This window comes from Acinetobacter sp. I-MWF (assembly GCF_025433935.1).
Lineage (GTDB): Bacteria > Pseudomonadota > Gammaproteobacteria > Pseudomonadales > Moraxellaceae > Acinetobacter > Acinetobacter guillouiae.
Genome location: NZ_JAMBAR010000001.1, coordinates 64520 through 122190 on the forward strand (window position 1 = coordinate 64520; position 57671 = coordinate 122190).

General features: G+C 39.4%; 51 protein-coding genes and 1 pseudogene (1 of these 52 cut by a window edge). 24 read left to right on the forward strand and 28 right to left on the reverse strand.

From position 1 onward, the window contains the following. From ataA to M2R48_RS00325, 7 genes and pseudogenes are all read left to right on the forward strand, one after another. Nucleotides 1–2808 (forward strand): annotated as a pseudogene (gene ataA, locus M2R48_RS00295) (trimeric autotransporter adhesin AtaA); the annotation flags it as partial. Nucleotides 2809–2871: 63 nt separating this feature from the next. Further along, nucleotides 2872–3666 (forward strand): trimeric autotransporter adhesin/peptidogylcan-associated protein TpgA, encoded by a 795-nt coding sequence (gene tpgA, locus M2R48_RS00300; RefSeq protein ID WP_105713947.1) that lies wholly within the window; start codon nucleotides 2872–2874, stop codon nucleotides 3664–3666. A gap of 311 nt (nucleotides 3667–3977) precedes the next feature. Beyond that, entirely contained in the window at nucleotides 3978–4403 is a 426-nt protein-coding gene (locus M2R48_RS00305) for a hypothetical protein (protein WP_262084755.1), read from the forward strand. 361 nt (nucleotides 4404–4764) lie between these two features. Continuing rightward, nucleotides 4765–6594: a dihydroxy-acid dehydratase gene (ilvD, locus tag M2R48_RS00310; protein WP_004718884.1), complete on the forward strand. Its 1830-nt coding sequence runs from the start codon at nucleotides 4765–4767 to the stop codon at nucleotides 6592–6594. A gap of 248 nt (nucleotides 6595–6842) precedes the next feature. Further along, nucleotides 6843–8183 carry a hypothetical protein gene (locus tag M2R48_RS00315; protein WP_004718883.1) on the forward strand — a complete coding sequence of 447 codons (1341 nt, stop codon included), beginning with the start codon at nucleotides 6843–6845 and terminating at the stop codon, nucleotides 8181–8183. After that, nucleotides 8176–8466 carry a chorismate mutase gene (locus M2R48_RS00320; RefSeq protein WP_016539541.1) on the forward strand — a complete coding sequence of 97 codons (291 nt, stop codon included), beginning with the start codon at nucleotides 8176–8178 and terminating at the stop codon, nucleotides 8464–8466. The genes M2R48_RS00315 and M2R48_RS00320 overlap by 8 nt, the downstream gene beginning before the upstream one ends. A gap of 52 nt (nucleotides 8467–8518) precedes the next feature. Next, complete coding sequence (locus M2R48_RS00325) at nucleotides 8519–8896, forward strand: surface-adhesin E family protein (protein WP_262084756.1); 378 nt, start codon at nucleotides 8519–8521, stop codon at nucleotides 8894–8896. Nucleotides 8897–9463: 567 nt separating this feature from the next. Here M2R48_RS00325 and M2R48_RS00330 read toward each other — a convergent pair. Then, nucleotides 9464–10861: a glutamine synthetase family protein gene (locus tag M2R48_RS00330; protein WP_262084757.1), complete on the reverse strand. Its 1398-nt coding sequence runs from the start codon at nucleotides 10859–10861 to the stop codon at nucleotides 9464–9466. Nucleotides 10862–11069: 208 nt separating this feature from the next. Between M2R48_RS00330 and M2R48_RS00335 the strand changes: the two genes are divergently transcribed. Continuing rightward, entirely contained in the window at nucleotides 11070–11813 is a 744-nt protein-coding gene (locus tag M2R48_RS00335) for a sulfite exporter TauE/SafE family protein (protein ID WP_004818219.1), read from the forward strand. 434 nt (nucleotides 11814–12247) lie between these two features. On the opposite strand, the gene M2R48_RS00340 is transcribed toward M2R48_RS00335, so the two are convergent. Further along, nucleotides 12248–13153 (reverse strand): LysR family transcriptional regulator, encoded by a 906-nt coding sequence (locus M2R48_RS00340; RefSeq protein WP_262084758.1) that lies wholly within the window; start codon nucleotides 13151–13153, stop codon nucleotides 12248–12250. A 320-nt stretch (nucleotides 13154–13473) separates the two neighbouring features. On the opposite strand from M2R48_RS00340, the gene M2R48_RS00345 reads away from it, so the two are divergent. After that, nucleotides 13474–14163: an aspartate/glutamate racemase family protein gene (locus M2R48_RS00345; RefSeq protein ID WP_262084759.1), complete on the forward strand. Its 690-nt coding sequence runs from the start codon at nucleotides 13474–13476 to the stop codon at nucleotides 14161–14163. Between the two features lie 71 nt (nucleotides 14164–14234). Here M2R48_RS00345 and M2R48_RS00350 read toward each other — a convergent pair whose 3' ends face one another. The 4 genes from M2R48_RS00350 to ribF all read right to left on the reverse strand — a co-directional run bounded on the left by M2R48_RS00350 (nucleotide 14235) and on the right by ribF (nucleotide 19148). Beyond that, entirely contained in the window at nucleotides 14235–14720 is a 486-nt protein-coding gene (locus M2R48_RS00350) for a peptidylprolyl isomerase (RefSeq protein ID WP_004818226.1), read from the reverse strand. Beyond that, nucleotides 14713–15252 carry a signal peptidase II gene (gene lspA, locus M2R48_RS00355; RefSeq protein WP_004718873.1) on the reverse strand — a complete coding sequence of 180 codons (540 nt, stop codon included), beginning with the start codon at nucleotides 15250–15252 and terminating at the stop codon, nucleotides 14713–14715. Before lspA ends, M2R48_RS00350 begins: the two co-directional genes overlap by 8 nt. Next, the gene (ileS, locus tag M2R48_RS00360; protein ID WP_262084760.1) at nucleotides 15245–18085 is read right to left on the reverse strand and encodes an isoleucine--tRNA ligase; all 2841 of its coding nucleotides are present in this window, start codon (nucleotides 18083–18085) and stop codon (nucleotides 15245–15247) included. Before ileS ends, lspA begins: the two co-directional genes overlap by 8 nt. Nucleotides 18086–18146: 61 nt before the next feature. Continuing rightward, nucleotides 18147–19148 carry a riboflavin biosynthesis protein RibF gene (gene ribF, locus M2R48_RS00365; RefSeq protein WP_262084761.1) on the reverse strand — a complete coding sequence of 334 codons (1002 nt, stop codon included), beginning with the start codon at nucleotides 19146–19148 and terminating at the stop codon, nucleotides 18147–18149. Nucleotides 19149–19355: 207 nt separating this feature from the next. On the opposite strand from ribF, the gene M2R48_RS00370 reads away from it, so the two are divergent. After that, the gene (locus M2R48_RS00370; protein WP_262084762.1) at nucleotides 19356–20486 is read left to right on the forward strand and encodes a TDT family transporter; all 1131 of its coding nucleotides are present in this window, start codon (nucleotides 19356–19358) and stop codon (nucleotides 20484–20486) included. 17 nt (nucleotides 20487–20503) lie between these two features. Here the strand turns inward: M2R48_RS00370 and M2R48_RS00375 are convergent, their stop codons facing one another. Further along, nucleotides 20504–21652 carry a tetratricopeptide repeat protein gene (locus M2R48_RS00375; RefSeq protein WP_262084763.1) on the reverse strand — a complete coding sequence of 383 codons (1149 nt, stop codon included), beginning with the start codon at nucleotides 21650–21652 and terminating at the stop codon, nucleotides 20504–20506. 106 nt (nucleotides 21653–21758) lie between these two features. On the opposite strand from M2R48_RS00375, the gene M2R48_RS00380 reads away from it, so the two are divergent. Next, nucleotides 21759–22475: a nucleotidyltransferase domain-containing protein gene (locus tag M2R48_RS00380; protein WP_262087426.1), complete on the forward strand. Its 717-nt coding sequence runs from the start codon at nucleotides 21759–21761 to the stop codon at nucleotides 22473–22475. 49 nt (nucleotides 22476–22524) lie between these two features. On the opposite strand, the gene M2R48_RS00385 is transcribed toward M2R48_RS00380, so the two are convergent. The 4 genes from M2R48_RS00385 to M2R48_RS00400 form a co-directional block, all read right to left on the reverse strand. Next, nucleotides 22525–23826 (reverse strand): solute carrier family 23 protein, encoded by a 1302-nt coding sequence (locus tag M2R48_RS00385; RefSeq protein WP_004718863.1) that lies wholly within the window; start codon nucleotides 23824–23826, stop codon nucleotides 22525–22527. A 318-nt stretch (nucleotides 23827–24144) separates the two neighbouring features. Next, on the reverse strand, nucleotides 24145–24606 hold the full coding sequence (locus M2R48_RS00390) for a hypothetical protein (RefSeq protein WP_262084764.1): 462 nt from the start codon (nucleotides 24604–24606) through the stop codon (nucleotides 24145–24147). A 14-nt stretch (nucleotides 24607–24620) separates the two neighbouring features. Then, a complete protein-coding gene (locus M2R48_RS00395; RefSeq protein WP_262087427.1) occupies nucleotides 24621–25940 on the reverse strand; it encodes a LysM peptidoglycan-binding domain-containing protein in 1320 nt (439 codons plus the stop codon). A 2-nt stretch (nucleotides 25941–25942) separates the two neighbouring features. Continuing rightward, on the reverse strand, nucleotides 25943–26374 hold the full coding sequence (locus tag M2R48_RS00400; protein WP_262084765.1) for a hypothetical protein: 432 nt from the start codon (nucleotides 26372–26374) through the stop codon (nucleotides 25943–25945). Nucleotides 26375–26437: 63 nt separating this feature from the next. On the opposite strand from M2R48_RS00400, the gene M2R48_RS00405 reads away from it, so the two are divergent. Beyond that, nucleotides 26438–27103, forward strand: coding sequence for a hypothetical protein (locus M2R48_RS00405; RefSeq protein ID WP_262084766.1), 666 nt, complete (start codon nucleotides 26438–26440; stop codon nucleotides 27101–27103). 41 nt (nucleotides 27104–27144) lie between these two features. Here M2R48_RS00405 and ppc read toward each other — a convergent pair whose 3' ends face one another. Beyond that, on the reverse strand, nucleotides 27145–29835 hold the full coding sequence (ppc, locus tag M2R48_RS00410) for a phosphoenolpyruvate carboxylase (RefSeq protein WP_096732458.1): 2691 nt from the start codon (nucleotides 29833–29835) through the stop codon (nucleotides 27145–27147). Nucleotides 29836–30061: 226 nt separating this feature from the next. Further along, entirely contained in the window at nucleotides 30062–30682 is a 621-nt protein-coding gene (locus M2R48_RS00415; RefSeq protein ID WP_262084767.1) for a TetR/AcrR family transcriptional regulator, read from the reverse strand. A 149-nt stretch (nucleotides 30683–30831) separates the two neighbouring features. On the opposite strand from M2R48_RS00415, the gene M2R48_RS00420 reads away from it, so the two are divergent. The 4 genes from M2R48_RS00420 (at nucleotide 30832) to dnaJ (ending at nucleotide 36800) form a co-directional block, all read left to right on the forward strand. Next, nucleotides 30832–31932, forward strand: coding sequence for an efflux RND transporter periplasmic adaptor subunit (locus tag M2R48_RS00420; protein ID WP_262084768.1), 1101 nt, complete (start codon nucleotides 30832–30834; stop codon nucleotides 31930–31932). Between the two features lie 2 nt (nucleotides 31933–31934). Next, nucleotides 31935–35081, forward strand: coding sequence for an efflux RND transporter permease subunit (locus M2R48_RS00425; protein ID WP_151801881.1), 3147 nt, complete (start codon nucleotides 31935–31937; stop codon nucleotides 35079–35081). 136 nt (nucleotides 35082–35217) lie between these two features. Further along, the gene (locus M2R48_RS00430; RefSeq protein WP_004818242.1) at nucleotides 35218–35595 is read left to right on the forward strand and encodes a hypothetical protein; all 378 of its coding nucleotides are present in this window, start codon (nucleotides 35218–35220) and stop codon (nucleotides 35593–35595) included. A 92-nt stretch (nucleotides 35596–35687) separates the two neighbouring features. Continuing rightward, complete coding sequence (gene dnaJ / locus M2R48_RS00435; RefSeq protein WP_262084769.1) at nucleotides 35688–36800, forward strand: molecular chaperone DnaJ; 1113 nt, start codon at nucleotides 35688–35690, stop codon at nucleotides 36798–36800. 81 nt (nucleotides 36801–36881) lie between these two features. On the opposite strand, the gene M2R48_RS00440 is transcribed toward dnaJ, so the two are convergent. Beyond that, a complete protein-coding gene (locus M2R48_RS00440) occupies nucleotides 36882–37103 on the reverse strand; it encodes a hypothetical protein (protein WP_262084770.1) in 222 nt (73 codons plus the stop codon). 275 nt (nucleotides 37104–37378) lie between these two features. Next, nucleotides 37379–37570 carry a hypothetical protein gene (locus M2R48_RS00445; RefSeq protein ID WP_262084772.1) on the reverse strand — a complete coding sequence of 64 codons (192 nt, stop codon included), beginning with the start codon at nucleotides 37568–37570 and terminating at the stop codon, nucleotides 37379–37381. Between the two features lie 289 nt (nucleotides 37571–37859). Here M2R48_RS00445 and dapB point away from each other — a divergent pair, with 289 nt between their 5' ends. Both dapB and M2R48_RS00455 read left to right on the forward strand, forming a co-directional pair. Continuing rightward, nucleotides 37860–38675 carry a 4-hydroxy-tetrahydrodipicolinate reductase gene (gene dapB / locus M2R48_RS00450; protein ID WP_004718838.1) on the forward strand — a complete coding sequence of 272 codons (816 nt, stop codon included), beginning with the start codon at nucleotides 37860–37862 and terminating at the stop codon, nucleotides 38673–38675. A 57-nt stretch (nucleotides 38676–38732) separates the two neighbouring features. Further along, complete coding sequence (locus M2R48_RS00455) at nucleotides 38733–39383, forward strand: START domain-containing protein (RefSeq protein ID WP_151956668.1); 651 nt, start codon at nucleotides 38733–38735, stop codon at nucleotides 39381–39383. Nucleotides 39384–39557: 174 nt separating this feature from the next. Here M2R48_RS00455 and M2R48_RS00460 read toward each other — a convergent pair whose 3' ends face one another. Both M2R48_RS00460 and dkgB read right to left on the reverse strand, forming a co-directional pair. Continuing rightward, nucleotides 39558–40733, reverse strand: a complete 1176-nt coding sequence (locus tag M2R48_RS00460) for an MFS transporter (protein ID WP_262084773.1) — start codon at nucleotides 40731–40733, stop codon at nucleotides 39558–39560. A 275-nt stretch (nucleotides 40734–41008) separates the two neighbouring features. Further along, the gene (gene dkgB / locus M2R48_RS00465; protein ID WP_154130161.1) at nucleotides 41009–41821 is read right to left on the reverse strand and encodes a 2,5-didehydrogluconate reductase DkgB; all 813 of its coding nucleotides are present in this window, start codon (nucleotides 41819–41821) and stop codon (nucleotides 41009–41011) included. Nucleotides 41822–41944: 123 nt separating this feature from the next. Between dkgB and M2R48_RS00470 the strand changes: the two genes are divergently transcribed. Continuing rightward, nucleotides 41945–42835: a LysR family transcriptional regulator gene (locus tag M2R48_RS00470; RefSeq protein WP_004718832.1), complete on the forward strand. Its 891-nt coding sequence runs from the start codon at nucleotides 41945–41947 to the stop codon at nucleotides 42833–42835. Here M2R48_RS00470 and M2R48_RS00475 read toward each other — a convergent pair. Then, on the reverse strand, nucleotides 42795–43202 hold the full coding sequence (locus tag M2R48_RS00475; protein ID WP_262084774.1) for a hypothetical protein: 408 nt from the start codon (nucleotides 43200–43202) through the stop codon (nucleotides 42795–42797). The genes M2R48_RS00470 and M2R48_RS00475 overlap by 41 nt on opposite strands. A gap of 110 nt (nucleotides 43203–43312) precedes the next feature. Here M2R48_RS00475 and M2R48_RS00480 point away from each other — a divergent pair, with 110 nt between their 5' ends. Beyond that, nucleotides 43313–44749 carry a PLP-dependent aminotransferase family protein gene (locus M2R48_RS00480; RefSeq protein WP_004718828.1) on the forward strand — a complete coding sequence of 479 codons (1437 nt, stop codon included), beginning with the start codon at nucleotides 43313–43315 and terminating at the stop codon, nucleotides 44747–44749. 84 nt (nucleotides 44750–44833) lie between these two features. On the opposite strand, the gene M2R48_RS00485 is transcribed toward M2R48_RS00480, so the two are convergent. The 8 genes from M2R48_RS00485 to M2R48_RS00520 form a co-directional block, all read right to left on the reverse strand. Beyond that, nucleotides 44834–45856 carry an NAD(P)-dependent alcohol dehydrogenase gene (locus M2R48_RS00485; protein ID WP_262084775.1) on the reverse strand — a complete coding sequence of 341 codons (1023 nt, stop codon included), beginning with the start codon at nucleotides 45854–45856 and terminating at the stop codon, nucleotides 44834–44836. Between the two features lie 31 nt (nucleotides 45857–45887). Beyond that, nucleotides 45888–46442, reverse strand: coding sequence for a DNA-3-methyladenine glycosylase I (locus M2R48_RS00490; protein WP_151801874.1), 555 nt, complete (start codon nucleotides 46440–46442; stop codon nucleotides 45888–45890). A 42-nt stretch (nucleotides 46443–46484) separates the two neighbouring features. Then, nucleotides 46485–46730, reverse strand: coding sequence for a hypothetical protein (locus M2R48_RS00495; RefSeq protein ID WP_056517037.1), 246 nt, complete (start codon nucleotides 46728–46730; stop codon nucleotides 46485–46487). Between the two features lie 30 nt (nucleotides 46731–46760). Further along, nucleotides 46761–47309: a M23 family metallopeptidase gene (locus M2R48_RS00500; RefSeq protein ID WP_004818257.1), complete on the reverse strand. Its 549-nt coding sequence runs from the start codon at nucleotides 47307–47309 to the stop codon at nucleotides 46761–46763. Between the two features lie 76 nt (nucleotides 47310–47385). Next, nucleotides 47386–48420: an A/G-specific adenine glycosylase gene (gene mutY / locus M2R48_RS00505; RefSeq protein WP_262084776.1), complete on the reverse strand. Its 1035-nt coding sequence runs from the start codon at nucleotides 48418–48420 to the stop codon at nucleotides 47386–47388. A gap of 135 nt (nucleotides 48421–48555) precedes the next feature. Further along, nucleotides 48556–48924 carry an HIT family protein gene (locus tag M2R48_RS00510; RefSeq protein WP_004718818.1) on the reverse strand — a complete coding sequence of 123 codons (369 nt, stop codon included), beginning with the start codon at nucleotides 48922–48924 and terminating at the stop codon, nucleotides 48556–48558. Nucleotides 48925–48987: 63 nt separating this feature from the next. Next, nucleotides 48988–49725 (reverse strand): dienelactone hydrolase family protein, encoded by a 738-nt coding sequence (locus M2R48_RS00515; RefSeq protein WP_105713930.1) that lies wholly within the window; start codon nucleotides 49723–49725, stop codon nucleotides 48988–48990. A 183-nt stretch (nucleotides 49726–49908) separates the two neighbouring features. Next, nucleotides 49909–50067 (reverse strand): DUF1328 domain-containing protein, encoded by a 159-nt coding sequence (locus tag M2R48_RS00520; RefSeq protein WP_004718815.1) that lies wholly within the window; start codon nucleotides 50065–50067, stop codon nucleotides 49909–49911. A 189-nt stretch (nucleotides 50068–50256) separates the two neighbouring features. Between M2R48_RS00520 and M2R48_RS00525 the strand changes: the two genes are divergently transcribed. From M2R48_RS00525 to M2R48_RS00540, 4 genes are all read left to right on the forward strand, one after another. Then, entirely contained in the window at nucleotides 50257–50709 is a 453-nt protein-coding gene (locus tag M2R48_RS00525) for a YcgN family cysteine cluster protein (RefSeq protein WP_034614705.1), read from the forward strand. An 82-nt stretch (nucleotides 50710–50791) separates the two neighbouring features. Continuing rightward, nucleotides 50792–51721, forward strand: a complete 930-nt coding sequence (locus M2R48_RS00530; protein WP_262084778.1) for an alpha/beta hydrolase — start codon at nucleotides 50792–50794, stop codon at nucleotides 51719–51721. A 70-nt stretch (nucleotides 51722–51791) separates the two neighbouring features. Then, complete coding sequence (locus M2R48_RS00535) at nucleotides 51792–53066, forward strand: replication-associated recombination protein A (protein WP_004718810.1); 1275 nt, start codon at nucleotides 51792–51794, stop codon at nucleotides 53064–53066. A 144-nt stretch (nucleotides 53067–53210) separates the two neighbouring features. Further along, complete coding sequence (locus M2R48_RS00540; protein ID WP_262084779.1) at nucleotides 53211–55559, forward strand: glycerophosphodiester phosphodiesterase family protein; 2349 nt, start codon at nucleotides 53211–53213, stop codon at nucleotides 55557–55559. Nucleotide 55560: 1 nt separating this feature from the next. On the opposite strand, the gene M2R48_RS00545 is transcribed toward M2R48_RS00540, so the two are convergent. Further along, nucleotides 55561–56094, reverse strand: a complete 534-nt coding sequence (locus tag M2R48_RS00545; protein WP_262084780.1) for a hypothetical protein — start codon at nucleotides 56092–56094, stop codon at nucleotides 55561–55563. Nucleotides 56095–56390: 296 nt separating this feature from the next. Then, nucleotides 56391–57671 carry the 3' portion of a TonB-dependent receptor plug domain-containing protein gene (locus M2R48_RS00550; protein WP_262084781.1) on the reverse strand. 1122 nt of this gene lie beyond the right edge of the window, so 1281 of the gene's 2403 nt are visible here — the last part of the coding sequence; its start codon lies beyond the right edge, outside the window; the stop codon is at nucleotides 56391–56393.

Consider the following 57671-nt stretch of genomic DNA (forward strand, 5'->3'; position numbering starts at 1 on the left):
ACAGCATTGACAGTTAAAGATGGTAGTGGCAACACAGAAACTAGCATCAACAAAGCGATCAATACTCTCAATGCATCGCAAGGTGAGACTGATAAGTTTGCAGTGAAGTACGACAAGAATGCTGATGGTAGTGCAAACTATGACAACGTAACCCTTGCAGGTACAGGTGGAACCACGATCACCAACGTTAAAGCAGGCGCTATTAATGCAACATCAACTGATGCGATCAACGGTAGTCAATTGTACGATGTTGGTAATAGTCTGAAAAATGCAATTGGCGGTTTGACCACGAGAGATGCAACGACTGGTATCATTACGACAAGCAACATTGGTGGCACGGGTTCAAACACAATTGATGGTGCAATCAACAGCATTAAAGATTCAGCAACTAAAGCGAAGACCACAGTTACGGCTGGAGACAACGTTGTTGTGACTGCTGGTACCAATGCAGATGGTTCAAGTAACTATCAAGTTGCAACAGCGAAAGACGTAAACTTCGATAAAGTGACTGTAGGTAATGTTGTTGTTAATAAGGCAAGTGACACAATTGAAGGATTGAGTAATAAAGATCTTACAGCGAGTGATTTTGCGACTAAAGGTAGAGCAGCGACTGAAGAGCAATTGAAGCAAGCTGTCACGAAAAACATCACTGAAGTTGTAGATGGTAATGGCAACAAAGTGAATATTATTGATCAAGTTGTAAATACGAAACCTGACAATAAAAATCAAGATTCATTGTTCTTAACCTACGATAAGCAAGGTCAAGAAACCACAGATCGCTTGACGATTGGTCAAACAGTGCAGAAGATGAATACCGATGGTATTAAGTTCTTCCATACCAATGCCGATATGTCGAAAGGTGATTTGGGAACAACCAATGACTCAAGTGCGGGTGGTTTAAACTCTACAGCGATTGGTGTAAATGCAATTGTGGCAACAGGTGCAGATAGTGCTGTTGCATTAGGTCACAATACAAAAGCTGAGGGCAAACAATCCATTGCAATTGGTCAGGGTGCTGAGGCATTAGGTACACAATCAATCAGTATTGGTACGGGCAATAAAGTGAAAGGCAACCATTCTGGTGCGATTGGTGATCCGACCATTGTTGATGGTGCAAACAGTTATTCTGTAGGTAATAATAACCAAGTGCTTACAGATGATACGTTTGTACTTGGAAACAATGTGACCAAAACAGTTGCTGGTTCAGTTGTGTTAGGCAATGGCTCAGCGGCGACGACTGGTGCTGGTGTTGCGGGTTATGCGCTGTCAGCTGCAACAAGTGCAGACAAAACAGCAATTAGCAATACAACATCAACAACTGGTGCAGTAGCAGTTGGTGATGCGGCAAGCGGTATTTATCGTCAAATTACTGGTGTTGCAGCGGGTAGCGCAGATGCTGATGCTGTAAACGTAGCGCAGTTAAAAGCTGTTGGTAACCAAGTTGTTACCACTCAAAACGCACTTGTAAATGGTTTGGGCGGTAATGCGAAAGTCAATGCTGACGGCACCATTACAGGACCAAGCTATAATGTTGCACAAGGTAATCAGTCGAATGTTGGAGATGCTTTAACAGCATTGGATAAAGCCATTGGTTCTGCAGCAACAACATCTAAAACGACTGTTTCTAATGGTCAGAATATTGTTGTGAATAAGAGCAAAAATGCTGATGGTTCAGACAACTATGAAGTATCAACAGCAAAAGATTTAACAGTTGATTCTGTGAAAGCAGGTGATACGGTTCTCAATAATGCTGGAATCTCAATTGGTAATAATGCGGTTGTGATAAACAACACAGGATTAACTATTGCAGGTGGGCCAAGTGTAACGGTGGCAGGTATTAACGCTGGTAATAAAACAATTACCAATGTGGCAAATGCTGTTAACGCTACAGATGCAGTCAATAAAGGGCAGTTAGATAGCGCAATTGGCACTGTGAATAACAATGTCAATGAGCTTGCCAATAATGCTGTTAAATATGACGATGCATCAAAAGATAAGATCACACTTGGTGGTGGTGCAAATGGCACAACCATTAGCAATGTAAAAGATGGTGCAGTTAGTCAAGGTTCTAAAGATGCTGTAAATGGTGGTCAATTATGGAATGTTCAGCAACAAGTTGATCAAAACTCAACGGATATCAGCAACATCAAAAATGATATTAACAATGGTACTGTCGGCTTAGTTCAACAAGCAGGTAAAGACGCAACAGTTACAGTTGCGAAAGATACTGGTGGTACAAGTGTGAGTGTGGCGGGTAAAGATGGCAACCGTGTTGTGACAGGTGTTAAAGATGGCGCAGTCAATGCAACATCAAAAGATGCAGTCAACGGTAGCCAATTGAATACGACCAACCAAGCAGTTGTGAATTATCTTGGCGGTGGTGCTGGTTATGACAATATTACGGGTAGCTTCACTGCACCAACTTACAATGTAGGTGACTCTAAGTATAACAATGTCGGTGGTGCAATCGATGCATTGAACCAAGCGGATCAAGCATTGAATAGCAAAATTGACAATGTCAGCAACAAGTTAGACAACGCTTTCCGTATTACCAATAACCGGATTGATGATGTAGAGAAAAAAGCCAATGCGGGTATTGCAGCAGCAATGGCACTTGAATCAGCACCATATATTCCTGGTAAATATACCTATGCAGCAGGTGCGGCATACCATGGTGGTGAGAATGCGGTAGGTGTGACCTTACGTAAAACTGCAGACAATGGACGTTGGTCGATTACAGGTGGTGTTGCAGCAGCATCTCAAGGCGATCCAAGTGTTCGTATCGGTATCAGTGGTGTAATTGACTAAATCACGAGACAAGGAAGATCGAACGGTCTTCCTTTTTCTTCGCAAATTTTTAAGAGAGAAAAAATGAAAGCATTTAACAAAAAAATTATGTTCAGTGTATTCAGTGGTCTTGTGATGTCATTGAGTCATGCTGCTGAAGTTGAAACATCAAATACCCAAGAAATTCATTTTCCTGAAGTGAAAGACAGTTATTTAAAGCAAGTGAATCGTTATGAATATGATGACGTGGCACGTTTAGATAAAGGTTTAAGCAAAGATCAGATTCGCCATGTTTTGGGGAATCCGCAATTTTCTGAAGGCCTCTTTGCTGTTAAAACTTGGAACTACGTATTGGATGTTCGAGAACCGAGTTCAAATCAATATAAACGTTGCCAGTTACGCATAGACTTTGATAAGCACTACCGTTCAGAAAACTTATATTGGAAAGGTGAACAATGCCAAGGTCTGATGGCTTGGGGTATCAATAACCAATCCGCGACAGAACAAACGGCTCTATCCTCTACAGGCCAATCAGCCAGTGTTTTATTCTATTTTGATCATTCAGATAAAAGTGGGGTAAAAAATCCTGAAGTGATTAGCAAAATTGCCGATCAAATTAAACAAACTGATGGGAATAGCAAGATTTTTGTTGCAGGTTATACCGACCGTTTAGGTTCATTTCCGTATAACCAACGTTTATCAGCAGCGAGAGCCAATACCGTTGTAAATTTGTTGAAACAACAAGGAATTCCTGCGGATCAAATTCAATTTTCAGCAGAAAATAAAACGGATGTGTATCAGAAATGCAATGGAATGAACAAAAAAATTCAATTGGTTGAGTGTTTAGCACCTAACCGCCGAGTAAACATCACTTGGTAAAACTGAATGCATAATCAAATACATTCAGTTTAAAAGAAGGTGTTTGTTCTTCAAATAGATTGAGCCTTATTGCATACCAACGCCCGATGAAATTCATCGGGCGTTTTAAATTATTTACTGTTCTGGTTTATTTTGAATAAATCATACATCACCAAATAATATTGATTGCCAAGTTAACCCAGCAGAAACATCAGCAACACACTTTTTAAAGAAAGCCTTTAACCAAACTTTTTAATGCAATGCTTTAAAAAGAATTAAACTATTCACTTAACTTGGCTCTAAAATCTAATTTGAATGTATTGAGTATAAAAATGATGAAGAAGATAGTATTAGTGTTGCTTGGTTTCGGGTTTGCTGTGCAAACACAGGCCTTTGATAAAAATCAGGTGAATTTGGCCAATGATTTTTGGGGAACTTGGACTGTGTACAATGCGGAGGCCCAATGTACCGAAAGCTATCAATTTACTCAACCAGACCAATTTACTTACACCACAAAGCAAAAACGGATGACAGGTGATTTTGCAATATTAAGAAATGAGAATGCTCAGACTTTAGATGTTTTAGCCATGAAAGTTAAGCTAGACAACAAAAAAGCCGGTTGTGGTGGCGAGCCTGTGGATTATAGCAATGCTGATATCCGGTTAAGTTTAAAATGGATATCTGCCAAAACAGCGGAGCTTTGTACAGACCGTGAAGGCAAACAATGTACTGGCTTATATTTGATTAAACAGAAATAATCTGTGCAAAAATGAATGAACGGGCTTTTTTTGAGGCCTTTTATAAAATAAAATTTAGTGAATTTTATTAAGTGATAAATATTTTTTATTAAAAAATAAAAAATTATTCATAGAAGTTTTGTGTTTTATCCAACACGATAGCGTTATATTAAATTCTAATGTTTTATTTATCTATAAAGCTTGTTGGAATATCAATAGACACGTCTTGTTTAAAAAAAGATCATGCTCAAGATCATTGGTTATATGCTAAGTTATAGTATGATGTGTTCATATTTCGACTGATTTATTGCTATATCATCAGTTTTATTTAGCCAGAGTGAATTGATATTCATTTCAAGCTCAAACAATGTTGGAAATACAAATGCCTGACTATCGTTCAAAAACATCGACACATGGAAGAAATATGGCTGGCGCACGTGGCTTATGGCGTGCAACAGGAATGAAAGATGAAGATTTTGGTAAACCGATTATTGCGGTAGTCAACTCATTTACTCAATTTGTACCTGGTCATGTACATCTGAAAGACTTAGGTCAGCTGGTTGCTGAACAAATTCAAGCAGCGGGTGGCGTGGCAAAAGAATTCAATACGATTGCGGTCGATGATGGTATTGCAATGGGGCATGACGGCATGCTGTATTCATTGCCTTCGCGTGATTTGATTGCAGATTCTGTTGAATATATGGTCAATGCGCATTGCGCAGATGCCATGGTGTGTATTTCTAACTGCGACAAAATCACACCAGGGATGTTAATGGCGGCAATGCGTCTGAACATTCCAGTGGTATTTGTGTCTGGCGGTCCAATGGAAGCAGGTAAAGTTAAAATCCGTGGTACAGAACATGCGATTGATCTCGTTGATGCGATGGTGGTTGCTGCTGATGATAGTTTTACCGATGAAGAAGTAAAACAATATGAGCGTTCAGCTTGCCCAACTTGTGGTTCATGTTCAGGTATGTTTACAGCCAACTCAATGAACTGTTTGACAGAAGCCCTTGGTTTATCTTTACCGGGTAATGGTTCAACTTTAGCAACCCATGCAAATCGTCAAAAATTATTTGAAAAAGCCGGTCAATTGATTGTTAAGTTGGCAAAACGCCATTATGAGCAAGATGACTACACCATATTACCGCGTTCAATTGCGACCAAAGCATCTTATGAAAATGCGATGACGCTAGATATTGCAATGGGTGGTTCAACCAATACCGTATTGCATTTATTGGCCGCGGCACATGAAGCAGGTGTTGATTTTACCATGGACGATATTGATCGTTTATCGCGTAAAGTGCCTGTGTTGTGTAAAGTTGCCCCTGCAAAACAAGATGTCCATATGGAAGATGTCCATCGTGCAGGCGGTATCATGTCAATTCTAGGTGAATTGGATCGTGCTGGCCTATTGGATACATCAGTCTATACCGTACATGAAAATACGTTGAAAGATGCCTTAGATAAATGGGATATTATTCGTACCGAAGATCCAGAGGTTTACGAGTTCTTCCGTTCAGCACCAGGCGGTGTTCCGACTCAAACCGCATTTTCACAAAACCGTTATTATCAAACTTTAGATGGTAACCGTGAAAAAGGTGTGATCCGTAATGCTGAACATGCATTCTCTAAAGACGGTGGTTTGGCTGTACTGTACGGGAACATCGCTGTAGATGGTTGTATTGTAAAAACTGCGGGTGTAGATGATTCGATCCTGAAATTTAATGGTACGGCTCGTGTCTTTGAAAGCCAAGACGCTGCTGTAGATTCAATTCTTGGTCATGAAATCAAAGCTGGTGATGTGGTTGTCATCCGTTATGAAGGTCCACGCGGTGGTCCGGGTATGCAAGAAATGCTTTACCCAACCAGCTATCTAAAATCGAAAGGCTTAGGTAAAGAGTGTGCTTTACTTACAGATGGTCGTTTCTCTGGTGGTTCTTCAGGTCTTTCCATTGGTCACGTATCGCCAGAAGCTGCTGAGGGCGGTGTTATTGGATTGGTTGAAGATGGTGATTTGATTGAAATCGATATTCCAAATCGTACAATTCATCTCGCTGTTGATGATGCAACCTTAGCTGCACGCCGTAAAGTTCAAGACGAAAAAGGTTGGCAGCCAGCTGAAGAACGTCCACGTAAGGTTTCAAAAGCATTAAAAGCTTATGCTATGCATACCACCAGTGCGTCGAAAGGTGCGGTGCGTGAAATCTAAGCGTTAAAATACGATTCCCAAACAAAATAAAAGCACTCATGGATTGGGTGCTTTTTTTTGCATTGACCTAACGATTTAAATTTTATCGAGTTTTGGGATATTGATCATTCAGATTCAAATTGTTATAAGTTTTGTTATGACTGGTTAGAATTAATTTTCTCAGCATCACCCGTGAATGAATGGTATGCTTGAGCGAGTTTCAATCAGATTTTCTTTTATTTTTCAGTGCTTATTTCGAGGCTCTACGCATGTCACTGTTACGCCGTTGGTTTGATCCAATCCGATCGAGTTGGTTTTACCAAAAGCCGATTCGTCAAGAGGTGTTATCTACGGAACAGGGACTGAGTATTTATCTGCGTTTAGATGATGTTTATAGTTATCTTGCTGTACAGCAACTGACCCAATTGGAAGATCTTTTAAGTGATGATTTAAAGCCACTTAAAGTGATTATTTCCAATACCGCAGCAGAACCCCCCAATGGCATGACCATAGAGGAATGGCGTAATTATAGTTTAGAAGACGCCAAAATCTTAGCCAATCAACATCGCTTTAGTTATGATGATGAAAAACCAGAACAACCGACTCAAGAAGCATTACAACAAGCGGAAACAATTCTTAGAAATACACCGCTGACCGGTCAAAATTTTCTTTATTTACTCGAAGATGTATTTCATATGCTGTGGCAGCAGCAGTATGGCAAATTGCGTACTTTATTCGTGATGGCTAGTCAGCATCAAAAACCACAGAATTTTCCAGAACGTATTTTTGGTCAAAGCCCAATTTTAGAAAGCTATTTTGAATTTGGTGGACGTAAATATCATGCAGTGGATGATTTATTACGGCTGACTCGTCGCTTAAAACAACAAAAATTATTGATTGATAACCCTATTTTTCTGATCAATCACATTGAATGGCGTGAGCATTTGATGAGTGATGCGGAAGAGCTTGCTGAAATTCAGGCCATGCATCCTGAACTTGATTTATATATTGCCTTAGAGGACCCAATCAGTTGGTTATTATTGGCATATATCAAAGAAGAACTCGCAAATTATTATAATATTCAGTTGAACTTATTTCCGCTGAGTTATCACGGTCGGGACTTTTTTGATTGGAGTTTGGCAACCCGTCTTTCCAAGCGCTCAGAAGTGAAATTTACCCCGTTCTGTCGTCCGACTGCTGAAAGCACCTTAAATATGGCAAAGCTTTATTACAGCGTACCAGAAGAGCAACGTGTAGATGTGATGTATGACATTTTACAAGCGGTTTGGACCAAGGGGCGTGATTTATCATTCAAGCCGCATTTACAGCAAATGCAACATGATTTAGGGATTGAAAATCTAACAGATACAGATGTTGAAGCTTTATTAACAGCCAATGATCAGCAATGTGCAGAGAAGCATCAGCCTGATTTTCCTGTTTTAGAATTGCGTATTGAAGGAAAGCGTTACGTTTTTAATAGCCTATATCGGGTTTGGATGATTGAAAGTATTTTTAGTAATGTGTTAGAACAGAAGTATAAAGCCGAGAATGAGTTGGAACGCGCTCAACATCATATAGAAGCACAGGATGCAGAAAAAACAGATGATTAAAAAAGAGAAATGTGAATCATTAGAACAAGTACGTGATCGAATCGATCAGTTGGATCAGGAGCTGATTGAACTGATTGCAACCCGCCAATTTTATGTTGATCAAGCTGTCCGATTTAAACGTAATGTAGACGACGTACAGTCTCCAGAGCGTGTACAACAAGTGATTAATAAAGTACGTCAGAAAGCCATAGATGTTGGCACCAACCCTGATTTGGTGGAAATGCTCTATCGGGAAATGATCCAGCATTTTATCCAAAGAGAATTAAAAGAAATCCGTCCATAACGGTGATGTGATTTCAATTTTGCCCATAAAAATATTTATTTTAGAGAACGGTATGAAAAAAATTATTCTAATCTGCATCACAACAATGTTGAGTCAGTACGCACTTGCAGAAAATTGGAAATTTATTGTCAAAGATGAGGATGGCAGTTTTTATCTAGATACCGATCGTATTGTGAAAAAAGACAAAACGGTTAATTATTGGGCTAAGTTTGTTGCTGATGCAGACAGTGAAGAACTGGATATGAAAAAAGGTGACTATACACTTTCTCATAATTTAGACCAATGTGCTGATCGTACGACAAATATCACCTTGGTTGAAGATTATAAAAAAAATGGTCAATTGATCAATAGCGATCCACAAGAATCAGATCCAAGTAATATCGATGATGATGAAATTAATCTGGCATTTTTTAAAGTCGTATGTAAATAATTTTTAAATTGTTATTTATTTCAATGTTTAAATCATAACCAGCATTAACATAATTCAGTCTAAGCTGCTTAAAATCCCTTTTATATAAAAGGGGTTTTTTATTGATCAGTGTTAATTTATGATCATCATATTATAGCCAAACCACCTAATTATTCATATAAATGATTTGCATCAAGTCATTGATCATAAATGAACTTATGTTCTTGTATCAACTCTTAGAAACTATTGGTTATCAATTCGTTTTTTGTACTTTTGAATCATAGATGGTTATCCTATCGTGGGGCGACATGGATGTCGCCGTTGGATGGAGGTACAGGACGTACCTCTCATCCAACAGAAGATTTTTGTTACTTTTCATCTCTGAAAAGTTAGGCATCGCCTACACAAACTTATTCAAACTTTCAAAGCAAAATGTGGCAATGAACGTTTTTATAATCAAACAATTTATTCCACCATGTAATTGATTTAATTAAAGATATAAATTAAGAGAAACTATATTCTTGTGTATGCGTTTTTGACAAGTTGACTATATTTTGATTTAGGCATTTTCATTCTTGAATCAGCCCTTTATATGCCCCATTCCAATTCTGCATTTGTGATTTTATTGATGACAGATTGATATTCAAATTTTTTACATGCACACCATAATTGGATGAAATCTGAACCAAAATATTGTTTAAAGACTGCATGTTTTTCAAATAATTGCAGTGCTTCAAGCTGATGAGAGGGTAAGAAATGCTGTGAGTTAATCACTTTTACTTGCTGGATTGATTGAGGTAAATCCAGTGCTGCATGTAAGCCATGCAGTACCCCCGTCAGAATCGTTGCAACACACAAATAAGGGTTGACGTCTGCACCCGCAACACGATATTCCAAGCGTTGATTGTCCTGATCTGAACAGGGGATGCGAATCGCAACATTGCGATTATTGAAGCCCCAATTGGCTTCTAGTGGAACATGATTGCCAAGTTGAAATCTGCGGAATGCGTTAATATTGGGTGCTAAAATAGCCATGGATGCGGGCATTAAGTCAAGTAAACCTGCAATCACTTTGTGCATGATGGGGTTTGGATTTTTTAACTGATCTATTTTAAAAAGATTGTCTTGCCATTGGTTGCGTATGCTCATATGAAAGTGCATGCCGCTGCCTGCTTTCGCCATATTTGGTTTCGCCATAAAACTGGCTTTTAAACCATGTTGCATCGCAATTTGACGAATCATTCGTTTAATACTCATGATGTCATCACACAGTTTTAAAATGTTGTCACTGTGCTGAATATTCAATTCAAATTGTCCAGAAGCACTTTCAGCTACAACACCTGTTAAATCAATATCTTGTCGTTTTGCTTCTAATTCAATTTGTTGAATGACAGTTTGAAAATTATGCGGAGTATCGACATCGAAACATTGGGTAGAAAGCGGATCAGATTGGGGAGAAAACGGAGCATCTTGGATATTTTCAGACAAATAAAATTCGATTTCACCAGCCATCATTGGAAAATAGTGCATCTGATGCAGTGTCGATAAAATTCTTTTTAATATATTGCGAGGCTCAATCACACAATCTGAACCATCATCGGATTTCATGGTTAATAGCAGCTGGGCATGCTGATTGGGTTGATCTGCACAAGGCTTTAGACTGCTCAAGATGGGTATACATAAGCGATCGGGTTCACCAATATATTTCCCCAGCCCACTTTCTTCAACCACTTGACCATCCAAGCTCATCGCATAAATAGACAATGGAAAATAACAACCTTTCTGCAATTGGTGGAGGGCATTTACTTCAATACGCTTACCACGAAGATGACCATTGAGATCATGTAAGCAGATATCAATAAACTGGGTCTCTGGATAATCTTCTAAATATTGTTGGATTTCTTTGTCAAAATCATGCATGTCCTGATTTTCTAAGACCAGTGCTGTGGGGAATATTTTTGTAGAATTGGTAAGCGACATATTCATTGTGAATAGATCCAAATGAGGTAAAAAAATTATAGGAAGCTTGCTTACTTGAGTAACGTAAAATGATCGTAAATTCTTTTCTTAGACACTTAGCCAAAACACTCAATCTCAAGCCTCAATCATTGCTTGAGGCTCTATCCTAAAAACAGTGATATTTCAAAACAAAGCTTTGGCGTAGCATTGCCTCAGAATATTGAGGTAAAACGACATGATGGGATTTGTAATTGGTGTATTTGCAATTGCAGGCATGATTAAAGGCACAATTGGTCTTGGCTTACCTGCCGTTTCAATGGGACTTTTAAGCCTTGTGATTAGCCCATTCCAAGCCGCAACTTTATTGATCATTCCATCTATGGTGACCAACTTTTGGCAATTGTTTGCTGAAGGTCATGTATGGCGGTTGGTTCGCCGTTTTTATCCCTTATTGTTGGGAATTATTATCGGTTCAATTTGGAGTATTTTCCCCACTTTAGGCCACTCTAGTGGTGGTTTCCATAGTGAAGCATTACTGGGGGGAATGCTGGCATTGTATGGACTCTATGGTTTATTTTCCAAACGTATGCCAAATCTTGCACCGCATGAAAAATGGCTTTCGCCAATCATTGGATATTTAGGCGGTGCTTTAACTGTTGCCACGGGAGTGGTGGTGATTCCTGTGGTCCCTTATTTACAATCTTTGCAGTTAAAGCGTGATGATTTGGTTCAATCTCTAGGTTTAGCTTTTACCGTTTCAACCCTGTGCCTTGCCGTTTTTTTACATCAAAACCCTGTTGAAGATACGCCAATTGATTATCAGTTATCTCTTATTGCCTTAGTACCTGCATTAATAGGAATGTGGGTGGGAACAAAAATTCGTTATCGTATTCCAGAGCAAAAATTTCGTAAAGTTTTCTTCTGTGGCTTGGTGATTTTTGGCTTATATTCAGTATTGCATCAATTTGGCGTGATCTAATTCGTGGACTTAAATGGTCGTGTAATCGCGCTTTCCGCAAATGTGAAGCTATGGCCCTATTGGGTAAACTGAAAAAATCAAAGCAGATGATAGCGATTTAGTTAGTTTTAAAAATGAATATCAGCGTGGTGCTTAATTAAGTATTTAACGTGAGTTTGATTTAAAGATATCTTTAATATATTGAAAAACAATGATCTTGACGGAGTCTTACTGAACTGTCATTCAATTTCAGGATCAGCCTGCGGCTCGCCCTACTTTTGTTTCGACAAAAGTAGGCAAAACCATTGTCATCCGCAAAACTCGTCAACCACCAGCGACGTATTCAATGAATCGCAGAAACAATACTTTATGCATGAGGTCCTGCCTCAGACAGTTGCGGATGACGTTTCCGAGTATCATATTTCATCAAGAATTTTATATCGAATTCAGATTATTTAAACTAAAATCAGTTTCGATTTTTGTGAAATTAAGAATTGGGCAAAGTGTTGATATGCTGTTGGAAGTTCATCAAAATTTTGAGCAGCCAATTGTAGTTGACGTTTTGCCCATTCACCGACTAGTTCAATTTGATCAAATGCATAGAGTTGATTGAGTCGCATTGCTGCCCGTTTGGGCATAATGGCAATGCCGACACCACTCGCAACTACTTGAGCGATCGCAGCAAAATTTGGCAATCTTAAACGATACTGAATTGCACAATTAAGCAATTTGGCTTGGTTTTCAATCGACTGCTGTAGAGAGTGATATTGCATTAAACCCACAAAGGCATAGTTCAGTGTATCGACCAGTCTAAGTTGTGTTCGCTGGCTTAATTCATGATTTGATGGACAAATCAGCACTAACGGATCATCTGAAAAGGTTAAAGTCTGTAATTGATGTGCATTAAAAAAGCTCGAAATTAAGCCGAGTTTTGCATTGCCTTTTTCAAGGGTCTGAATAATTTCATTACTTTCAGCTTCTTGTAGATCAATCTGAATATGGGGGTTTTCAACTAAATACTGAGGAAGTAATAAGGGCAGATATTCACTTTGTGCAGATGAATTACACCACAAAGTCATCTGTGTGCTTAGACCTTTTGCGAAGGGTGACATCGCTTGTTCAAGCTGTTTACTTTGTTGTATTAGACGTAAAGCCTGTTCTGCAAAAGTTTGACCTGCAATTGTGAGTTTGACCCCAGAGGCATGGCGGGTAAAAAGGCTTGTGGCATATTGTTGTTCGAGTTTTTTAATACGTTCACTGGCTGCCTGTAGTGAAATCGACGAGCGTTCTGCGCCTTTGGTGAGGCTTCCTGTGTCCACGATATTGATAAACAGTTGCAAATCGAAGAAGTCTAGGCGCATGCGAATCATAAAGAGCTGAAATGAGATCAAAGTATAGCTGAATAATCATACAAATATGCGATATCGTGTAGATTGTTTCAGCGGTAAGTAGGACGAGATTTAAATTGAAACTATGAATGAAGGCTTGATCACGACGATATCGTACGATAGTCACAGGATATTTTAAGCGATTGTATTGGAAAATATATGGGCTTGAAACAAAAGTAACTTGATTGATATTGATCATATGCCTGACTTGCTCAATTTGAGTCTACAACGCAAACCATTGATGAAATATCAAAAGACCCTAGAAAAGATGAAAATTCTAAGCGAGCAAAAAAGTGAAAACGATTGGTTTATTAGGTGGAATGAGTTGGGAATCTACAGACTTGTACTATCAGCAGCTGAATAAAAGCATTCAACAAAAATTAGGAAAATTACACTCTGCAAAAATTGTTTTAATCAGTGTTGATTTCGCTGAGATAGAAATATTACAGCGTCAAGGCTTATGGGACGATGCAGCACTGTATTTAAAAGAGAAGGCAATTCAGTTGGAGAAAGCTGGGGCAGAAGGGATCTTACTGTGTACCAATACCATGCATAAAGTTGCTTCTGCTATTGAAAACTCGGTCTCAGTTCCATTTATTCATATCGCTGATGCAACAGCAAAAGACGTTTTAAATCAGAATATTGGCAAAGTCGGTTTGTTAGGTACTCAATTTACCATGGAACAAGACTTCTATAAGCATCGGTTAGAAGAACAAGGCATCAATGTACTGGTGCCTAACCAAGCGCATCGACAGCTGGTTCACAATATTATTTATGATGAATTGTGTTTAGGTGTGATCAAGGAAGAATCTCGTCAGAAATACATCCATATTGTTGAACAGCTAATATTAGAGGGTGCTGAAGGCATTATTTTGGGATGTACAGAAATTTGCATGCTCATTGGAGATACTCAGTTTTCTGTTCCGCTGTTCGATACAACGTCGATCCATGTGCAAGCTGCTGTGGATTTTGCTTTGTCTTGACTTTTTGAGGTGGGTATTTGTATCAATAAAAAAGCTCCCGAAGGAGCTTTAAATATTATATAAGCAAAGGCTTACATAATTTTCACACCTTGTTGACCCGCAGGGGTAACTTTGAAGATTTCTACTTCAAACGTGATATTTTTACCTGCGAGTGGATGGTTGAAATCCACTTCAGTGATGTCTTCACCGACAGTTTTAACCACGCCAAATAGACTTTGTTTGGCTTTGTCTTCAAACTCAATCATGTGGCCTTCAACAGGACGTTGTTCAAATTTTACTGTATCGAATTTTTGCACATTTTCAGAATTCCACGGACCGAAAGCATCTTCTGGTGGAAGGCTAACAGTACGACGGTCACCTGCACGAAGACCAAATAAGGCTTTTTCAAAACCTGGCAATAAACTGCCATCCCCGATCACTAAGCTTACAGGCTCTTCACGGCTACGTGTGTTATCAATTTCAACACCACTTTCGATAGCAACAGAAAAATGCAGTTCTACTTTTGAGCCATCCGCAACACGCGTTTCGTCATTGGGGTTAATCATTTGTTCAGTCATTTTGCGCTTCCGCACGTTGAATACGATGCTTTTCTAAAAAGAAGGTATCAATTAACAATAAAATCGTACCGAGAGTGATCGCACTATCGGCAATGTTGAATGCAGGGAAACTACTGCCTTGGTAATGCAAATGAATAAAATCGACCACATAACCTAATGTTACCCGATCAATTAAATTCCCCAATGCACCGCCAAGAATCAATGCGATTGCAGCAGGTAAGATCAGCGTGGTTTTTGGCATACGCATAAGCCAAAAAATAAAGATGATCGATACAACGCCTGCAAGACCTGTGAATAAATAATGCTGCCAACCACCCGCATCAGACAAGAAGCTAAATGCTGCGCCGTAATTATGCAGTAATGTCCAATTTAAGAAGGGCAGTACAGGTACAGGTTGAGCATAAGTCAGCTCTGCACTTGCAATGTTTTTTGTCCATTGGTCAATGATAATGGCAAGGACAGAAAGTCCAAGCCACATCAAATTATGCGGATAAAACTGCAATAAGCCCTTTTTATTTTGCGGATTAGGCATATTTTCTCTCTTCACCTTGACCTGTAGGAAGGTTAATAATACAACGAGAACAAAGGCCTGGATGTGCATGATGTGTATTCACATCTGGAAGGACATGCCAGCAACGTGCACATTTTTCCCCTTCAGCAGCAGAAACTTTAACACGTAGGCCTTCAAGCTCTGTTGCTTCACCTTGCTCAGCGTAGTCATAAACAATTGCTTGAGAGGTGATCAAGACAAAACGAAGCTCATCGCCCAATTGCTTCAAGACGTTTTGTAGGTCTGTATTTGCCCAAAGTTCAACTTTAGCAGACAGGTTACTACCAACCAATTTAGCATTACGCGCTGTCTCAATCTGTTTATTAACCGCAGATTTGACTTCAATTAAGGTTTGCCAATCTGCTTCAGAGATCAAGTTTGTACTTGATGCCACTGGAATATCATACCAATGCGCTGTAAATACATATTTTTCAGTTTGTTCTGGAATCAATGGCCACGCTTCTTGTGCTGTAAAGCTCAAGATAGGGCTCATCCAACGAACAAAGGCTTGAACCAAATGATACAACGCGGTTTGAGCAGAATGACGTGCTGTTGAATCAGCTTTAGTTGTGTATTGGCGGTCTTTGATGATGTCTAAGTAGAAACCACCCAAATCATTGATACAGAAACTGGTCAAAGCATTGGTGACGACATGGAAGTTCATATCTTCATAAGCTTGTTGAATGGTTTTCTGTACGTCTGCTGCACGTTGTAGGATGTATTGATCTAATGCAATCAATTGGTCCACAGGTAACGCATCTGTTGATGGTTTAAAGCCGTTCAAGTTTGCCAATAAGAAACGTAAAGTATTACGAATACGACGATAGCTGTCACTTACACGGCTAAAGATTTCGTTACTTGCGGCAATTTCATAACGATAATCGCTTGATGCAACATATAAACGTAAACCATCAGCACCTAACTGCTTGATGATGTCTTCAAGTGGGATAAAGTTACCCAATGATTTCGATAATTTGCGACCTTTTTCATCCACGGTAAAACCATGCGTAAGCAGGGCTTTATAAGGTGCACGTTTATGGATCGCAATCGACGTGAGCAATGAAGACTGGAACCAACCACGATGTTGGTCAGAACCTTCAAGATATAAATCAGCAGGATCTTGCAGTTCTGCACGTTCACGCAATACTGCATAGTGCGTTGTACCTGAGTCAAACCATACATCGAGCGTGTCACGAACAGCATTGTACTGTTCAGCGTCATCACCGATAAATGCTTTGGCCTCACGGTTATACCAACCATCAATGCCTTCTTTTTCGATGAGCTTCGCCACATCTTCAATGAGCTCTGCGGTACGAGGGTGCAATTCATTGGTATCTTTATGTACAAAGAATGGAATCGGCACACCCCAAGTCCGTTGACGAGAGATACACCAGTCTGGGCGACCTTCAATCATTGACTTGATACGGTTTTTACCCCAATCAGGGACAAAGTCGATGTCGTTTTCAATTGCATTTAAAGCATCTTGGCGTAACCCATTCGCATCCATGCTGATAAACCACTGTGGGGTTGCACGGAAAATGATTGGTGTTTTATGACGCCAGCAATGCGGATAACTGTGCTTAATTGGCAGATGTGCCCAGAGTTTGCCAACATTGGTTAATGCTTCAATGATTTTTGGATTGGCTTTATAAATGTGCTCGCCTGCAAAAAGAGGTGCAGTCGGTAAATATACACCATTACCACTTACAGGGTTTTCTACTTTTAAGTTATAGATTAAGCCAACTTTATAATCGTCCACACCATGTCCAGGTGCAGTATGCACAGCACCTGTACCACTGGTTGCAATGACATGTTCACCTAAAATCACAGGTACTTGACGATCTACAATCAATGGATGTTGTAATTGTAAGTTTTCGAGCGTCGCACCAACAAAGTCAGCCAATACTTTTGGTTGTTCAAGTTTGTAACGTTCACATGCAGATTCAACTAAATCTTTGGCTAAGATTAAGTTTTGTGTACCACGCTCAGACTGAACTTGCACCAATTGATAGGCAATATCCGCATGTAAGGCAACCGCTTGGTTTGCAGGTAATGTCCAAGGTGTCGTTGTCCAAATCACGATATCTGTTGGATTGTTAACGCTGACACCCACTTTTGCAGACAAATCAGCAAGATCTACAACACCGAAACCCACATCAATTGCATCAGATTTTTTATCTTCATATTCCACTTCTGCTTCAGCAAGTGATGATCCACAATCCATACACCAGTTCACTGGTTTTAGACCAGGTTCGATATGACCTGCTTTGGCAATTTCACCGAGCGCGCGAACAATATCTGCTTCTTGTTTGAAGTTCATGGTGAGATATGGATTATCCCAGTCTCCAAACACGCCCATACGAACAAAGTCTTTTTTCTGTAATTCGACTTGGGTATATGCATATTCACGGCAGGCTTTACGGAAAGTCGATGCATCAACTTTTACGCCAACTTTACCGATTTTTTCTTCGACTTTGAGTTCGATTGGTAGACCATGACAGTCCCAACCTGGAACATAAGGTGCGTCAAAATCATCTAAAGTACGACTTTTAACAATAATGTCTTTTAAAACTTTATTGACGACATGACCTAAATGCAATGAACCATTTGCATATGGAGGACCGTCATGCAGAATATATTTTTTCTTGCCAATACGCGAAGCACGAATCTGCTGATAAATGTTGTCGGCATACCACTCTTCTAACCATTTTGCTTCACGTACTGCGAGATTTGCTTTCATTGCAAATTCAGTACCTGGTAGGTTTAGCGTGGCTTTATAATCCACTGCATTTTCAGAAGTTTGCTTATCGCTCATGCAAGTTGTCATCCAATATTATCAGCACCATTGCTGACGCGTTTTACAATAAAAGTTTAAGTTAAAAAGGAAATTTGGGGGTGTTTTTGCGAAACTCAAGCAAACGCTCGACATCATCATCAATTCCCGCCTGAAGCGCTTCAAGTGATGGGTAATTTAATTCACCATGTAAATAGTCGAGGAAAGTGACTCGCATTAACAGACCATACAGATTAGCAGAAACATTTGGAAAATGTACTTCTAATCGCCATTCTGGATGTTCTTGTTTGATTGCAGGGCGTGTTCCCACATGGCCCGCACCAAATAACGCATCTGTTTGATAGCCAGCAACACCTATTTTATCGGGGTTCTCAGCTCTGACTTTCTGTGTCAATGAGGTACTTTCACAAATAACATCAACAGCATAAATACCACTTAAACAGGGTTTATGACGGCCAAGTCGAACATTGATGGTTGGAAAATTCAAAGTACGACCAATTTGATCACCATATTGCACACGACCAATCATGCTGTATGGACGACCTAATAATTTTGCTGCAAGTGATAAGTCACCCGCTTGGAGAACTTGGCGAATACGGGTTGAACTGACACGTTCGCCATTAAATTCAATGGTATTGAGATTGGTGACATCAAAACCATATTGTTTTAAAAATTCACTATTGCCTTGACGGTCTTTACCGAAGTGAAAATCATCACCTAAGATCAAACTTTGCGCATTGAGTTTGTTTTTTAACAGGCTTGCAAAGTTTTCAGCACTTAAGCTACGGAATTGATTATCAAATTTAGCGATAGCAATATAGTCGACACCCAATTCAGATAAATATTCTACTTTTTCTCTGAGTGATGAAATCCGTGGTGGTGCTTCATAGCCTTTGAAAAACTCTAAAGGTTGTGGCTCAAAAATCATCACCAAGGTTTTTAAATTTTGGGCTTTCGCCACTTCTTTGAGTTGAGAAACCATCGCCTGATGTCCCAAATGGACACCATCAAAATTGCCAATCGTCACAGCGGTTTGGGGCAATTGAAAATTTGGTGCTAAGGCATTTAGACGTAACAGCTGCATGGTTTCAAAATAAGCTTAAAATTTGAAAGGACTATATATTGCCATAATCTCACAGTTTCGTCTTTGTTGTTGTGTTTTTATCCAGAAAAAAATGACTGAGAATACTTTTATATCAGCAAAGTTGATTCATTTTATGAAATTAAATCAATTTTATTTATTAGAAGATGCTTTTATAATCAATTTATCTGCTGAAATGAGGATGAAGCAATGAAAAAGCCATTTTACCAACTTGAACAAACAGGTGATGTGATTCGACAGTTTACGCCAAACTGGTTCACCATGACCATGGGAACAGGGGTTGTTGCACTGATCTTGCCTGAATTTCCGTTTGCATCTGATTTTTTATGGCAGGTGGCAACTATTTTATGGCAGTTCAACACACTACTGTTTACTGTATTTATCATACTGTATGTTCTACGCTGGCTCATCTATCCTCAAGAAGCGAAGCAGATTTTTTCCCATCCCGCAATGGCACTCTTTTTAGGTGCAATTCCAATGGGGTTGGCAACGGTACTAAATGGCTTTTTAAAATATGGCATACCTATGTATGGTGATGTTGCGTTCCAAATTGCGCAGTTGTTGTGGTACGTCGATGTGGTTTTAGCGGTGGGTATCGGGGTGCTGGTACCGTTTTGTATGTTCCATAAACAAGATCATCAATTGCATACAATGACTGCAATGTGGCTATTGCCAATTGTGGCCTGTGAAGTTGCAGCAACATCAGGCGGCTTACTTTTAGCGCATATACATGCTAGTCAACAGGCAGTGGCTATTTTATTCGCCAGTTATATGCTGTGGGGGATGTCTGTATTGCCTGCTTTTGGGATTCTCACCATTCTGATGTTACGTTTGGCTGTACATCAATTGCCGAGCAAAGAGTTGGCAATTACGAGCTGGTTAGCTTTAGGGCCAATTGGTACAGGTGCATTGGCACTCTTGGTTCTAGGTGCTCAGGCTCCTCAAGTCTTGGCATTGATTCAGTTAGAAAATTTAGGTGTGTTCTTTCAAAATGCTGGGATTGTGGCAAGTTTTATTTTGCTTGGCTTTGGTGTGTGGTGGGTTGCAATCGCAGTTCTAACCACACTTAAACATGCGGCAACCGAGCTACCATTTAATCTTGGTTGGTGGGGCCTGACTTTCCCACTGGGTGTATTTACCTTGGCAATATTGAGTTTAGGTCACCAATTACATCTCAGTTTTATTGTAGATACAGGCTTAGCATTTGCTGCAATTTTAATGATGTTGTGGGTGATGGTGATGAGCAAAACTTTGCGGGGAATGTATCAAGGGAATTTGTTTTTCTCTCCCTGTTTAAAAGCTATGTTGGAAAGAGAGTGAATATCAATAGTTCAGCTTTAAAAATATAGCAAAGTATTTGTATTTTTAACTTTATTTAAAATCTCTTTAGCTTCAGGCAGTCCTAGATCAGCAGCTTTACTAAACGCCTCAAGAGCCTTGGTAGAGTTTTGAGGTATACCTAAACCTTTAGAGTGCATGACTCCTAAATTATATAATGCTGAACTATGATTTTGATTGGCAGCTTTGTTAAAAGCATCAAAAGCATTTTTATAATTTTGAGCTACGCCTTCACCATCTCTATACATAATGCCCAAGTTGTAGGACGCAGTGGGGTCTCCTTGGGCTGATGCCTTACTATTCCACTCAAATGCTTTGGAATAGTCTTGTTTTACACCCTCACCATCTCTATACATTTTTGCTAGGTAAAGTTGTGCTGTAATAGAGTTTTGATTGGCAGCTTTATTGTACCACTCGAAAGCTTTTACAAAATTTTGTTGAGTACCTTGACCAGTATAATAACCATAAGCTAAATTTAATTGGGCATTAACAAGACCTTGATCAGCTGCTTTAGTCCACCATTCAAATGCTTTAGTATAATTTTGTTCTACGCCTTTTTTATATAAATACATGTTTCCAAGATTAAATTGAGCTTTACTATTCCCTTGATTAGCCGATTGAGTATACCAGCTTAACGCTTGCTCATAATCTTGTTTAACATATTGCCCATAAGCATACATTAAACCTAAATAAAACTGAGCATCATCATTTCCTTGAAATGCAGACTTTGTAAATAATTCAAACGCTTTTGCATAGTTTTTATCTGTACCATTGCCATTGTAATAGTTATTTCCAAGGTTAAATTGAGCAATGGCAACACCTTGATCTGCTGCTTTTGTATACCACTTGATTGCCTTTACAGAATCTTGTTTTATGCTGTCAGCATATTCACCAAAGTCATATAGAACTCCTAGTGCAAATTGAGCTGTTGAATGCCCTTGATCAGCAGCTTTGGTGTACCAATCTAAAGCTTTGATGGGGTTTTTTTCTGTTTCTTTTCCTTGCAAGTAGATGTTGCCTAATCTGAATTGTGCATTGGAATTTCCTTGTTCCGCAAGAAGTTGAATATCTTTAAGAGTTTGATTTTCTGCGAGGAGAGGATTTATTGTTAGGCATATAATGAGAGTAACAAAAAAAAATTTATTCATGTTCATCATTTTTAGTTTTTATAGTCTAATTAAAATGAGTATATTTTATTTTGTCTCAATTGTTAATTTTTTTTAAAAATTAAAAAGTGAATGAATGTTGCAATCAATGAGGATTCAAAAAGCATTTCAGCCCGTGCTAGAAGAGGTGATTAACGCTTTTAGTCGCAGCTTTGCCGAAGATTTACATAGTATCTATGTTTATGGCAGTGTCGCTCAAGGCATTGCAATTATCGGTCAGTCAGATTTAGACCTTTGTGTTGTTTTTAAAAATAAACCTAAAAATTTAAATGAAAAAATTGCTGAAATAAGCGCAAATCTTAGGGTTTTACACCCATTTATACCTAAAGTTGATGTCGATATTGGTTTTCTAGACGAGGTTTTAAATGAGCATTCCCTACAAAGTTGGGGAGCATGGATCAAATTCTTTTGTCAGCACATTTATGGAGAAGATTTATCTGCGCTTTTTAACGATGTTCAAATTGATCGAGATGTAATTAAGGCGATAAATAGTGGTTATGATGCAGATATACAAGGGTATTTACGCATATTAGAGGCATCTGATCAAACAGCAAAAGAATTAATCAACCTTAAAAAATCTTTAATTAAACGGATAATACGACTGCTTCCTTTAACATTGGATAATATAGAAGGATGGCCATGCAATTTAAATGATACTGTGGCACAAGCGATAGATGTATATCCTGAACAAAAAGCAGCGTTTCAATACTTGTTAAACGAACTTGATCACCCAAATGTATCGAGTGAGACCTCTCTCCAAGAAATAAAAAACGTTTATTTGTGGATAGATGCTCACATTATATAAAATAAAAAAAAGCAGCCTTTTGGCTGCTTAAAATAGGTTCAATTTATAATTATGATTTATCTTTTAAGCTAAAGAACCAGTTCAGAATCAATGCTGCAAACGTTGCAGTACCAATACCACCCAAGTTGAAATCACCAAATTGAAGGGCAAAGTCACCCGTTCCTAAAATGATTGTTACTGCGGCAACCATCAAGTTTTTATTTTGAGAAAAATCGACTTTATTTTCAATCCAAATCTTCGCACCCGCAATGGTAATTAAACCAAAGACCACGATTGAAGCACCTGTTAAAATCGCCGTTGGAATGGTATGAATAACTGCGCCAAATTTAGGTGAAAACCCTAAGAAAATTGCAAAAATACCAGCAATGACAAAAACAATCGTAGAATAAACACGCGTAACGGCCATTACACCAATATTTTCACCATAGGTGGTCATACCAGGTGCGCCGACACCACCAGAAAGCGTGGTTGCAATACCATCTGCAACAAAAGCTTTACCAATTTGTGGATCTAGGTTTTCGCCAGTCATGGCACTGACTGCTTTGATATGCCCCAAGTTTTCTGCCACTAAAATTAAAGCAATCGGGGCAATAATTAACATTGCATTGAGATCAAAAACAGGTGAATGGAAAGTGGGTGTACCAAACCATGCAGCTTGTTGAATAGGCGTGAAATTAATCGGTGTTCCATTTCCCATTACATTTGCAACAATGAAATAGATCAAATAAGCCAATAACAATCCGACTAATAGTAATAAGCGTTGTAATAGCCCTTTCGTGAATACAGCAATTGAACCCATACACAGTACAGTGACCAAGGCCATCCACATATTAAAGTCATTACCAGCGACACCTTTCACCGTAACAGGCGCAAGGTTTAAACCAATGATCATGACCACTGCACCAGTCACCACTGGTGGCATGAGTTTTTCAATCCATTTGGTTCCCGTTGCCATGACGAGTAAGCCGAACATTGCATACAACACACCACATGCCATGATCCCGCCAGCTGCAACAGCTAAATTTGCATTTGGTGTACCTGTACCTGATGCAGCATAGCCAGTTGCAGCAATTACGACCCCAATAAAGGCAAAGCTTGAACCTAGGTAACTTGGAACACGACCACCCGTAACAATAAAAAATAAGATGGTACAAATCCCTGACATTAAAATGGCAAGGTTTGGGTCAAAGCCCATTAAAAAGGGCGCGAGTACAGTTGCACCAAACATGGCAAATGCATGTTGAATCCCTAAAACGACACTTTGCGCAGGAGGTAAATACTCATTGGTACCGACAGGTCTTGCATCAATGCTGCCAGAATAAGGACGCCATTTGGGAAACCAGTTGGACATAAATTGAGCACTCAAAAAACAAATTGGACACATCATACGCTTTCTTTTCGAGAGTTTTAATCATTTTAGTCAAACTAAGCACTTGCATTTATTAGGGAAAATTGATGTTTTGTACCATTTGGTCAAATATTTGAATGATGTTAGTGCGTAAAATCAAAGTATTAAAAAATATAAATATAAAAAAGAAGAATAATTCAGGATTTTGTAACTGCTTAAATTTTTTCCATTCAAATTGAGATTTTTTTGCAATTGTTGATGAATTAGGCATTTTATTTGTGTGAAATTGCTTCTATTCTAAATTAATAGTTTCATTTTTCGTTAGCACTGATTCAACGTTCTTCTGTTTATATACTTTATATAATTTTGAAATTCTTTTTCTAACTCGACAAGATTTTTATTATTAATCATATGCTTCTCATATTTTGGAATTTTCGACTTTAGAGTTCCTTCATTATTTAAAACAGTATAACTATAATTTTCTCTGTAACCTGTTAAAAATTTTGAATTGAAAAAATATAATATTGTCTCAGTTCCATATACTCCAGAATCACCATCTATTTGAGAAATAATCACACAATTTTTTTTATCTAATTTATAGATACTAATTTCATTATCAAAGACGGGACCTCCATTTTCAATTTCATAATCTATGATAAAGCTCTGTAAGATTTTAAATTTATTTTTAATTTCATATCCTGTATATTTATAAGAATCAGTGATTTTAGTTGTACAACCTCCAACTATAAAAATAAAAAATAACAAGGCTAAAACATTTTTCATAAACACTCCGAAAGCTAAAAATTTAATTTTTTATAATTACTTATACCAAGTACTAAAAGTTGAGGTCTTAAGTCACGCCATGTTTTTCCATTCGGATGTAATTCGAAATGAGGTCTATCAATTAGGGATTTCCATCGACCACCCCATACTAATCCTAATTGTTCACCAATTGGTCCTAATTTTTTATGATCTTCTTCTGCACTATTTCTTCTGTCTTGTGGAGATAATTTCTGATTATAGGCAACAATTTCACCATCTCGCACAGACCAAACATCTACAGCCAAACCATATTGGTGATAACTTTTTAATGGTCCCGCTTTTGTAACCCCGCCAGATAAAGCGCCTTGTGCTGCAGGGCTTCTATAACCATCCGTAATTGTCCAACATATGTTGAGTGTTTGGTAGCCAGTATTAATTAATTGAATTATGTAGGGTTGATATATTGGATGAAGTTCAGAAATTCTAGCTAATGCCCGTTTGTAATGCTTTTCTCCTCCACATGCCTCTGGTAATAAGCCACTAGTATTGACAGGATCAAATGCTTCCACTTCAGCCACAGGAGATTCTTCTTTGTTTTGAGAAGCATTCTGTTTTACTTTTGGTGGCGTAGATTTCTTATCTTTCTTGCTCTCAATTTTAGCTTTTGCTTGAGTGAGCCCTACTTTACGCTCATAAACTTTTAACTTTTGATTCTCACGGAGATGATCATCGCTTAGCCCATTAAGCTTTTTAATTTCATCGACCGTATTAGCTGTAAGCTTTGCAATTAAAGTTAATGTATCTTTGTACTGAACCACAATGATCGTGGTTTTTTCTTGCTGACGAGGTTTTGTTTCTACTGGCTTAGTTTTATTTTCAAGTGTTGCTGTTTTTTTGACAGGGATTTTTAGCACTTGCCCAGGATGAATATCTGTATCACTTTTTAAATTATTTATTTTGATCAATTCTGATGTCGTTGTTTGATTATCATTCGCTATTCGAGATAAATAATCACCTTCAGCCACAATATAGGTTGATCTTAGATAAGTACCAGTTGCCACATCCTTTGTAGAAAGATTCACGCCTTTCAGTAAAACTTTTGGGCTACGAACAATAAAAATTGTTTTTTCTCCAACCAGCTGTATTTTGACTTTAGATTGATATTCCCCAGATGTACTACTTCTGATCCTCACATCAATCATCGTGCCTATAGGTCGCTTAAACCAAACAGATTCACCACTGGCAGGAGTAACATGATCAGATATAAGAGAAGACCCCACCCAAAGTTGATGGACTAATCCTTGAATAGGTTGTTCTAATGCATCAAGAAATTTAATATTTGCTAAGCAATTCATCATTAAACCTCTTGATCATGCTGGTCATGTGAACGGCATAGGTATTCAAACGCGTCCTCATCGTCAAGACCATCATCTACAGACACGGTCCAATCTTCTTCTGTACCAATGAGAATATCGTAGTTATCATTATGGTCCGAGCTTAGTCTTTGAGTTCGCCCATGCTGATCCAGTGTTCCTGAAACATAGGTGTTATTTTTATTATTGATGAGTTTATATTTCACATTAGAAAAATCAGTCTGGTAAAAAAGATCATAAAAATCCCATTTATTACTAAATAGAGTCTCTTCTTTTAAGATAGGAAGTGTTGGAATTTCAGCTTTAACACGACTTCCCGTTTTAAACTGATGTTGCCCGGCAAAAACTTTAAAATCATTTGGTGTTTTAATTGTTATGCCATTTTTTGAAATGATGATTTGTGAACCACCAGCCATGACTATACCATTTATTAGTTTGTTGATATTATATGTTTAGCATATCTTACAAAAATGAACAATATGACTTTTATCATTGCTATACAACTTGAGGATGGTGTAGTGGTTGCTGTAGATAACAAAAACATTCAATTAAAAGATAAAAATATCAATGATTTTGAGGAATATGACGATGTAAAGTTGTATGGGTGGGATGGCGGTGTTATCACGGGAACGGGTGAAATGTATGTCATTGATAAAGCAATAAGACTTTTTATTAATAATGCTGAATCTGATCTTAAAAAATTACCAGAATGTTTAAATATATCGAGACAAATTCGTGAAATGGAGGTTGGTCAGCATGAGCAAATCCAATCATCCAAATTGCTCTATTCAAGCTTTAGTGATTCAGGTGCAAAAATTTTTGCGGTTGAATGTGATGAAACAGGCGTTTATCGAACTCGTGAATTTCAAAATAACGATGTAATCGTTTGGTTTTTTAACCAAAATATTCAGGAAATAACGCAAGATTTAAACAACTTGTATAGCAATGCACGAAGTTATAGTTCTTTTGAGCAACAAGCAGATGGGTTTAATTATTACCTTCATCCTATTGCAGAAATTTTCTATAAACAAAGTCAAGTCGATACTTGGATGAGTAGCAGTTTTAATATTTGCTTCCAAACAAGAAGCCAATGCTTTTCTGCCTATATCCATAATCAAAGAAATGACTTTATCAAGGGTCACTAAGTTGAAGGGGTACCTATGTACCCCTTCAAAGAAACTTGAACTTAACCCGTATTACGTAAACCTGCCGCAATACCAGCAATACTGACCATCAGTGCATGATCTACAGGCGTATGCTCCGCCTGACATTCAGCCAAGTATGCACGACGACGTTTCATCAATTCGGCTTGTAATAAATGCAAGGGTAATAAATACGGCTTACGTACTTTCATGGCTTGATCAAGTACATCATTGGAACTTAACAGCTGCGATTCACCTTTCATCGCCAACAGGGTTTGTACTGCATCATGCAAGCGTTGACGTAATTCAGCACCAAGTACTTTTAAGTCTTCATCATCGGTAAGATGAGATTCATAATACAGTGCAATATTTGAGTCGGCTTTAGAGAGAACCATTTCCAACATATCAATTAAGGTTTGGAAATAAGGCCATTCCGTTAACATTTCATCCAATACCGCTTTTTGACCTTGATCAATCACTTGGTTGATCGCTGCGCCAGTACCCAGCCAAGCAGGAAGCATTAAACGAATTTGGGTCCAGGCAAAAACCCAAGGAATGGCACGTAAAGATTCGATCCCACCACTGACTTTACGCTTCGCAGGGCGTGAACCAAGTGGCAACATTTGTAACTCAAGCTCAGGGGTGACGGTACGTAAATATTTAACAAAATGAGGATTTTCACGCACAGTCTGACGATACACCTGAACAGATAAATCCGTCATGCTGTGCATCAAATCTCGCCATGCTTGTTTTGGCACAGGGGGTGGTAATAATGTCGCTTCTAAGGTCGCAGCAGCATAAATTTCCAAATTTTGTAAGGCAATTTCTTCTAGACCAAATTTAAAGCGAATCATTTCACCTTGTTCAGTCACACGGATTGCGCCTGAAATTGAACCCGGTGGTTGAGAAAATAATGCTTGTTGCGTCGGTGCACCACCACGACTGATTGAACCACCACGACCATGGAACAAAGTCAGTTGAACGCCGTGTTGTTTGGCAATTGCCGTTAACTCTTCTTGCGCACGATACTGGGCCCAGTTTGCGGACATAAAGCCAGCATCTTTGGCCGAGTCCGAATAGCCAATCATGACTTCGTGCTTAGCTTGGATATGCTGTTTATACCAGTGCATATTGAACAGGGTACTCATGGTACTTGCAGCACCATCCAAGTCTTTCAAGGTTTCAAATAAAGGAACAACGCGTAATGGATGCTCAATTCCCGCTTCTTTTTGTAGTAACAGTACCGCCAAAACATCACTTGGATATTCCGCCATTGAAATGATATAAGCGCCTAAGCTTTCTTTGGGTTGTTCAGCCAAAGTACGCATGGTTGCAAAGACTTCTTGAACATCAGGGTTTTCAATCAGACTACCTGAAGGCTCATTTAAATGTTTAGGCAATAATGGGCGTTTGCTTTGTAATTCTTGCAATAAGAAATTTTGACGCGCTTGTTCTGTCCATGTCTCAAAATTACCCAAACCGAGATATTCAGTAATTGCTGAGATGGCTTGGCGATGACGACCAGACTCTTGGCGAATATCCAGTTTAAGCAATTCAATACCGAAACAATTTACCCGATAGATAAAGTCGAGCAATTTACCATTGGCAATCTCAGGTAAATTACATGCCATCAGTGAACGATAGCAAAGTAATAACGGTTGTAATAATTCATCTTTATGGCGAATGATTAAACTGCGATCTACATCTGAATGTTGACCACGTAATTTATCAGCCAACCATTGACGGGTTGCTTTGAGGCGTTCACGGGTCGCACGTAAATATTCACGGTAAGGTTCAGGATGACTATAACCCAAAGCTTGAAGTAGCTCATTGGAATAGGCTTCAATCGAGAGTTCCCAACGAAGATCTTCGATATCACGTACATAAAGGTCAGCCGCTTTCCAGCGTGACAACCACAAAACTTCTTGAGTAATGTTATGGGTGACATTCGGATTACCATCACGGTCACCCCCCATCCAAGATGCAAAACGAATTGGAGAAATATCCAAAGGCAAAGCTTTTGCACAATTGTCCTGAACGAGGTCATCCAATTCACGGATGAATTTTGGAACCGCATTCCATAAGGTCTGTTCAATCGTGGTAAAACCCCATTTTGCTTCATCTATCGGGGTTGGGCGATGCTGACGGATTTCGTCAGTTTGCCATGCAGAACAGATCAGTTGTTTTAAATCGGTTAACACATCTGCACGTTGCTTAGGTGTCAGTTTTTGCTGGTCAAAAGTAGACAGGCAATGATTAATGCCATCATATTTTTGGATTAAAGTACGACGACTGACTTCGGTTGGATGCGCCGTGAGAACCAATTCAATTTTTAATTCACAAATTTGTTTATAGAGCGTTTCTGCTGAAATTTGCTGATCTTTGAATTTGCTAAACAAATGATCCAGCACATTGGGTGATGGTGAATTTTCATCGCACTCACTTTGACGACGACTACGCACAACGTGATATTGTTCAGCAATATTGGCAAAATTTAGAAAGTGTGAAAAGGCGCGGGTGAGTGGCAGAATTTCATCATCTTTTAAATTTAAAAATAATTGTTCAAGTTGTTTTTCTGCTTCAATTTGACCATCTCGAGCACCTTTACCTAAAGCCCGAATTTGTTCAATTTGATTAAACAAATCTTGTCCTGCATGTTCCTTTAGCGTTTCGCCTAAAAGGTTTCCGAGTAAGCGTACATCTTCACGCAGCGGAGCATCAATTTGTTGAACCATTTGTTACTCTCCAGTTCTTGTTATCTCGAATATAACGTGATTCCACCACAATCCAAGAGACTCCCTACAAAAGTATGTAAATGACTGTGCAAGAAGTCGACTTTGGCTTAATTTTAATTTGGATATTTAGCTTTAGTTTTTGCCCTTTTGATATCAACAAGCCTATGCGATATGCATTGAGTATGCCTTAAACAACAATTGGACATTATTTTGTTTTTAAATAATTTCAGTTGGCTTTATATTTCATCATAAATAAATCAATACTTTCGGTGATGATTTGCTGTTTTTCATCTTCGGTGGGAATTGGGCGGATCCCCAATAAGACCTCGTGGTGTCGAACACCCAATAATAATGACAGAATCAGATTGATTTGTTTTTCAATGTTATCTGCTTGAATAAATTTAAGCGTGCCCGCTTGTTGGAAAAAATCTTGCCAGACTGCACACATTCTTTGATGGGAAGAATTATAAAATTGTAAAGCCAAAGGATTTTTTTCTGCGGCAAGTTCTAACAGCAAATGCTCAAGTTTAATGGCTTCAGGTAAGCTAATAACAGTGAGTGTCAACTCGCACGCCTGAAAAAAATGCGCATAAAAATTACTTTGAGCATTGAGCTGCAATGGCCGGGCATTGATGGATGCAGCACAAGTCTCTTCAATGGAGCAGCAAAATAAAGTTTCTTTATCTTGAAAATGGTTATATACCGTCAGCTTTGTGACGCCTGCTTCTTTGGCAATTTGGTTCATGCTTGAACCATGATAACCCAATTTTAGAAATAGCTTTTTGGCGGCTTCCAAAATGTGTTTCCGTTTTTCTAAGTCCTTGGGACGTCCAGCTGTTATTTGCACAATAAGTTCCAAAAAAAGAAAAATAGGTCAATTACTCTATACACGATTCACAATTACTGTACCATGCAGTATATTAATTAAAAAATGAGCAAATAAATATACTCATTCTATTTTGCCCGAAAAAATGCATTTGATTAAGAGCCTTGCCTATGCGTAGTTTAAATTTAATGATCACGAGCCTATTGGTATTGTGTAGTGTAACAATAGTGGGGTGTAGCAAACCAGCACCTGAAGCGGAACAAATTCCCTTGGTGATGGTGACGCAACCTGCAACATCACATGAAGACCAAAAAAGTTATGCGGGGGATGTTCAAGCTCGACAGCAAACAGCATTGGCATTCCGTGTCGGGGGACAAATTACAGAACGCTATGTCGATGTTGGGGCTCGTGTCAAAGTTGGGCAAGTCTTAGCAAAACTTGATGTGAAAGATGCCCAATTACAATTGAATTCAGCCAAAGCACAACTTGAAAGTGCACAATCTGCGGCTAAGGCTGCAGCAGATGAATTTAAACGCTTTCAGCAGCTCTTACCGATCAATGCCGTGAGTCGTTCACAGTATGATTCAGTGAAAAATCAATATGATGCTGCTCAGGCAAGTTTAAAACAAGCCCAATCTAATTATGATGTGAGCGCCAATCAAACAGGTTATAACCAATTGATTGCCAATAAAAATGGGGTGATTACCCAACGTAATATTGAAACTGGGCAAGTGATTTCAGCAGGGCAAGCGGCATACCAACTGGCGATTGATGGTGATCGTGAAGTGGTGATAGGTGTACCTGAACAAGCCATTGCCGAGATTAAAGTCGGTCAAAATGCATGGGTAACTTTATGGTCTAAACCTCAAGATCGATTTGCTGCCTATGTTCGAGAGATTTCTCCAGCAGCCGATCAATCACGTACATTTATGGTTAAAGTGGCTTTAAAAGAAGGGCAGTCCGCTATTCAACTTGGGCAAAGTGCGCGGGTATTTTTTAATCAAAATATTCAAAATGTATTGAGTGTGCCTTTATCTAGCGTCTCAGCAAACAATAATCAAGCCTATATCTGGGTGGTGAATCCAGATCAAACGATTCGTAAAGTTTCAGTGACTTTGGGCAGCTATGGTCGTGACAGCGTTACTGTTGTGAATGGCTTAAGTCCTGGGCAATGGGTGGTTGTAGGAGGGGTACATTTACTTCGTGAAAAGCAAAAAATAAAACCGGTAGACCGTGAAAATCGTGCTGTAACTGTTCAAAAAGGAGCATGATCATGAGTCCATTTAACGCCTTTAACTTGTCAGAATGGGCACTCAAAAATAAAGGATTAGTACTTTATTTTATGATTTTGCTCGGTATTGTTGGGCTATTTTCCTATTCAAAACTCTCTCAGAGTGAAGATCCACCCTTTACTTTTAAAGTCATGGTGGTACAAACCTATTGGCCTGGTGCAACAGCTCAAGAGGTTTCTTTACAAGTTACCGATAAAATTGAAAAAGAACTGATGAGCACAGGGCTCTATGACAAGATTATGGCTTACTCGCGTCCGGGTGAGTCTATGGTCATGTTTATGGCAAAAGACTCATTAAAATCTAACCAAATTCCAGATGTTTGGTATCAAGTGCGTAAAAAAGTAGGCGATATCAAAACACAGTTACCTTCTGGTGTTCAGGGGCCGTTCTTTAATGATGAATTTGGTGACACCTTTGGGAATATCTATGTCCTAACAGGCAAAGATTTTGATTATGCAACGTTAAAAGAATATGCAGACCGTTTGCAGCTTCGCTTACAACGGGTTAAAGATGTCAGTAAAGTCAATCTGGTGGGCTTACAAGATCAAAAAATCTGGATTGAGCTTTCCAACACCAAAGCCGTGCAAATGGGCGTACCCGTTACTGCAATCCAAGAGGCTTTGGCAAAGCAAAACAGTGTGACCAGTGCAGGCTTTTTTGAAACAGGCACTGACCGTATTCAAGTGCGAGTCAGTGGTGCTTTAAAAAGTGTCGATGACTTGAAAAAAATGCCATTGTTGGTGGGAAATAGAACCATTCAACTGGGCGATGTTGCTGACGTTTATCGTGGATTTAGTGAGCCTGCACAACCTCGCATGCGTTTTATGGGCGAGAACGGGATTGGTTTAGCAGTTTCTATGCGTAAAGGCGGTGACATCATCGCATTGGGTAAAAACCTAGAAACTGAATTTAAAACCTTACAAAAATCACTGCCTTTAGGTATGGAGCTGAAAAAAGTTTCAGATCAACCAGTGGCTGTACAACGCAGTATTCATGAATTTGTCAAAGTTCTTGCAGAAGCGGTCATTATTGTTTTATTGGTGAGCTTTTTTTCGCTGGGTTTCCGTACAGGTTTGGTGGTGGCATTTTCGATTCCACTGGTGCTTGCGATGACTTTTGCAGGCATGAATTTATTTGATGTTGGCTTGCATAAGATTTCTCTAGGGGCCTTGATTCTGGCCTTAGGGTTATTGGTCGATGATGCCATCATTGCCGTCGAAATGATGACCATCAAAATGGAGCAAGGTTATAGCAGGATGAAGGCTGCTGGTTTTGCATGGACCAGTACAGCATTTCCGATGCTGACAGGAACATTAATTACCGCAGCAGGTTTTTTACCTATTGCTACAGCCGCATCAAGCACAGGGGAATATACCCGTTCAATTTTCCAAGTGGTGACCATTGCCTTAATTGTTTCATGGATTGCTGCTGTGGTTTTCGTTCCTTATCTAGGCGATAAGTTACTTCCAGATTTTAACAAAGTGCCACAAAAAGCGCCGTGGTATCAGCGTCTTCTCGCAAGATTACGAAAGCAACCAGAACCTCAGCCAGTGATTCATCATACTGGTGAGCATTTTGATCCATATCAATCTAAATTTTATCAAAGCTTTAGAAAATTGGTGAACTGGTGTGTGACTTATAGAAAAACCGTCATTTCAATTACGGTTGGGGTTTTTGTTCTGTCTGTGGTGATGTTTAAGTTTGTACCCCAACAATTTTTCCCGTCTTCAAACCGTGCCGAAATTTTGGTTGATTTAAAATTGGAAGAAGGTGCATCACTGACTGCAACTGAAGATGCCGTGAAGAAAGTCGAGGCATTTTTATCCAAGCAAAAGGGCATTGATAATTATGTTGCTTATGTAGGAACAGGTACACCACGCTTCTATCTGCCTTTAGATCAACAGATGCCACAAGCCAGTTTTGCACAATTTGTGGTTTTAGCATCGTCATTGGATGATCGTGATGAAATTCGTAAATCCTTAGATACACAAATTCGCCAATTATTGCCGCAGGTGCGTATCCGTGTCTCTTTATTAGAAAATGGTCCTCCAGTCGGCTATCCATTGCAATTTCGTGTATCGGGTGAAGATATTGCGATTGTTCGTCAGGAGGCGCAAAAAGTTGCTCAACTGGTGGGTGAAAATCCAAATACCGCAAATGTTCATTTGGACTGGGGTGAGCAAAGTAAAATCATTTCTTTGGTGATTGATCAAGACCGTGCCCGTCAAATGGGTGTGACCTCAGAAGATTTGGCGAATTTTTTAAACAGCTCAATATCGGGTGCAATTATCAATCAATATCGTGAAAAACGTGAGCTGATTGATGTTCGTATCCGCGGTGATCAGGCTGAGCGAGTCAATGTTGAAGCATTATCCAGTCTTGCTGTTCCAACAAGCAAAGGCACCACCGTACCTTTGGCGCAAATCGCTACACTCCAATATAAATTTGAAGATGGTTTGATTTGGCACCGCAATCGTTTACCGACCATTACTGTACGTGCAGATATTCGGACCAAGTTACAGCCTGCAACGGTGGTCAATGAGCTGGCTGAAAAAATGGATCAGCTTCGTACAACCTTACCAAGTGGTTATTTGCTAGAAGTTGGTGGCGCGGTAGAGGAGTCGGCAAAAGGGCAAACTTCTGTAAATGCAGGGATGCCATTATTCCTTGCGGTGGTATTTACTTTGCTGATGCTGCAGTTAAAGAGTATTTCGCGTTCATTCATTGTATTTTTGACAGCGCCGTTAGGTTTAATTGGGGTGGTGTTATTCCTACTCTTATTCAATAAGCCTTTTGGTTTTGTGGCGATGCTGGGTACAATTGCATTATCTGGAATGATTATGCGTAACTCACTGATTTTGATTGATCAGATCGAACAAGATATTCGAGCTGGTCAGAATCAATGGGATGCGATTTTGGATGCTACAGTTCGTCGATTCCGTCCCATTATTCTGACCGCCTTGGCAGCGGTATTGGCCATGATTCCGCTTTCTCGGAGTATTTTCTTTGGACCAATGGCAGTGGCCATTATGGGTGGTTTAATTATTGCGACACTTTTAACGTTATTTTTCTTACCAGCGTTGTATGCGACTTGGTTTAAGATTAAAAAAACTACAGAAAATACATAAATTGTTGAGAATATTAGGTGCGAAAAATTGAAAACTTCAATATAGTAGCACTTAATCTTTAACAGAAAATAACATAGGAAATTTTATTGCATAATAAGTAAATCGGTATGCAATAAATTTGAGGTCAAAAACACCCATGGGGCAAACAAATCCAGAACAGCATCGTAAATTTATTACGAGCTCTTATTTGTTTATGTTTCTTGCATTGTTTACGGTGATTACAGCCGTGTTGGCGTATTGGTTAGCACGTAAAGTAGCAGTGGCAGATAATGCAGAGGTATGGATACATGCGCAAGCGTTGTGGATTATGCGCAATGCTCTCATTTTTTTGATTTTGGCAGCCTTTGCTGCGCTATGGTTTATTCCGTTAATCTTTTTCTATTGGGACAGTTTCATTTGGGTAAAAGCGTGCACTGTGGCTGGTGTGGTATTTAGTGCCATTGCATGGTTATATTTACTCAATATATGGCTCAAAGGTTTTACTAAATATTTACAGAAAAAAGCTGTTTTTTAAAAAAAAACACATTTCACGCTTGTAAAAAATAACATCGCCCCCAATTTACTCTGCATAGAAGTATTATCAAATTTTGTGGAGCATCGCCAATCATGGCTAAACGTGATTATTATGAGGTTTTAGGTGTTGCTAAAACCGCTAGTGATGATGAAATTAAAAAAGCCTACCGTAAGTTGGCGATGAAGTATCATCCAGATCGTAATCCTGACAACTCAGAAGCTGAAGAAAAGTTTAAAGAATGTGCGGAAGCATATGAAATTCTTTCTGACGGTGAAAAACGTAGCATGTACGACCGTATGGGTCATAACGCCTTTGAAGGTGGTATGGGCGGCGGTGGCTTTGGTGGTGGTTTCAGTGCCGAAGACATTTTCAGTCAGTTTGGTGACATCTTCGGTGGCGCTTTTGGCGGTGGTGGCCGTGGTCAGCAACGTGCACGTCGTGGTTCCGACCTGCGTTATGTTATGGAATTAACGCTTGAAGAAGCGGTGCGAGGCGTTAAGAAAACCATTACCTTTACTGCACCAGCACCTTGTGAAGTGTGTGATGGTAAAGGTTCAAAAAATCCAAATGATGTAGAAACCTGTAAGACTTGTCATGGTGCAGGTCAAGTGCGTATGCAACAGGGCTTCTTCTCTGTTCAGCAGACATGTAGTACCTGTCGTGGACAAGGTAAAATTATTAAAAATCCATGCAGCAAATGTCATGGTTCAGGTGTATCAGATCGTCAGCAGACCCTTGAAGTTACTATTCCAGCAGGTGTTGATAATGGTGATCGCGTTCGCTTAACAGGTAAAGGTGAAGCGATCCGTGATGGTCAATCTGGTGATTTATACGTTGAAGTCGTAGTGCGTGAGCACGATATCTTCCAACGTGATGGTGCAGACTTATATATGGATGTGCCAGTCAGTATCGCAGATGCTGCTTTAGGTAAAGAACTTGAAATTCCAACATTGGATGGTCGAGTCAGTTTGAAAGTGCCTGAAGGTACACAAACTGGTAAAATGTTCCGACTACGTGGTAAAGGGGTAAAACCTGTACGTAGCAGTATGCAAGGTGACTTACTTTGCCGTATTGTAGTGGAAACACCTGTACATTTGACCAGCCGCCAACGTGAGCTATTGAAAGAACTTCAAGCCACGATGGAAAGTGATGACAATAAATCGTCACCGAAGAAAAAATCTTTCTTCGATCGTTTATTTGACTAATTGAGTTTAGACCTTTTCATTTAGCAAGCTAAACATTGAATATGTAAAAACGGAGCAGCAGATCTTGTTGCTCCGTTTTTTTTATTTTGATGCTTGATCTGATGGTGATAAATCAAATTCGTTGTCATCCGGGGCCGCATCTATTGAATTATCATCTTGGGGGAGTATCACCGCGGGATGTGTTGCTGGTGTCGATGATTCCGATGATGGGGCAGGAGTGGATGTAGGCGTTGTGTCTTCGGCCCAAACGAGTGAAACAGTTGTTGTCATCACCAATCCTAAAATGATTTTTTTGAGTTGCATGGTATTTCCTTTGATATTTGCTTTTTATGATTGCATCCAAGCGCTTTTAGTTTAATAGATCTGAAAAATTTAATTTTTACTTTTTAGTTATTTTTAGCTGTAATTTAATATACATTTCAATAAATTTTTAGATGATTTAAAAAATAATATAACTGTTAATGTTTAGCGATAAAGCCTGATTTTTATGATGATGATTACAATTGAATTGAGCTATTTTAAAAAAGACAGGTCGAAGATATTGGACATACCCTCAACCGCTGAAAAATAGGTGCTTATTACTCGATGATCGGTGCATCAATATCTTCAATACGAACTTCTGTTTGAGGTTCAGATGCTGTGCTGCTATTGGATTGAACAAGTGTTTTTTCTTCAGTTGTTGCTGATGTTGTTGCAGGCGCTGATTCAGCCCAAACATTTGTCATCATCATGCCGAGTACCAGGGCGAAAGCCATTTTATTCGAATGCATATTGATCTCCTTATAAGCCATATTATTTTCATTCGTGGCATGTAGTCTGCTGTGGGATTCTTGCATTTTGATGAAATAAATTTGAAAAGTTGTAAATTTTTCAAAGTTTTACCGATATATTTTATAAAATTAATCTATTTATTCGTTCAGGCTATTCCGGACCAATGAGCGCATCAGATCCCAAAGCAAGCAAAAAGATCACAGTATTTTTTTATATTGAAACGTCGTCTTAGAACCGAGTTTTGTTATAGTAGAGCCAAATTTTCAAATTCAGATTTAGGAAGATCGTATGTCAGCAGCTCCACGCATTGGTATTGTAGGTGCAGGTGGCCGTATGGGCCGTACATTGATTCAAGCTGTACAACAAGCAGGTTTTCAACTTGCTGCTGCAGTAGAGCGCCCAGAAAGCACATTAATTGGTGCAGATGCAGGAGAGCTTGCAGGAATTGGTGCTGTGGGGATTAAAGTGGTTGGCAACTTGGAAGAGATCCTCAAAGATGTGGATGTGGTAATTGATTTTACTGCGCCTGTTGCAACTGAACATAATTTAAAACTATGCAGTGCTGCTGGTGTTGCAATGGTGATTGGTACAACTGGTTTCTCGGATCAACAAAAAGAGCTGTTAAATCAATCTGCGACTCAGACACCGATTGTTTATGCGGCAAATTATTCAGTGGGTGTGAATGTTTCGATTAAATTACTTGAGCTGGCAGCTAAAGTATTTGGCGATACTGTGGATATTGAAATTATTGAAGCACATCACCGTCATAAAGTAGATGCACCATCAGGTACTGCTCTGATGATGGGTGAAGCTGTTGCTGACACACTGGGTCGTGATTTAAAGAAAGTTGCTGTCTATGGTCGTGAGGGACATACAGGTCCACGTGAACGTGAAACCATTGGCTTTGAAACGATTCGTGGTGGTGATATTGTGGGCGAACATACAGTGATGTTTATTGGCGAAGGTGAGCGTGTAGAAGTGACACACAAAGCCACGAATCGTATGAATTTTGCTGCTGGTGCTGTACGTGCAGCCGCTTGGGTTGTCGGCAAAGATGCAAAAAAATACGATATGAAAGACGTTTTAGGCTTAAATGATATTTAAGCTTAAAATCTGATGCGATAGAATTAAAACAATTAGTCAAATTTTGAACATTCAAAAATGAAAAAAACAGTGATGTTATTTGCTTGTGTAATCAGTGCTTTTGGCCTGACTACACAAGCTGCTTTACCAAGCAATGCCAAATTGAGTTTGAATAAAAATAACATTCAGGTATGGACATACAAGGATGCCAGTAATTCTGTGTTGTCTTATAAAGCTGAAACAACATTAGACGTACCAATTGATCGTGCTGTTGCTTTGGTATTGGATGTTAAAAACTCACCGAAATGGGTCCCCAATGTTGCCAAAGCTGAAGTGTTATCTCGCGATGATAAAAAAGGTGAATTCAGCATTTATATGGTTTTAGATTTTCCCTTTCCGTTAAAAGATCGCGATATGGTGGTCAAAGGAACCATGTCTAAAGATGCAAATGGCAGTATTTTTATTAAAAATTCTGCGATTCAGCAAGGTAAAGCACTGAATCCTGACTATGTGCGTTTAAAAGATTATTCAGGTGATTGGATCTTTCAAAAACTGGGTGCCAATAAAGTCAAAGTCATTACCTCTGGACACGCCAATCCAGAAGGTTCCATTCCTGCAAGCTTAACCAATATTTTGGTCGAACAGCAGCCTTATCAGATGTTGCAGAAAATGAAAACAGAATTGGCAAAGAATAAACCCTTTACAGCTTTGCCTGATATTTTAAAATAGGCATTGTTTGATCAATAATTCTGAAGCAGATCACTTATTGACGAAACAACGCTATATTCGAAAAAATAAAGCTTGGCAGATCTTTCCGCTCATTTAACTATTGAAAGTAACCTTTCTCAATGTGTTGATGTAGAAAGAAAGGTTACTTGCAGTCTTTGTGGCGATTGTTAAGCGCTACGCTGAATGGCTATATTGTTGAGCAGGTGCTTTATTCATTTTCATTTGAATAAAAACCAGCACTAACCCTAAAGCTGTAAGTACCGCACCTGCAATAGACACCGCAGCATAACTCATGCCCATACTCAATACTGCTCCACCAGCTGTTGCACCTAAAGCATTGCCTAAATTAAATGCCCCAATATTCACAGAGGACGCCAATCCAGGTGCTTCATGAGCAACAGACATGACACGCATTTGTAAAGGTGGGACCACTGCAAAGGCTGCTGCTCCCCAGACAATCAGTGCCAATGCTGCACCAATTTGAGTTTGAGCCAGTATTGGGAACAGCAACATGCTCACCATCAGTAACAGCAAGAAACTGGTCAATGTTTTGGTCAGTGACAGGTCTGCAAATTTCCCACCTAAGTGATTACCAATTGAAAAACCAATCCCAATCAGTACCAGCATCAAAGTAATAAACATCGGGCTTGCATGGGTGATGTTTTGTAGGCTAGGCGCAATATAGGTATAGAGGGTAAACATTGCACCTGCACTCATCACCGTGGTGAGCAATGCAAGAACCACAGGCAACCGAGTCAGCACTTTTAATTCTGCTTTGACATCAGGACGTTGATTTGCTTTATCTTCAGGCAAGGCTTTCCATAGTGACAGCATAGTAATCACGCCGAGTAAGGCGATTGCTGCAAATGACATACGCCAACCAATATTCTGCCCAACCCATGTGGCTAAAGGCACACCACCGATGTTGGCAATGGTGAGGCCCATAAACATGGTAGCAACAGCACTGGCTTGTTTGTCTTTAGGTACGACGCTTGTTGCAACAATGGAACCAATCCCGAAAAACACCCCATGATTGAGGCTGGTCAGGATTCGAGCGGCCATTAAGCCCCAATAATTGGGGGCAATTGCAGCGAGAATATTGCCAATGGTAAAAATAATCATGGCTAGAATAAGCGCTTTACGTCGTGGGAACCGTCCAAACCATAAGGTCATAAACGGTGCGCCAATCATAACTCCGAGTGCATAAGCGGTGATCAGCATACCTGCGGTTGGGATTGAAATATTCAAATTTTCTGCAATTTGGGGAAGAAAGCCCATAGGAGAAAATTCAGTTGTTCCTATTGCAAAAGCACCAATCGCCAATGCGAGTAAGGGAAAATTTAATTTCATGAGAAATCTCAAATATACAGCATATTGAAAATGATGGGATGTAACAGTGTGCGGTCAATCACGAGGATGCTCATTTACTTTTCAGCCGCTATTTTGATGAAATGACAAAATAAAGCTTCGCAAGAAAACACTCTTGCGAAGCAATCTAAGTCATGATCAAAAGGGGTAAATCATGTTTTGAAGCCTAGTAAGCAAAACCTAGCAACTAAACTTTGCTAATCAAAGCCTAAGCCAAGATTTGCGCTGCTTTAAATCACTTTTACTCCAGCAGTGAATTAAACATCCCACTGAGGTGCTAAGTTTTCAGGATCAACCTCACGGCCATTACGTTCCAATTGCGCGATTAATTGCATTTCTTCAGCAGATAGCTGAATCTCTTGTGCTTTTAAGTTGGCGATTAAGTTTTCACGTTTAGTCGATGACGGAATGACAGCAAAACCTTTCTGCAATGCCCATGCCAATGCAATTTGAGCGCTAGAAGCCTGATGCTGTTTGGCAATTTCAGTTAATGTTGGGTCATTTAAAACTTTGCCATATGCCAAGGTCATATAAGAGGTCACATCAATATTTTGTGACTGTAAAAAATTCACCAACTTATCATTTTGCAAATAAGGGCTAAGTTCAATTTGGTTGGTGGCAATATTTTCAAGTCCTACAGCAGCGATGGCTTGTTGCGATAAGTCGATATTGAAGTTTGAAATTCCAATATGTTCAGTTAGGCCCAGCTTTTTCGCTTCTAACAGGTTATGCATCATTTCTGCAACAGAAATTCCTAGACTTGGCGCTGGCCAGTGAATCAAGGTTAAGTTGACAGCATCAGTACCCAGTTTCTGTAAGCTGTCTTTAAGACTTGGAATAAGTTTGTCGGCTTGATAATGATCTGTCCATATCTTTGTTGTGATAAACAAATCATCACGATGGATATGGCTTTCTGCAATGGCTTGACCGACTTCTGCTTCGTTGCCATAGATTTGAGCAGTGTCTACAGCACGATAACCAACGTCTAAGGCTGTTTTCACCGAGTCAATCACAGTTTGTCCTGTTAAACGGAAAGTACCGACACCAAATTGAGGAACGATGTTTGTCATGCTGGATTTCACTTTATTTTCTAAGATTGAGTGTATTTTGCTACTTTAATTGTTGCGGAAAAATACAGGAATATGCAAAATATTATTGACTAGAAATCAACAATAAACAGAGCGCTGACAGCAATGAAATCTACACTCGAAGAATTACAGGCTTTTATTAATATTGTCGATAGTGGTTCGATTGTTGCAGCAGCAACGCATCTTGAACAAACCACTTCAGGTGTAAGTCGAGCCTTGCAACGACTTGAATCTAAACTGAATGTCACCTTATTAGAGCGGACAACACGTAAACTTAAGTTGACCCAAGAGGGGCAATTATTTTTAGCAAAAGCCCGAAAAATTGTGCATGACCTCAATGAAGCAGAAGATGCTTTATTAAAATCAGACAGTGATACCTCTGGGCTGATTCGAGTGGATTCCGCGACACCTTTTGTATTGCATGTGATTGCACCGTTGATGCAAGAGTTTTCTCAGTTGTATCCTGAGATAGAAATAGAGTTAAACAGTAACGATCAGATCATCGATTTATTAGAACATAAGACAGATGTTGCAATACGTTTTGGGGATCTTAATGATTCGAGCTTACATGCACGTTTGTTATGTAAAAGCCGATTATATATCGTTGCCAGTCCTGAGTATTTAGCCACACATGGTTATCCAGCAACACCGCAAGATATTTTAAACCATACCCAAATTGGCTTTAGCAAAGTCAGCCGTTTAAATACTTGGCCGATTCGAGTCAATGGAGAAAGGCTTACTGTCAAACCAAAAATCAAAGCATCCAGTGGTGAAACTGTCCGCCAACTGTGTTTACGCGGGCATGGAATTGCGAGATTGTCTGAGTTTGAGATTTTAAAAGATATAAAGCAAGGCCGCTTGATCGCTCTATTTGAAGATCAAATAGAGCTTTATGAGCAACACATCCATGCGGTGTATTATCAACAGGAACATTTACCAAAGCGTGTCCGTTTATTTATTGAGTTTTTAACGCAAAAGCTGTCAAAGTTTCGATAGTCTTTTGTGGTGGTAAATCCAGACTTAGTAAAGTTTGGCTACTGGGTTGTTGTGGATTGACCAATTGGATTTCAAAATGATCAGTTGCTGTCTGAAGACATTTAAACGTCAAGTCTTTTTGCACCGGGATATTAATCTTCATCCGTTGATCACTACTGGCATGGTAGCGGTAGTTTCGCACAGCTGCAGTCTGGTGTAAGGTGGGTTCTAGATGATCAAGCTGATACTCAGCTAAATTTTGTGTTTTTAAAAAGCCTTCAATCAAAGATTTACATACAAAATGTTGTTTCTGAGCAGCTTGATTGACCTGCTGAGGCTGGCAAGCAGTTAATCCAAAGACAATACTGATTAAAGCGATCGTTTTCATTTTTTTCTCCTTTCAAATCAATTTGTTTGTAAAAATTGGCTGTGAATGAAGCATAAATCTGTTAACTTTATAGATACAGATACAACAAATATTAAAATTTGAGTACAGATATGGCTTTTCAATATCAAACATTAGCACAACAAATTGCACAGAAAATTTATTGTGGTGAGTTGGCCGTTGGGCAACGACTCAGTTCTTTGCGAAAATTTGCAGCATTGCAAAATATTAGTCTTAATACAGCAAAGAGTTGTTATGAATTGCTTGAAGCGCAAGGCTTGATTTACGTCAAAGAAAAGTCTGGCTATTTTGTTCAATCGCAGCAAAAAGCCCCACAGATTGCTGTACCTGACCATCCTGATTTTAAGTCGAGAGCGCGTGAAGTTTCGAATCTAGACTTACAAATTCAAATTCATGAAGCTGCAATCAATAATAAGCTGATTCATTTAGGTTCGATTCAGTTATCGCCTAATCTAGTTCCTGTAGAGGCCTTACGCCGTTCAATACAACGTGCTTTAAAGCACAGTAAGCCAGAAGACTTTTTATATAATGACCGCCAAGGGCACCTTCAGTTAAGAGAGGCTTTGTCAGCACATTGGGCTGAAGATGGTTTTTATATTGCCAAAGAAGATATTTATATCAGCAATGGTTGTATGCCAGCATTGTCTGTGATGATTCAAAGCCTTAGCCAAATCGGTGACAGTGTGATTGTGCCCACGCCAAACTATAATGGTCAGTTGCAATTATTGGCGTTGCTCAAACGAAAAATTATTGAAATCCCTGCCAATACCGAAGGTTTTGATCTGGAGCGTTTAGAACAAGAGATGCAAAACTCAGGCGCAAAAGTCTGTTTATTAACCGCCAACTTTCAAAACCCTTTAGGCTTCTGTTTGACTAATGCCGAGAAAGAAAAAATCGCACAGCTGGCAGCGAAGTATCAGTGTTACGTGATTGAAGATGATATTTATGCTGAATGTAGCTTTAATGCCAAACGCCCTTTACCGATTAAATATTGGGATCAACAGGGCTATGTGGTTTATTGCGGATCGGTTTCCAAGTCGTTGTCGACCTCTTATCGAGTCGGTTGGTTCTGTTTGCCACAACGTTTACAGCACTTACATGCCAAGTTGATTTTACAAAATGTTTCGGTCAATACACCATTGCAATTGGGGCTTGCTGATTTGATTTATAGCCGAGCCTATCGTCAGCATTTGAGTGAGTTACGCCCTAAGTTGATGGCTCAAGTTGCGCAATATTTACAGTTTATTCAACATGCTTTTTATGGGGTTGAGATCCGTTTAAATCAACCGCAGGGAAGTTATGCCTTGTGGTTACAGTTCCCAGAACAGATTGATAGCTTGGCGTTGTATTATTATGCACAGCAATACAGTATCAATATTGTGCCAGGGATTATTTTTGGTGAGGATCACCGTTATAACAATTGTATTCGCTTAAATGCAGGCCATGAATTGTCTCAGGAAATTCAGGATGCAATCATGTTATTGGCAGATTGGGTAAGGGGGGAATTGTCAGCCAAGAGTGTGGCTTAAACTGATTTGTGAGTAAATGCATAGCCCGACAGCCTTATTCCATTCACGGTTCTTGATAAACCGTGATGGATGGTCAGACTTAAATTAGAAATCCGCTTTTAATACGATACGATAACGGGCTTTTCCAGAGTGAAGTCGCTCCAAAGCCTCATTAATTTTTGACATTGGATAAACTTCAATTTGTGGTGCAATGTTTTTGCGTGCGGCAAATTGTAATAATTGACGTAATGCAAAAGGGGAGCCTGTTGGTGAACCAGTCACTGATTTCGCACCGCCAATCAGAGCACCCGCAGGAATCGGCATCGGTTCGAGGACTAAACCTAGCATATGAATTGTGCCATTTGGCGCCAGTGTATTCAGATATGCTTTCCAGTCCAAAGTCACATTTACCGTACAGAGCAATAAATCAAATTTGCCACGTTGCGCTTTTAACGCATTGGCATCGCGACTATTGACCACATGGTCTGCACCCATCGCTTTAAGTTCATCTGTTTTATCCAAACTTGATGTAAAGGCAGTGATCTCACAACCCCACGCTTTGAGTATTTTAATGGCCATATGACCTAAGCCACCAATTCCAATGACACCAACATGGTGAACTGCTTGAATTTGATGTTTTAAAATTGGGTCAAAAACAGTGATACCGCCACACAATAAAGGGCCAGCACTTTCAGGGTTTAAATCTTCAGGAAAAGGAATAATCCACTGCCAACCTGCACGGACCTTATCTGCAAACCCGCCTGCATGACCAACGATAGTTGCAACTGAACCCCCAGTGCAAAGCACTTGTTGACCACTAACACATGGATCACAGTGCTGACAACTTTCCGCAGTCCAGCCGATACCGACACGTTGACCGACTTTTAATCCTTTCGCTTCTGAACCCAGCTGAGTGATGGTACCGATAATTTCATGACCGCCAACCACTGGAAAAACTGAATTTCCCCATTCATTGTTAATCACTGAAACATCGGAATGGCATAAACCGCAATATTCAACTTTGACTTCGACCTGATGAGGCTGTAATTCACCTGCATCAAATTGATAGGGTACAAGTGCTGCACCTGCCTCTAAGGCAGCATAAGCATGAAACGTGTTATTTGACATGTGAATCCTTCCTGTTTGCTCAGTTAAACTTTTAGCGGGATATACAATCATTTTCATGGTCATTGACCATACCCACTGCTTGCATAAAGGCATAGCAAGTGGTTGGACCAACAAATTTAAAACCATTCTTTTTTAACGCTTTGGAAAGCTTTTGACTGGTTTCGGTTTGTGCTGGTGCTAATTTATAATCAGGGACATCATTGAGTTGTACTTGCTGGTCGACGAAATCCCATAACCAGTTCACCATATCGATGTCTTGAGCTTTCATGTTTTGCCATGCAATGGCATTGTCACGAATTGCCGTTAATTTCCCGATATGGCGAATCAGCCCAGCATCCTGACATTTTAGGGCAAGCTCTTGTTCAGTAAAATTGGCGATGGTTTGAATCGGGTGGTTAAAAAATTGGGCGCGGTAGCTTTCACGCTTTTTTAAAACAGTAATCCAAGATAAACCTGCTTGTTGCCCCTCTAGGCAAAGCATTTCAAATAAATGCTGTTCATCTCGATTGGATTTACCCCACTCTTGATCATGATATTCAATATAAATAGGATCATCTGAACACCAACCACAGCGTTTATTTGTCATAAAAGATCTACCATTGTTCTGATTGATTTAAGTTTTAATTGTCTAAAGTTTAAATTCGACCCACTGATCTTGTTTGTTGTCCCAATAGGAAAGTTGCGCATGTTGTAAATCTTTAAAATTTACCCAAATATCTTTACCCGCTTTGTCTGCAAAGCCAGTACTGATCATTAATGCTTCATCGGTGATTTCCATAATCCAGCCTTGATGATTTTGTCCATTGAGGGCAATTTTTTGTTGATTGCCTGATTCTGCAAATTCAACTAAACGCTCAAGCAATGCTTCTGACATGGAATATTCCTAAATTGATTCAATCTAAAATTAACGTAAATAAGGGTAGGGGTTAACTGCACCTTGGCCTTTACCCCTTAAGTATAGTCCATAGTGCAAATGCGGTGCAGTATGTCGTGCATTTCCCGTATTGCCCACATAGCCGATTAACTGACCTTTTTTAACGTAATCACCTTCTTGTAGACCACGTTTGTGATCGTTTAGATGAGCATAATAGTGATAAACCCCACCTGGTCCGATGAGCCAAATCACTTTACCCCCCAGATTATTGCTCTTTAAACTGGTAATCACACCTTCAGTGCTACTATAAACTTTGGTTCCACGTGAAGCCATGATGTCAATTCCTTCATGTGCTCGCCCAGCACTACGAGATGCACCCCAAGTATCTGTGAGGTTTTGTGGTTTTACTCCATCTACAGGAATTGCCAATCGGGTTGGCATTGACATTGCTTTTAGGCGGTTAATTTGAGCTTGTGGAAGCTGAGGCTTAGATGAGCTTGGCTTTTTAGGTGCAGTGGTACATGCAGTTAAAATAATGGCAAGCAAGGCCATCAAGCAATATTGGATGCTACGTGACACGAGAAATCCTTTTTTTCAAGTTTCAAAAGGGCAAATTAAAATTGAAATATGCTTCGAATACCCGTGTCTGACTATGTCATATTTTTACTGCTGAGATCAATTTTTTCATGGCTGTAGGGATGCCCATTTGTGTAGCTTTTTGTGGTGTTAACCATTCGCCCCCAAGTTCAGCCTGAAGGTATTCTTTTTGGTCTGATTCAACTCGAACAATATGCGCATTTAAAATCCATGTGAAATGGGTAAAGCTATGCGAGATTTGGACAGGTTCAACAGTTGAAGTAAGTTTTAGACTTTGACAAAGCTGTTGAAACGCGAGCTCATTTTCAAAAATCGGTAAACTCCATAAGCCTCCCCATAAACCACTGTTGGGACGCTGTTCCCATAACCATTGTTGATCTGACTCAATTAATAACACAGTGCCAGTTCTAACAGGAACAGGCTTTTTAGCTTTCTTATAAGGCAGTTCAGTTTCTAGCCCTTGTTGATGGGCTTGGCAATGTTGTTGCATAGGGCAGTATAAGCAGAGTGGCTTTTTGGGTGTACAAATGGTTGCGCCCAAATCCATAATTGCTTGGGTATAGTCGTGGTTGCGTTCAGTTGGGCATAAGCTTTCCGCCAGTTGCCACATGGCTCGTTCATGGATGGGTTTACTCAGGTCATCTTCAATGGCAAAGAAACGGGCCAAAACACGTTTTACATTGCCATCCATAATGACGCCATATTGGCGTAAGCCAAGCGACATCAGTGCGCCACCAGTAGAGCGACCAATACCTGAAAGTTCCACCCATTGTTCTAAGCTTTGTGGAAAATGCCCTTGCTGGCTGACCACGCCTGCTGCTTTATGCAAATTGCGTGCACGGGCGTAGTAGCCTAATCCTGCCCAATAGGGGGCAACATCATCCCATGAGGCTTTACCCAAATCATCGACAGTTGGAAAGCGTTGGATAAATTTATCAAAATATTGCAGTACAGTTTTGACTTGTGTTTGTTGCAACATAATCTCAGACACCCAAACTTTGTATGGATCATCAGCCACTTGCCACGGTAAATCATGGCGCCCGTGTTGATCAAACCAAGTCAATAGCGCATCTGAAAATGAAAATTGCGACATAACAATCTAGCGTAAAAATTGGATGCTCAGTATAACCAAGATAAATTTATTGCGGAAAATTATCTTAAACTTGAGCAGCAATCTGCATAAAAAAAGACGCCAAAGCGTCTTTTCAAATGCGTTTATAGCCACAACTTAGTTTTCGTTGATGATACCCCAACGCTTATCCAGTTTAAGCGGTTCGTTTTTATAACGTGGGATAATGTGAATATGGAAATGTTCACTTTGATCTTCACCAAACACATGACCATCATTAAAGGCGATATGGAAACCTTCAGGTTGATGGCGAATCTTAAGCTCGTTACGTGCCAGTTCCAATAAAGAGGAAAGGCTTTTACGTTCTTTCTCTGAAACCTCAAAAAAAGAAGCAATATGGCGCAAAGGAATAATCACTGAATGACCTTTAGACAAAGGGTTATGTTCAGGCAAAATTGCACCAAATTCATTTTTATCAATGATATCAAATTCTTCAAAGTCACAATAAGGACATACTTTTTCAGTCATTTCTAATCCCTCGTTTTGTTGTCTTAATCGACGTAGAACATATTTTAATTAAGCCAGAGTAGGTTAAGCCAAGGTACGATCTAATAAATCATACATTGCTGCTAATCCGGCTTTTTCTGCTTCGGCGTTATAACCTAGATCTACGCCATTGGCTTTTGCTTTTTCATCTGCTTGTGGGTTACTAAAGCCATGTTTAGCATCTTTCAGGATGATCACTTCAGATTTTACCTGAGCATGCTGCATTTCTTGTTTAAACGATTCGACATCTGCCAAAGACACCATGCTGTCTTTTTCACCATGTAGCACTAACACTTGCGCTTTAAATTTTTCTGCTTCCGCTGCTTTTTGCGCAGATAAATTTGCATGAAAAGTAATCGCAGCTTTTAAGTCAGCACCTGAGCGTGCCAAATCTAATATCACTTTACCACCATAACAGAATCCAATCGCAGCCAAACGCGTTGCATCGACTTCTGGTTGTGCTGCTAAAGCAGCCAAAGCCGCAGCTGAACGCTCAACAATGGTCTGCTCATGTTGGAAGGTTTGCATCATCCACTCATGGGCTTGAGTCGCAACAGCCGTGGTTTTTTTATCGCCATACATATCAATTGCCAGCGCAGCAAAACCATGTTGTGCCAACTCTCGAGCACGTTGTTCAGAATACTCATTTCGGCCCCACCATTCTGGACCAACAATCACACCTGCAACTGGTTGTGCGGATTCAGGCGCAGCAAAATAACCGATTAAAGTTGTTCCATCTTTTGCTTGGTATTGAATTTCACGAGTTTTGATTGCAAGAGTCATCTGTTAATCCTTGTGTATCGGCGAGAATGAGATTGATTAAAGCATAAATATATAAGATTCAAATGACTAAATTTCGAATATTTACAATAGAAATGTGAAAATTTATGAATGAAAAAGGTCGTTTTCAAATGAAAAAGAGAAGAACCAAGGTTCTTCTCTTTCATGAAAATTGATCAGGAAAAGCTAAACTTTTCCTCTCGAAATAAAACCAACAATCGCGAGGATTACCGCGACAACGAGAAGAATGACTGCGAAGTCTTTAGACATTCCCGCAACACCACCAAAACCAAATAAACTTGCGATTAAGGCGATCACAGCGAAAATAATTGCCCAACGAAACATAAGATTCATCTCCATATTTTTGTTATGTATTTTCAGTATAGGCAGAAAAATCTGAGGGACTTGTGAAGTTGTGTTTAAAAAGTGTGATTAATAAAGCAATATGTAAAGGTTTGTTCTGTTTTAAATTTTCTAATTTCTGCTTATATACTGATATAATTATTTCGCCTTAAATGACTTTAATGTTATGCCATGACCTTTGAGATCCGCCCCCAGTTTTGGAAGAATTATACACTGTCTGAGTTAAATCCGACCGAGTGGGAAGCGTTGTGCGATGGTTGTGGGTTGTGCTGTTTGGTGAAATTAGAAGATGATGACACACATGAAATAGCTTATACCAAAGTGTCTTGTAAACTCCTCGATTGTGAAACAGCACAATGTTCTGACTATCCTAATCGTTTAGATTATGTACCCGACTGTATTCAATTAAGCCCTGAAAAATTAGCCAATATTCATTGGTTGCCTTCAAGTTGTGCTTATCGTCGGGTGAATGAAGGTAAAAATTTACCGGCATGGCACTATCTGATCACAGGCTCAAGAAGCAATGTGATTAAAGCCAGAAAATCTGCTGCTGGGCGTTGTATCTCAGAAACAGAAGTCAATGAAGAAGACATTGATGAATACATTGTAAGATGGGTGCGGTAAATCATTTGAATCAATTATGAATTGATAATCATTATCAAATAGTAATATGATAGGCAAACTCTTCAGTTTGATGTGTTTTAAAATGTTTGCTTTATCTTGGTTATTCAAAAAAAGTGCATTCTGTGTATGTGCAATCAGCCTGAGTTTCGGTATTCACTCCAATGTTTATGCAAAACCAGATTTGCAAGCTTTAGGGCCAAATATTGCGGAGCAAGGCTCCAGTTATTATCAATTTCAAGTAAAAAATTTTCAATCCGCAGATCAACAACGGCATTATAAAGTTTGGGTCGGTATCCCTAAACATATCAATAAAAATAAGATCTTACCTGCTGTTTATATGTTAGATGGCAACTCTGCTATGGCGCGTTTAGATGAGTCACTGTTAAAAAAACTATCCGAACAAGACAGCCCCGTGTTGGTGGCTATAGGCTATCAAACCCAGTTACCGTTTGAGTCCGCTTCACGGTCTGTAGACTACACACCTGCTGATGAATCTGGAAAAGTGGCGGCTGACCCACGCAATCCTGAACGTATGGCAGGCGGAAGTGCACAATTTAGACGGGTGCTGTTTGAAAAAATTATGCCGTGGGTCAATACGCAAGTAAAACTGGATAAGCAACGTACCGCATTGTGGGGACATTCTTATGGTGGTTTATTTGTTTTAGATACCCTTTTAAATAGTCAAAGTACAGATAATAAGTTTTCACACTATTTTTCAGCCAGTCCATCTCTCACATGGGCAGATTCTCGATTACTCAAAGCCGTTGAAAAAGCCCCGCCTGAGCAACTAAAACACAAAAAATTATGGGTGATGGAGGGTGACATCATTCAGTCGACAACTAGACCAATCAGCCCAAATGCAGATCGGGATATGATTCAAAATAACCGTCAATTGGTTTTAGATTTGGCCAGTAAAGGCGTAGATGGCAAATTAATGCTTTATCCACATCTTAGTCATGGTCAAGTATTTCAGGCCTCATTAATGGATGTTTTGCAGAATCGATTATTTTAAAGCTGAAAGTGCAATATTGATGATTTTCCATAGTAGACTAAGGACAGCATTCATCAATTAAAAAAGCAGTATGTCAGACACTCAAATTCCGCTTCCAGAACGTTTACGTCCACGTGATTTGTCTGAAATTATTGGGCAAGATCATTTACTCGGTGTTGCAGCACCACTCCGTCAAATGATTGATCAAGGGCATTTACCCTCAATTATTTTTTGGGGGCCGCCTGGTGTTGGGAAAACCACCATCGCATTGTTATTGGCTCAAGCAGTCGATCGTACATTTATTAGCTTATCTGCCTTAAATACAGGGGTAAAAGAGCTCCGTGAGGTGATTGCTGACAGTGGTGATTTATTAACACCGGTGGTGTTTATTGATGAAATTCATCGTTTTAATAAGTCGCAACAAGATGCCTTATTGAATGCGGTTGAAAAAGGCAAAATTACCCTGATCGGTGCGACCACTGAAAACCCTTCATTTGAAGTCAACAGTGCTTTGCTGTCTCGTTGTCAGGTATATACCTTAAATGGATTAAGTAATGAGGCGATTCAAGAACTCATTTTACGCGCGATTCAACAAGATAAATTTTTAAAAGACCGCCATATCCAGATTGAAGAATTTGATGCATTGGTTCAATTTGCTGCGGGTGATGCACGTAAGGCACTTAATTTAATCGATTTAATTGCCAGTACCTTTGAGTCCGATATTGAAAATATTGTGACCAATGCGATCGTGGTCAAAGTTGCGCAACAGAACATTGCACGCTATGACAAGTCAGGTGAGCAGCATTATGATCTTGTGTCTGCGTTTATTAAATCTATACGAGGTAGTGATCCTGATGCAACGTTGTATTGGATGGCACGCATGCTTAAAGGTGGTGAAGATCCGGTTTTTATCGCTCGTCGTATGTTGATCGCTGCTTCAGAAGATATTGGTAACTCAAATCCAAATGCCTTGCTTTTAGCGGGCGAATGTTTCCGCTCGGTTCAAGCGATAGGCATGCCTGAGTGTCGAATTATTTTAGGCCAATGCGCAGTTTATCTGGCAACCAGCGCAAAGAGTAACAGCACTTATTTGGCGATCAATAAAGCCTTAGAACTTGCAGAAAAAACGTCCAACCTACCTGTGCCACTCCATTTACGTAATGCACCGACCAAGCTTATGAAACAACAAGGCTATGGTGTGGATTATCTTTATCCTCATAACTACCCTGAAAATTTTGTGCTACAGGAATATTTACCACCTGAATTGAAAGGCACAAAATTATATGAGTCTGCTCGTAATAAGCGTGAAGTTGAAGGTGAGCGTTTACAGCAACGTCGTTGGCAACAAGAACAGCAGCAACAGTAGTTGTGAAGTTTATTTGCTTAGGCATCTTTTAAATAGATGTTCTATTTTATATAAAGGTTTAAAATATCGGCAAAATTTAAATTAGGCTGACATCATTTTAGAAATATGCTTGAGCAAAGTGCTTCTAAATTGTTTAGAAATTTTATGAAATTATCCGTTTTATCTTTTGCTGTTTTAATTTCTTTGCCGATGTTGAGCCATGCTGAACTAGCAAGTAAAATTTCGACCCAAAATCAGCCTAAATTTGCCGCGCAGCCGCTTAAAACACTTTATCAACAAAGTTTTGTTCAGCAAAAAACAATTCCTCAAGGTTGGCGTATTCCTGGCAACAATGCCGGCAACGTCTATGTTGAAAATGGAATACTTCATATTGATGGTCGAGCAAATTCAGTCAGTCCGACCTCAATTTTATTACCACAAAATCTTGAAAAACAACAAAACTATCGCATTGATCTCGAATTTACTTTAGACCAAGCTGTCAATAACTCGCGTTGGGGCAGTGTGATTTATGATGTCACAGAAACTCAGGGGGTGATTCCAAGCAGTTATTATCAATTTACCCTCAGAACAGACACCACTGCAAAAAATGGTACGGAGTTTGGTCGGCATAAAAGTAACGGGCAATGGGAGGTCTCTGAAACGAAAGCATTTTCGGAGAACATCAAAGCAAATCAATGGTATAAAGCCAGCATTGTGGTGTCTGGACAACGGGTACAGCATTATTTAAATCATCAGTTGATGCAAGATGTAGAACTTGACCAAGGATCTGCCAAAGGCGGTATCGGGCTTTCAGCAACAGGCCTTGTCTTAAAAGTTAAAAATATTCAAGTCTCTGAACAAACCAGTGCATTGCCAGACTTAGCCAATAAAGTCACCCAAGTGCAAGAAATTCAAACTAATGTCGCTTTGGCCCCGACGCTGATTCAAAAAGTTAAAACTACCAGCAGTCCATTAAATTCAACCAATCAGTTATATTATCAATTAGATGCCAATTTAAACTTGCTCGATCAGACAGGGCAGGTAGTTGAAACATTACAACAATATTTATCCAATCCACAGCGCAATACCATCCCTGTTTTAGAAATCAAAGATCCCAAAAGCATTGAAGCCTTAAAATTACTCTCTAAATCTCACGATATGAGCGATATTACTGTATTGTCCAAAAGTGATGATTTACTCAAGTCTGCGCATCAAATTGTACCTACGCTTCGAACAGCATTAGATTTAAGTCGCGAAAATTTAAAGGAGAGTCATGTAGGTCTTTCTGAAATTATGCGTCGTACTAATCAGGCTTATGCACGCATCGTGGTTCTTCCGCATCGCCTTGCCAACAAATCGAGTGTCAGCTTTATTCAACGTCATTTAATGACAGTGTGGGTTGATACACCAGCACATGATCCACAGGATGTCGCCAGTATTTTGACTTCAGGTGTGAATGGGATTATTACAACGCAAAGTACGCTATTTGCCAGTGTTTTAAAGCAGTTTCCAAAAAATACACTATTGCGTAAACCCTTTATTATTGGGCATCGTGGTGTACCCAGTTTAGAAGATGAAAATACCTTAGAAAGTGCAAAACATGCAGTTGCTTTGGGAGCAGATATTGTTGAAAACGATATTTATTTAACCAAAGACCAGCATCTTGTGGTGATGCATGATGCAACAGTGGATCGCACTACGCGTTCAACAGGTAAAATTGAAGAAATGAGCCTTGCGCAGGTTCAGCAATTAAAATCTAAAAACAAAGCTTATCCAATACCGACCCTTGCAGAATATTTCACTACATTTAAGCACAATCCAAACTTTGTATTGATGATCGAAATGAAAAGTGCCAATCCAGCATTGGTTGCAAAAATGCAGGATGAAATTAAAAAGTACCAAGTTGAAAATCAAGTCGTCACGACCTCATTTAATGCAGATCAAGTTGCGCGTGCACAGTCACAATTGTCTGAGATACCACGAGGGTTATTGGTTGGAAGCATGCCCAATAGCCGCAATACTTTAATTGCCGCCAAACAAATCAATGCCGATGTTCAGAAATATAATTCAACGTATAACCCAGCTTATCGTGCTGATTTGATCAATCTTTTAGAAACGACCAAGCACCGTGGAATCAGTTTTTGGCCTTGGGCATTGAATGATGAAACATTTAAAAAACTATATATTGCAGGGACCTACGGGATAACCACCAATTCTGCGCAACTTTATGCGAAATACATCGTTGATATTCAAGCACCCAAGAATGTCAAAGTAAAAGCTGAACAGCCAGTATTACTCAATGCGCAATTGGTTCAGCAAGATGGGGCGAAACTCAATCAGCAACTCAGTAATTTTGTCGTTTTATCAGGTTCTGCAAAACATGAGATTAAAAATGGTCAGTTGAGTTTCTCTGAAAAGGGCACTGCATATGTTTTGGCTGGTTATAAATATCAGATTGATGCACAAAACTTCTATCAAATCTTTTCAGCCCCTATAAAGGTCATCATTCAATAGCTTATTTTATGGCATCTGTTTGAAATGGGAGTTTTACATCTTTGGGGAAATTCGGAAAAAGTGTAAACAGCATCTGAGGAGTATTCTTTAGTCCTGCACCGTCCAGATAGGTCCATTGACGTGATTGTAGTGAACGAATGGCGACCATAAATGAGGGCGATGCTGCTTGAATTTGACCCGCAACTTTCATGGTGATGGTTTTGGGTACAAAGCAAATTTCTTCATGATCTACGATATAGCTATAAAGTGGTGGCTTTGATTGTACATTGACAATTTCTACCTGTGATTTGGCAAGCAGATTTTGAGCGTATTTGAGCAACTGCTGATAAGCTTCTGCACCACCAACATAATTGATTAGAGATGGATGGGTTTTTTGTTGCATAAATGAATAATCATTTTTCTTTAAATCTTGTCCTAATTGATCTAAGTCAGGCGCAATAATTTTAGGATAATCTTGCTGACAGCTTAACTCTTCCGCCTGTGCAGGATTTAAAATGATCAAGAATAAAATGACAGCATAAATTGTTTTTATCATGTTGGATTAAATCTGAATATCGTTTGTTTTGAGTATATAAGTTTCTTAAAAAAAGTTCATCAGCAATTCAAGCTTACCGATACTCGCTGATCCAACAGGAGATTTTATAACTTGCCTCTTCTCATCTCTGAAAAGTTAGGTAGCGTCTACGCAAATTGATTTAATTAAAATTATGAATGAAGAAAATTATATTCTAGTGTATGTGTTTCTGAACAGGTTGGGGATATACCCAATAACGATAAGCATAAAAACCGAGTCATTCAACTCGGTTTGAAGCCCTTGGTTAACTTTAACTTCTACCACTTATAATTAATTTTGCCGTAATAGAACGCACCATTAAAGCCAAACGGTGAGAACTGGCTGTATTGCAAACTTCCGCCTGTAGGTTTGTTGATGTCATAAACATCTTTATCAGGATAAACATTGGTAATGTTGTCTCCCCCAACAGTAAATTTCCAATTGTTTAATTGGTATGTTAGTGCTAAATCCAACAGCCATTTTGCAGAAAATTTCTGATCACTGGCAGCACCTGAGTTACTGTAAGTTTCGAAGCTTCCATAACGTGTGATATTGGTATTGATACCAAAATTTCCAATTTTATAATCATTGGCTAAACTGAATTTATGTTCAGGTGTGCTTCCTGCCAATAGACCATATTGTTCACGACGGTCTAAACGGGTGAGGTTGACACCCAAGGCATTTAAAATCTCAGGGTTTTTATCGACATCGGTGACTTTATTGCGATTAAAATTATATGCTAAAGATGTGGTTAACTCGCCATAAGGCAGGTTTTGCCATTGGTAATTGGCAACTAAATCTACACCACGAGTGCGGGTATTACTGGCATTATTAAAGAAACGCACCGTGCTGAAATTGGTATCGGTAATCCCTTTAGACACCAAATAAGCGCGAACAGCGGGGCTGCTGGCATTGATATTTGAAGATAAGCTAATGCGGTCATCAATATCAATTTGGTAGGCATCCAAAGTTACATATAGGTTTTTAGTTGGGGTAAGTACCAAGCCAAGGCTATAATTCTTTGATTTTTCAGCTTTTAAATCTTCTGCGCCGAGCAATTGTGCAACTTGTGAAGAACTTGGAAATGTTCCAGCCTCAACAAACTGTCCATTGACCAATTGCGAAGAGGTTTGAGTGAAATATTGTTGTGCTAGACTCGGTGCTCGAAAGCCTGTAGAAACTGAGCCACGTACCGCAACTTGAGGTAATAGCTTATAACGTAACGAAAGAGATGCATTATTGGTGTCCCCAAAGTCATCATATTTCTCATAACGATAGGCTGTAGATGCTGAAAGTTTTTGGGTAATATCTGTTTCTAAATCGAGATATCCTGCATAACTGTCACGTGTCCATTTCCCAGCATCTGCTTGGCGAAAGCCTGATAAACCTGAAGAGCCGCTTTTATAATAAGAGGCAGGATTGCCTGCTTTGATTTGATATTGTTGATTTAAATATTGAGCACCAAACGCGACATTTAATGGACTTGCAAAAGCAGAGATCTCAAATTCTTTTGACAAATCAATATTATAAACAGCTTGGGTATTCTTTAACTGTCCATT

Coding starts and splice junctions, on each gene's coding strand:
- tpgA (WP_105713947.1), top strand. CDS start 2,872: ATGAAAGCATTTAACAAAAAAATTATGTTCAGTGTATTCAGTGGTCTT.
- M2R48_RS00305 (WP_262084755.1), top strand. CDS start 3,978: ATGATGAAGAAGATAGTATTAGTGTTGCTTGGTTTCGGGTTTGCTGTG.
- ilvD (WP_004718884.1), top strand. CDS start 4,765: ATGCCTGACTATCGTTCAAAAACATCGACACATGGAAGAAATATGGCT.
- M2R48_RS00315 (WP_004718883.1), top strand. CDS start 6,843: ATGTCACTGTTACGCCGTTGGTTTGATCCAATCCGATCGAGTTGGTTT.
- M2R48_RS00320 (WP_016539541.1), top strand. CDS start 8,176: ATGATTAAAAAAGAGAAATGTGAATCATTAGAACAAGTACGTGATCGA.
- M2R48_RS00325 (WP_262084756.1), top strand. CDS start 8,519: ATGAAAAAAATTATTCTAATCTGCATCACAACAATGTTGAGTCAGTAC.
- M2R48_RS00330 (WP_262084757.1), bottom strand. CDS start 10,861: ATGAATATGTCGCTTACCAATTCTACAAAAATATTCCCCACAGCACTG.
- M2R48_RS00335 (WP_004818219.1), top strand. CDS start 11,070: ATGATGGGATTTGTAATTGGTGTATTTGCAATTGCAGGCATGATTAAA.
- M2R48_RS00340 (WP_262084758.1), bottom strand. CDS start 13,153: ATGCGCCTAGACTTCTTCGATTTGCAACTGTTTATCAATATCGTGGAC.
- M2R48_RS00350 (WP_004818226.1), bottom strand. CDS start 14,720: ATGACTGAACAAATGATTAACCCCAATGACGAAACGCGTGTTGCGGAT.
- lspA (WP_004718873.1), bottom strand. CDS start 15,252: ATGCCTAATCCGCAAAATAAAAAGGGCTTATTGCAGTTTTATCCGCAT.
- ileS (WP_262084760.1), bottom strand. CDS start 18,085: ATGAGCGATAAGCAAACTTCTGAAAATGCAGTGGATTATAAAGCCACG.
- ribF (WP_262084761.1), bottom strand. CDS start 19,148: ATGCAGCTGTTACGTCTAAATGCCTTAGCACCAAATTTTCAATTGCCC.
- M2R48_RS00370 (WP_262084762.1), top strand. CDS start 19,356: ATGAAAAAGCCATTTTACCAACTTGAACAAACAGGTGATGTGATTCGA.
- M2R48_RS00375 (WP_262084763.1), bottom strand. CDS start 21,652: ATGAATAAATTTTTTTTTGTTACTCTCATTATATGCCTAACAATAAAT.
- M2R48_RS00380 (WP_262087426.1), top strand. CDS start 21,759: ATGAGGATTCAAAAAGCATTTCAGCCCGTGCTAGAAGAGGTGATTAAC.
- M2R48_RS00385 (WP_004718863.1), bottom strand. CDS start 23,826: ATGTCCAACTGGTTTCCCAAATGGCGTCCTTATTCTGGCAGCATTGAT.
- M2R48_RS00390 (WP_262084764.1), bottom strand. CDS start 24,606: ATGAAAAATGTTTTAGCCTTGTTATTTTTTATTTTTATAGTTGGAGGT.
- M2R48_RS00395 (WP_262087427.1), bottom strand. CDS start 25,940: ATGAATTGCTTAGCAAATATTAAATTTCTTGATGCATTAGAACAACCT.
- M2R48_RS00400 (WP_262084765.1), bottom strand. CDS start 26,374: ATGGCTGGTGGTTCACAAATCATCATTTCAAAAAATGGCATAACAATT.
- M2R48_RS00405 (WP_262084766.1), top strand. CDS start 26,438: ATGACTTTTATCATTGCTATACAACTTGAGGATGGTGTAGTGGTTGCT.
- ppc (WP_096732458.1), bottom strand. CDS start 29,835: ATGGTTCAACAAATTGATGCTCCGCTGCGTGAAGATGTACGCTTACTC.
- M2R48_RS00420 (WP_262084768.1), top strand. CDS start 30,832: ATGCGTAGTTTAAATTTAATGATCACGAGCCTATTGGTATTGTGTAGT.
- M2R48_RS00425 (WP_151801881.1), top strand. CDS start 31,935: ATGAGTCCATTTAACGCCTTTAACTTGTCAGAATGGGCACTCAAAAAT.
- M2R48_RS00430 (WP_004818242.1), top strand. CDS start 35,218: ATGGGGCAAACAAATCCAGAACAGCATCGTAAATTTATTACGAGCTCT.
- dnaJ (WP_262084769.1), top strand. CDS start 35,688: ATGGCTAAACGTGATTATTATGAGGTTTTAGGTGTTGCTAAAACCGCT.
- M2R48_RS00440 (WP_262084770.1), bottom strand. CDS start 37,103: ATGCAACTCAAAAAAATCATTTTAGGATTGGTGATGACAACAACTGTT.
- M2R48_RS00445 (WP_262084772.1), bottom strand. CDS start 37,570: ATGCATTCGAATAAAATGGCTTTCGCCCTGGTACTCGGCATGATGATG.
- dapB (WP_004718838.1), top strand. CDS start 37,860: ATGTCAGCAGCTCCACGCATTGGTATTGTAGGTGCAGGTGGCCGTATG.
- M2R48_RS00455 (WP_151956668.1), top strand. CDS start 38,733: ATGAAAAAAACAGTGATGTTATTTGCTTGTGTAATCAGTGCTTTTGGC.
- M2R48_RS00460 (WP_262084773.1), bottom strand. CDS start 40,733: ATGAAATTAAATTTTCCCTTACTCGCATTGGCGATTGGTGCTTTTGCA.
- dkgB (WP_154130161.1), bottom strand. CDS start 41,821: ATGACAAACATCGTTCCTCAATTTGGTGTCGGTACTTTCCGTTTAACA.
- M2R48_RS00470 (WP_004718832.1), top strand. CDS start 41,945: ATGAAATCTACACTCGAAGAATTACAGGCTTTTATTAATATTGTCGAT.
- M2R48_RS00475 (WP_262084774.1), bottom strand. CDS start 43,202: ATGAAAACGATCGCTTTAATCAGTATTGTCTTTGGATTAACTGCTTGC.
- M2R48_RS00480 (WP_004718828.1), top strand. CDS start 43,313: ATGGCTTTTCAATATCAAACATTAGCACAACAAATTGCACAGAAAATT.
- M2R48_RS00485 (WP_262084775.1), bottom strand. CDS start 45,856: ATGTCAAATAACACGTTTCATGCTTATGCTGCCTTAGAGGCAGGTGCA.
- M2R48_RS00490 (WP_151801874.1), bottom strand. CDS start 46,442: ATGACAAATAAACGCTGTGGTTGGTGTTCAGATGATCCTATTTATATT.
- M2R48_RS00495 (WP_056517037.1), bottom strand. CDS start 46,730: ATGTCAGAAGCATTGCTTGAGCGTTTAGTTGAATTTGCAGAATCAGGC.
- mutY (WP_262084776.1), bottom strand. CDS start 48,420: ATGTCGCAATTTTCATTTTCAGATGCGCTATTGACTTGGTTTGATCAA.
- M2R48_RS00510 (WP_004718818.1), bottom strand. CDS start 48,924: ATGACTGAAAAAGTATGTCCTTATTGTGACTTTGAAGAATTTGATATC.
- M2R48_RS00515 (WP_105713930.1), bottom strand. CDS start 49,725: ATGACTCTTGCAATCAAAACTCGTGAAATTCAATACCAAGCAAAAGAT.
- M2R48_RS00520 (WP_004718815.1), bottom strand. CDS start 50,067: ATGTTTCGTTGGGCAATTATTTTCGCTGTGATCGCCTTAATCGCAAGT.
- M2R48_RS00525 (WP_034614705.1), top strand. CDS start 50,257: ATGACCTTTGAGATCCGCCCCCAGTTTTGGAAGAATTATACACTGTCT.
- M2R48_RS00530 (WP_262084778.1), top strand. CDS start 50,792: ATGTTTGCTTTATCTTGGTTATTCAAAAAAAGTGCATTCTGTGTATGT.
- M2R48_RS00535 (WP_004718810.1), top strand. CDS start 51,792: ATGTCAGACACTCAAATTCCGCTTCCAGAACGTTTACGTCCACGTGAT.
- M2R48_RS00540 (WP_262084779.1), top strand. CDS start 53,211: ATGAAATTATCCGTTTTATCTTTTGCTGTTTTAATTTCTTTGCCGATG.
- M2R48_RS00545 (WP_262084780.1), bottom strand. CDS start 56,094: ATGATAAAAACAATTTATGCTGTCATTTTATTCTTGATCATTTTAAAT.